The 57,671-nt window shown below is 48.9% G+C and carries 53 protein-coding genes (1 of these 53 running past the window's edge); 30 read left to right on the top strand and 23 right to left on the bottom strand.

Going from position 1 to position 57,671, the window contains the following annotated elements; translation table 11 throughout:
* A protein-coding gene (locus tag F566_RS0119290; RefSeq protein WP_020408668.1) for a hypothetical protein crosses the window boundary here: on the top strand, window positions 1–40 show its 3' portion. The gene continues 1,733 nt to the left of window position 1, outside the view; the window shows 40 of its 1,773 coding nt (coding positions 1,734–1,773); the start codon falls outside the window, past its left edge; it ends in the stop codon at window positions 38–40.
* A 40-nt stretch (window positions 41–80) separates the two neighbouring features.
* On the opposite strand, the gene F566_RS0119285 is transcribed toward F566_RS0119290, so the two are convergent.
* Window positions 81–494, bottom strand: a complete 414-nt coding sequence (locus F566_RS0119285; RefSeq protein ID WP_020408667.1) for a DUF3830 family protein — start codon at window positions 492–494, stop codon at window positions 81–83.
* 244 nt (window positions 495–738) lie between these two features.
* Between F566_RS0119285 and F566_RS0119280 the strand changes: the two genes are divergently transcribed.
* The gene (locus F566_RS0119280; RefSeq protein ID WP_020408666.1) at window positions 739–1,557 is read left to right on the top strand and encodes a hypothetical protein; all 819 of its coding nucleotides are present in this window, start codon (window positions 739–741) and stop codon (window positions 1,555–1,557) included.
* Window positions 1,558–1,712: 155 nt separating this feature from the next.
* Here the strand turns inward: F566_RS0119280 and F566_RS33470 are convergent, their stop codons facing one another.
* Together F566_RS33470 and crp are read right to left on the bottom strand one after the other, a co-directional pair.
* The gene (locus tag F566_RS33470) at window positions 1,713–2,492 is read right to left on the bottom strand and encodes a tetratricopeptide repeat protein (RefSeq protein ID WP_020408665.1); all 780 of its coding nucleotides are present in this window, start codon (window positions 2,490–2,492) and stop codon (window positions 1,713–1,715) included.
* 233 nt (window positions 2,493–2,725) lie between these two features.
* Window positions 2,726–3,373: a cAMP-activated global transcriptional regulator CRP gene (gene crp / locus F566_RS0119270; RefSeq protein ID WP_020408663.1), complete on the bottom strand. Its 648-nt coding sequence runs from the start codon at window positions 3,371–3,373 to the stop codon at window positions 2,726–2,728.
* Between the two features lie 365 nt (window positions 3,374–3,738).
* Between crp and F566_RS0119265 the strand changes: the two genes are divergently transcribed.
* Window positions 3,739–4,158 (top strand): OsmC family protein, encoded by a 420-nt coding sequence (locus F566_RS0119265; RefSeq protein ID WP_020408662.1) that lies wholly within the window; start codon window positions 3,739–3,741, stop codon window positions 4,156–4,158.
* A gap of 48 nt (window positions 4,159–4,206) precedes the next feature.
* Here the strand turns inward: F566_RS0119265 and F566_RS35655 are convergent, their stop codons facing one another.
* The 8 genes from F566_RS35655 to F566_RS36960 all read right to left on the bottom strand — a co-directional run bounded on the left by F566_RS35655 (window position 4,207) and on the right by F566_RS36960 (window position 18,303).
* A complete protein-coding gene (locus tag F566_RS35655; RefSeq protein WP_020408661.1) occupies window positions 4,207–12,915 on the bottom strand; it encodes a tandem-95 repeat protein in 8,709 nt (2,902 codons plus the stop codon).
* A 176-nt stretch (window positions 12,916–13,091) separates the two neighbouring features.
* Window positions 13,092–14,198, bottom strand: a complete 1,107-nt coding sequence (locus tag F566_RS33460) for a TIGR03032 family protein (protein ID WP_020408660.1) — start codon at window positions 14,196–14,198, stop codon at window positions 13,092–13,094.
* A gap of 68 nt (window positions 14,199–14,266) precedes the next feature.
* Window positions 14,267–15,505 carry a S8 family peptidase gene (locus tag F566_RS0119250; protein ID WP_157496913.1) on the bottom strand — a complete coding sequence of 413 codons (1,239 nt, stop codon included), beginning with the start codon at window positions 15,503–15,505 and terminating at the stop codon, window positions 14,267–14,269.
* A 148-nt stretch (window positions 15,506–15,653) separates the two neighbouring features.
* The gene (locus F566_RS0119245) at window positions 15,654–16,190 is read right to left on the bottom strand and encodes a phage tail protein (protein ID WP_020408658.1); all 537 of its coding nucleotides are present in this window, start codon (window positions 16,188–16,190) and stop codon (window positions 15,654–15,656) included.
* Window positions 16,191–16,200: 10 nt separating this feature from the next.
* Complete coding sequence (locus F566_RS0119240) at window positions 16,201–16,728, bottom strand: phage tail protein (RefSeq protein ID WP_020408657.1); 528 nt, start codon at window positions 16,726–16,728, stop codon at window positions 16,201–16,203.
* Between the two features lie 10 nt (window positions 16,729–16,738).
* Window positions 16,739–17,275, bottom strand: coding sequence for a phage tail protein (locus F566_RS0119235; protein WP_020408656.1), 537 nt, complete (start codon window positions 17,273–17,275; stop codon window positions 16,739–16,741).
* A 173-nt stretch (window positions 17,276–17,448) separates the two neighbouring features.
* On the bottom strand, window positions 17,449–17,733 hold the full coding sequence (locus F566_RS0119230; RefSeq protein WP_020408655.1) for a DUF6916 family protein: 285 nt from the start codon (window positions 17,731–17,733) through the stop codon (window positions 17,449–17,451).
* 198 nt (window positions 17,734–17,931) lie between these two features.
* Complete coding sequence (locus F566_RS36960; RefSeq protein ID WP_083921130.1) at window positions 17,932–18,303, bottom strand: hypothetical protein; 372 nt, start codon at window positions 18,301–18,303, stop codon at window positions 17,932–17,934.
* 441 nt (window positions 18,304–18,744) lie between these two features.
* Between F566_RS36960 and F566_RS0119215 the strand changes: the two genes are divergently transcribed.
* On the top strand, window positions 18,745–19,227 hold the full coding sequence (locus F566_RS0119215; RefSeq protein ID WP_020408652.1) for a hypothetical protein: 483 nt from the start codon (window positions 18,745–18,747) through the stop codon (window positions 19,225–19,227).
* Window positions 19,228–19,277: 50 nt separating this feature from the next.
* Here F566_RS0119215 and F566_RS0119210 read toward each other — a convergent pair whose 3' ends face one another.
* Genes F566_RS0119210 through F566_RS0119195 form a run of 4 tightly spaced genes read right to left on the bottom strand, consistent with a single transcriptional unit; the run spans window position 19,278 to window position 23,682 of the window.
* Window positions 19,278–19,790, bottom strand: a complete 513-nt coding sequence (locus tag F566_RS0119210; RefSeq protein WP_020408651.1) for a GNAT family N-acetyltransferase — start codon at window positions 19,788–19,790, stop codon at window positions 19,278–19,280.
* A gap of 25 nt (window positions 19,791–19,815) precedes the next feature.
* Entirely contained in the window at window positions 19,816–20,982 is a 1,167-nt protein-coding gene (locus tag F566_RS0119205) for a hypothetical protein (protein WP_020408650.1), read from the bottom strand.
* Window positions 20,982–23,096: a phytanoyl-CoA dioxygenase family protein gene (locus tag F566_RS35650; RefSeq protein WP_020408649.1), complete on the bottom strand. Its 2,115-nt coding sequence runs from the start codon at window positions 23,094–23,096 to the stop codon at window positions 20,982–20,984. The genes F566_RS0119205 and F566_RS35650 overlap by 1 nt, the downstream gene beginning before the upstream one ends.
* The gene (locus tag F566_RS0119195) at window positions 23,068–23,682 is read right to left on the bottom strand and encodes an aspartyl/asparaginyl beta-hydroxylase domain-containing protein (protein WP_020408648.1); all 615 of its coding nucleotides are present in this window, start codon (window positions 23,680–23,682) and stop codon (window positions 23,068–23,070) included. Before F566_RS0119195 ends, F566_RS35650 begins: the two co-directional genes overlap by 29 nt.
* A 209-nt stretch (window positions 23,683–23,891) precedes the next feature.
* Here F566_RS0119195 and F566_RS0119190 point away from each other — a divergent pair, with 209 nt between their 5' ends.
* Window positions 23,892–24,557, top strand: coding sequence for a hypothetical protein (locus F566_RS0119190; protein ID WP_157496911.1), 666 nt, complete (start codon window positions 23,892–23,894; stop codon window positions 24,555–24,557).
* A gap of 126 nt (window positions 24,558–24,683) precedes the next feature.
* Here the strand turns inward: F566_RS0119190 and F566_RS0119185 are convergent, their stop codons facing one another.
* Both F566_RS0119185 and F566_RS0119180 read right to left on the bottom strand, forming a co-directional pair.
* Window positions 24,684–25,091 carry a CesT family type III secretion system chaperone gene (locus tag F566_RS0119185; protein ID WP_020408646.1) on the bottom strand — a complete coding sequence of 136 codons (408 nt, stop codon included), beginning with the start codon at window positions 25,089–25,091 and terminating at the stop codon, window positions 24,684–24,686.
* 56 nt (window positions 25,092–25,147) lie between these two features.
* Entirely contained in the window at window positions 25,148–27,889 is a 2,742-nt protein-coding gene (locus tag F566_RS0119180) for a LuxR C-terminal-related transcriptional regulator (protein ID WP_020408645.1), read from the bottom strand.
* 395 nt (window positions 27,890–28,284) lie between these two features.
* On the opposite strand from F566_RS0119180, the gene F566_RS0119175 reads away from it, so the two are divergent.
* From F566_RS0119175 to sctV, 12 genes are all read left to right on the top strand, one after another.
* Complete coding sequence (locus F566_RS0119175) at window positions 28,285–28,845, top strand: hypothetical protein (RefSeq protein ID WP_020408644.1); 561 nt, start codon at window positions 28,285–28,287, stop codon at window positions 28,843–28,845.
* A 383-nt stretch (window positions 28,846–29,228) separates the two neighbouring features.
* Window positions 29,229–29,747: a hypothetical protein gene (locus F566_RS0119170; RefSeq protein ID WP_020408643.1), complete on the top strand. Its 519-nt coding sequence runs from the start codon at window positions 29,229–29,231 to the stop codon at window positions 29,745–29,747.
* A gap of 97 nt (window positions 29,748–29,844) precedes the next feature.
* Window positions 29,845–30,150 (top strand): hypothetical protein, encoded by a 306-nt coding sequence (locus F566_RS0119165; RefSeq protein WP_020408642.1) that lies wholly within the window; start codon window positions 29,845–29,847, stop codon window positions 30,148–30,150.
* A gap of 18 nt (window positions 30,151–30,168) precedes the next feature.
* Entirely contained in the window at window positions 30,169–30,684 is a 516-nt protein-coding gene (locus F566_RS0119160; protein WP_020408641.1) for a SycD/LcrH family type III secretion system chaperone, read from the top strand.
* Window positions 30,685–30,733: 49 nt separating this feature from the next.
* On the top strand, window positions 30,734–31,603 hold the full coding sequence (gene sctE / locus F566_RS35645; protein ID WP_020408640.1) for a type III secretion system translocon subunit SseC family protein: 870 nt from the start codon (window positions 30,734–30,736) through the stop codon (window positions 31,601–31,603).
* Window positions 31,603–31,761 carry a hypothetical protein gene (locus F566_RS38370; RefSeq protein WP_169334454.1) on the top strand — a complete coding sequence of 53 codons (159 nt, stop codon included), beginning with the start codon at window positions 31,603–31,605 and terminating at the stop codon, window positions 31,759–31,761. The genes sctE and F566_RS38370 overlap by 1 nt, the downstream gene beginning before the upstream one ends.
* A 58-nt stretch (window positions 31,762–31,819) precedes the next feature.
* Window positions 31,820–32,923, top strand: a complete 1,104-nt coding sequence (locus tag F566_RS0119150) for a hypothetical protein (protein WP_020408639.1) — start codon at window positions 31,820–31,822, stop codon at window positions 32,921–32,923.
* A gap of 174 nt (window positions 32,924–33,097) precedes the next feature.
* Window positions 33,098–34,234 carry a type III secretion system gatekeeper subunit SctW gene (gene sctW, locus F566_RS0119145; protein ID WP_020408638.1) on the top strand — a complete coding sequence of 379 codons (1,137 nt, stop codon included), beginning with the start codon at window positions 33,098–33,100 and terminating at the stop codon, window positions 34,232–34,234.
* A gap of 46 nt (window positions 34,235–34,280) precedes the next feature.
* Window positions 34,281–34,661, top strand: a complete 381-nt coding sequence (locus F566_RS0119140; RefSeq protein WP_020408637.1) for a type III secretion system chaperone family protein — start codon at window positions 34,281–34,283, stop codon at window positions 34,659–34,661.
* Between the two features lie 4 nt (window positions 34,662–34,665).
* On the top strand, window positions 34,666–35,055 hold the full coding sequence (gene sctX, locus F566_RS0119135) for a type III secretion apparatus assembly protein SctX (protein ID WP_020408636.1): 390 nt from the start codon (window positions 34,666–34,668) through the stop codon (window positions 35,053–35,055).
* Window positions 35,052–35,432: a tetratricopeptide repeat protein gene (locus F566_RS0119130; RefSeq protein WP_020408635.1), complete on the top strand. Its 381-nt coding sequence runs from the start codon at window positions 35,052–35,054 to the stop codon at window positions 35,430–35,432. The genes sctX and F566_RS0119130 overlap by 4 nt, the downstream gene beginning before the upstream one ends.
* Complete coding sequence (gene sctV, locus F566_RS0119125; RefSeq protein WP_020408634.1) at window positions 35,429–37,513, top strand: type III secretion system export apparatus subunit SctV; 2,085 nt, start codon at window positions 35,429–35,431, stop codon at window positions 37,511–37,513. Before F566_RS0119130 ends, sctV begins: the two co-directional genes overlap by 4 nt.
* A 20-nt stretch (window positions 37,514–37,533) precedes the next feature.
* Here the strand turns inward: sctV and F566_RS0119120 are convergent, their stop codons facing one another.
* Window positions 37,534–37,935 carry a hypothetical protein gene (locus F566_RS0119120; RefSeq protein WP_020408633.1) on the bottom strand — a complete coding sequence of 134 codons (402 nt, stop codon included), beginning with the start codon at window positions 37,933–37,935 and terminating at the stop codon, window positions 37,534–37,536.
* Window positions 37,936–38,308: 373 nt separating this feature from the next.
* Between F566_RS0119120 and F566_RS0119115 the strand changes: the two genes are divergently transcribed.
* The 3 genes from F566_RS0119115 to F566_RS0119105 all read left to right on the top strand — a co-directional run bounded on the left by F566_RS0119115 (window position 38,309) and on the right by F566_RS0119105 (window position 40,586).
* Window positions 38,309–38,785, top strand: coding sequence for a hypothetical protein (locus F566_RS0119115; RefSeq protein WP_026180140.1), 477 nt, complete (start codon window positions 38,309–38,311; stop codon window positions 38,783–38,785).
* 247 nt (window positions 38,786–39,032) lie between these two features.
* A complete protein-coding gene (locus F566_RS0119110) occupies window positions 39,033–40,082 on the top strand; it encodes a hypothetical protein (RefSeq protein WP_020408632.1) in 1,050 nt (349 codons plus the stop codon).
* Window positions 40,083–40,118: 36 nt separating this feature from the next.
* Window positions 40,119–40,586 carry a CesT family type III secretion system chaperone gene (locus F566_RS0119105; RefSeq protein WP_020408631.1) on the top strand — a complete coding sequence of 156 codons (468 nt, stop codon included), beginning with the start codon at window positions 40,119–40,121 and terminating at the stop codon, window positions 40,584–40,586.
* A 76-nt stretch (window positions 40,587–40,662) separates the two neighbouring features.
* Here F566_RS0119105 and F566_RS0119100 read toward each other — a convergent pair whose 3' ends face one another.
* Complete coding sequence (locus tag F566_RS0119100) at window positions 40,663–41,055, bottom strand: YybH family protein (RefSeq protein ID WP_020408630.1); 393 nt, start codon at window positions 41,053–41,055, stop codon at window positions 40,663–40,665.
* Window positions 41,056–41,433: 378 nt separating this feature from the next.
* On the opposite strand from F566_RS0119100, the gene F566_RS0119095 reads away from it, so the two are divergent.
* Entirely contained in the window at window positions 41,434–42,513 is a 1,080-nt protein-coding gene (locus F566_RS0119095) for a hypothetical protein (RefSeq protein ID WP_020408629.1), read from the top strand.
* 84 nt (window positions 42,514–42,597) lie between these two features.
* Here F566_RS0119095 and F566_RS0119090 read toward each other — a convergent pair whose 3' ends face one another.
* Both F566_RS0119090 and F566_RS0119085 read right to left on the bottom strand, forming a co-directional pair.
* Complete coding sequence (locus F566_RS0119090) at window positions 42,598–45,486, bottom strand: hypothetical protein (protein WP_020408628.1); 2,889 nt, start codon at window positions 45,484–45,486, stop codon at window positions 42,598–42,600.
* Between the two features lie 25 nt (window positions 45,487–45,511).
* The gene (locus F566_RS0119085; RefSeq protein ID WP_157496909.1) at window positions 45,512–46,039 is read right to left on the bottom strand and encodes a type III secretion system chaperone; all 528 of its coding nucleotides are present in this window, start codon (window positions 46,037–46,039) and stop codon (window positions 45,512–45,514) included.
* A 437-nt stretch (window positions 46,040–46,476) separates the two neighbouring features.
* On the opposite strand from F566_RS0119085, the gene F566_RS35640 reads away from it, so the two are divergent.
* The 9 genes from F566_RS35640 to sctU all read left to right on the top strand — a co-directional run bounded on the left by F566_RS35640 (window position 46,477) and on the right by sctU (window position 56,579).
* Window positions 46,477–49,086, top strand: coding sequence for a cytochrome D1 domain-containing protein (locus F566_RS35640; RefSeq protein ID WP_020408626.1), 2,610 nt, complete (start codon window positions 46,477–46,479; stop codon window positions 49,084–49,086).
* A gap of 863 nt (window positions 49,087–49,949) precedes the next feature.
* Window positions 49,950–51,296, top strand: coding sequence for a type III secretion system ATPase SctN (sctN, locus tag F566_RS0119075; RefSeq protein ID WP_020408625.1), 1,347 nt, complete (start codon window positions 49,950–49,952; stop codon window positions 51,294–51,296).
* 14 nt (window positions 51,297–51,310) lie between these two features.
* Complete coding sequence (sctO, locus tag F566_RS0119070; protein ID WP_020408624.1) at window positions 51,311–51,841, top strand: type III secretion system stalk subunit SctO; 531 nt, start codon at window positions 51,311–51,313, stop codon at window positions 51,839–51,841.
* Complete coding sequence (locus F566_RS0119065) at window positions 51,838–52,551, top strand: type III secretion HpaP family protein (RefSeq protein WP_020408623.1); 714 nt, start codon at window positions 51,838–51,840, stop codon at window positions 52,549–52,551. The genes sctO and F566_RS0119065 overlap by 4 nt, the downstream gene beginning before the upstream one ends.
* Window positions 52,548–53,693: a type III secretion system cytoplasmic ring protein SctQ gene (sctQ, locus tag F566_RS0119060; RefSeq protein ID WP_020408622.1), complete on the top strand. Its 1,146-nt coding sequence runs from the start codon at window positions 52,548–52,550 to the stop codon at window positions 53,691–53,693. The genes F566_RS0119065 and sctQ overlap by 4 nt, the downstream gene beginning before the upstream one ends.
* Entirely contained in the window at window positions 53,680–54,327 is a 648-nt protein-coding gene (gene sctR, locus F566_RS0119055; RefSeq protein ID WP_020408621.1) for a type III secretion system export apparatus subunit SctR, read from the top strand. Before sctQ ends, sctR begins: the two co-directional genes overlap by 14 nt.
* Window positions 54,328–54,381: 54 nt before the next feature.
* Entirely contained in the window at window positions 54,382–54,651 is a 270-nt protein-coding gene (sctS, locus tag F566_RS0119050; RefSeq protein ID WP_020408620.1) for a type III secretion system export apparatus subunit SctS, read from the top strand.
* Window positions 54,651–55,436 carry a type III secretion system export apparatus subunit SctT gene (sctT, locus tag F566_RS0119045; protein ID WP_020408619.1) on the top strand — a complete coding sequence of 262 codons (786 nt, stop codon included), beginning with the start codon at window positions 54,651–54,653 and terminating at the stop codon, window positions 55,434–55,436. The genes sctS and sctT overlap by 1 nt, the downstream gene beginning before the upstream one ends.
* A gap of 87 nt (window positions 55,437–55,523) precedes the next feature.
* Window positions 55,524–56,579, top strand: coding sequence for a type III secretion system export apparatus subunit SctU (gene sctU, locus F566_RS0119040; protein WP_020408618.1), 1,056 nt, complete (start codon window positions 55,524–55,526; stop codon window positions 56,577–56,579).
* A gap of 129 nt (window positions 56,580–56,708) precedes the next feature.
* On the opposite strand, the gene F566_RS0119035 is transcribed toward sctU, so the two are convergent.
* Entirely contained in the window at window positions 56,709–57,236 is a 528-nt protein-coding gene (locus tag F566_RS0119035; RefSeq protein ID WP_020408617.1) for a COG4315 family predicted lipoprotein, read from the bottom strand.
* A 171-nt stretch (window positions 57,237–57,407) separates the two neighbouring features.
* Window positions 57,408–57,671, bottom strand: a 264-nt coding sequence (locus tag F566_RS0119030) for a transposase domain-containing protein (protein WP_020408616.1), incomplete at its 5' end; no start/stop codon positions are given.

Here is a 57,671-nt window from a genome sequence, read left to right as displayed (position 1 = left end):
GCTCACCTTCAGTCTGCCCCGAATCGAGTTCACCCCCTGATACAGCTTTGTCATGGATATCAATCAATGACAACATTGGCTTAATCCAGTTCAAACAGGATAGGCTGAGCCCCTTCCCATAGGGTTTTGACTCCCAGGGCATGCAGGTTTTCCATTCCCTCGACAATGGTTAAGAAGTGATTGCCTGCCAACTGCCCCATCTTGCTGGCAAAGCAACAGCTGCCATAGGCCAGAATAATCTCCGTTTCACTGTAACCACCGGGATAAAACAGAATGTCTCCACGGGATGGATGACTGGTATGGTTTTCAAACCCCACCCCCAATTCATAATCCCCCAGCGGAATCCAGCATCCCTCCCCGCTCCAGCGGACATGAATAAGCTTCTGCTGATATGGTAGCAGTTTGAGGAATGCTGCAACCGTTTGAGGCGCATCCGGATGCGTTTCCGCAATAAAAGTATAACCACCGGAACTGATTTTTATTCTTTGCGACATACACTTTCTCCAATATTACCGGCCTCTAACCGATAACAGATTAACGATTTTATTAAGCACCCGGATGGCGACCGGCTCAATTTATATCCAACGCCCTCTTTTTTGCTTCTTCCTGTTTTAAATGAAAGGGTTAGGCAAAAAAACCTTCGACAATCATTCAGATCATTGTATGATCAAAAAAATAAGAACTTCAAAGAACAAGACAATAACAATAATAGAAAGCAATAAAGTATCCGGGATGCCCATGGAAACACCAGGAAACTACTCAAAGACCAAAGACCCTCTCAGAATCAGGGACCATATCTACCTCTCACTGACAGTGCCGGATGAGCACATTACCTGGCGTAAGCACCAGAACGTGCGATTCAGGTGCCATCAGGTCGGACGACAACCATCTGACGATATCGATGTATTCCTTGATGACGACTCTGAGCCAGTGGCGAGGATCAATCATAATTTGCTGGCACGCTACCTTCATACAGGAACCGAACTCATTGCCAGTACGATGAACAGATCCTACCGTCCTCTATTTCAGCGTAAATCTGACGATCCCCAGGTTCTCAGGATTTGTATAGAGCCGGGAGAGCTGAACTGGAGCAAAATCAATCCCATTATTCAGCGCAACAATGATATTGCCCTCAAAGTGGAAGAGGCGAGTTACATTGCGGAGAACGACCCCCAGCAAGCATTGGCAATGTACGAGGATGCTGTCAAGGATATCTACGACCTGCACTTCGAATCACCACTGGCAAGTTATTGGAGAAGAGTGCAGTTCCCCGTGAATGAACTGTCCTGGCTTCTGGAGAAAATGGGTGACTGGGAGGCTGCCTATGAAACCATTACGACCTATGAAGCCTTTGATGACCAGCTCGGTCTCCTGGCCATCGACCAGTTGGCTGTAGATGACAGAAAACGAAGGCTTGAGCGGCGGCTGAGAGATAAAAGCCTGAATTCAAGGCTTGATAACAAAGGCTCTATAGAGAATCACGCAGGCGATACTCCATGTGTGAAGAAGTCTGTCCCTCATCCCGGAATGACACTCATACAACGAGTGTCGGGTTAAAGGGCCAATCCCTGCACAATCCAGCATATTAAAAAAGGGGATATTGCCCCTTTTTCTGCTTTCCGCCATACAGGCTCTGGTACTTTTCTATGGACCCCGATACTTTTCTATGGAACCCGATATTTTCCTTTGAACTTCGTTACTTCCTCTGGGATTCACTGACTCGCTGCCGTCGTTTTAGCGGAAGCGTCATCCTCAGATTTCCTGGTGACCACTTCTGGTAAGTTAATCAATTCAGACAGGCCTTTGTCTTTTCTCCAGGTCTGGGCTTTGTCTTTAGCCTCATCCAGTTCAGCTTGTTCGATCTTACCGTTGAGGAAAGAGACAAACAGTTTGGCACGGTCAAAACCACTCGCAGCACTCAATATGGCCCACTTCATTGCCTCGACCATGTTGGTCTCAACACCCTCACCGGTCGCGTAGGCATATGCCAGGTTAAACTGGCCGTACATGTTGTTCTGCTCAGCCGCCTCATCATAGAGTTTCACAGCTTTATCGATATCTTTCTCGACACCTTCCCCTTTGGCATATCTGAGGCCAAGGTTATATTTGGCATTGGAGCTTCCTGAAGCCGCTGCTTTCTGCAGCCACTTCACACTCTCTTCCAAGTTCGCCTCGACACCACGGCCATCTTTCAGCATACCCGCCAAGGCGACCTGGGCATTGGGATGGCCCATCTCAGCGGCCTTCAGGAACAATTCATAGGCTTTCTTGGAATCAGGCTCCGTTGCGGTTCCACGCTCGTACATTAAACCCAGCAGGAAATTCGCATCCGGGTGCCCCTGATTGGAAAGCACCGTCAGTGATTCAAATGCTTTCTCAAAATCTTTGGCTTTAACCGCTTCCATGACATCCTTCATGGTCGCAGCATGCAATTGACAGCTGAGCGCCATGGCAAAAATCAGTGCACTGAGGGATTTAAGGGAGAATCTCATAATTATTATCTAATCCTGTCGAAACGAGCCTGCCCCAGGATCTGCAAATATCTGCAACTGATTGCGATCGAGAATATTGCAGCTTCCGGGTTTATTGATCATAGAAAACTAACAAAGTGAATGCCCCTTCTCAAGCGCATTTGGTCTTTCAGCACCAACCTGTGATCTGTACCACAATGAAATAAAAAACGGGATCAAATGATCCCGTTTTTTACATGCGTTGCCCGAAAATATCAGCGGGTACCGTATACCACCATGGTTTTCCCCTTCACCTGCACCAGCCCCTGATCCTCCAGCGCTTTCAATACGCGGCCGACCATTTCCCGGGAACAGCCGACAATACGGCCTATTTCCTGGCGGGTGATCTTAATCTGCATGCCATCAGGATGTGTCATCGCATCGGGCTCTTTGCATAAATCCAACAACGTGCGTGCGACACGCCCAGTCACATCCAGAAACGCCAAATCGCCAACTTTCCTTGTAGTTTGGCGCAGACGCGAGGCCATTTGCTCGCCTATGAAATATAAAACTCTGGGGTCCTCCTGGGCAATTTCACGGAACTTGGTATAGCTGATCTCAGCCACCTCACATTCTGTTTTAGCTTTGACCCACGCACTCCTTGATCCCATTTGGTCCGTATCAAACAGCCCCATTTCACCGAAAAAATCTCCGGCATTCAGGTAGGCCATAATCATTTCACGACCGTCATCATCTTCAATAATAACGGTGACGGAACCTTTAACTATATAAAAAAGAGAGTCGCTCTTATCGCCAGCATAGATGATCGTGCTTTTGCTGGGATAGCGACGACGGTGGCACTGAGAAAGGAAATAATCCAGGTGCTTTGTCTTGTGCTCGACCGGTTTCACTATCGTGACCATGTTTTTGTCCCATTCACTTACTATCGCTTTGAAATACTCCAAGGAGAAATGCACTCCCTTAATATCTCGCCGAAATCGGGAAGCCTATTGTTATATCCATCGATATGCCTTAATTAAACAGGAAAGGACTGTTTAAGCAAGTATGCAGAACCGACTAAGGCACCCGAAGTGAGGGGCGATATGGTTTTATGCCCCGCCGGGTGCCTCGGCTAAACACTTAAAGTATAGCCTATTATTGCTTTTCCACATTACACAGCGCCAGCGGCGCCTGAGGATCCTCTGGCACCATGTAAAGCGTTTCCCCGATCAGGCAGATGTGATAATCTGCCTTACCTTTCAATAATGGAATTTACGGATACACGCACATGCAGGCAAGTATTACCTGGGGCGGTAACGCCAAATTTGTCGGAAAAACAGGCTCCGGTCACGAAGTTGTGATGGATGGCCCACCCGATCACGGAGGTGATAACCAGGGTCCCCGCCCAATGGAGATGCTGCTGCTTGGGCTGGGCGGTTGCACGTCATTCGACGTAATGATGATCCTGAAAAAGACCAAAGCGGACGTGACTGATTGCGTGGCCGAAATCACGGCTGAACGTGCCGATTCAGTTCCCAGCGTTTTTACTAAAATTCACATTCATTTTGTGGTTACCGGCAACGATTTGAAAGAAGCTGCCGTGAAGAGAGCAGTCTCTCTGTCAGCGGAAAAATACTGTTCAGCATCAATCATGCTGGAAAAAGGTGGTGTGGAAATCACTCATGACTTTGAGGTTCGGGCGGTCTGATAAAGGAAGCCAGGGCAAGACTCACTTATCTTGCCCTGGGCCAGGGTGCTAGAACCAGAAGACGCCGCCAACCCCCAAAAGATCAACCTTTTGGTGGTCAAGGAAGAGTCGCTTAACTCTGACAACGACTTCAACTTCAGGCGTGACGTGATACCCCGCTCCCAGTCCAAGCAGAGGATCAGCCCCACCATCCAGATCAGGATTGATATCAACCCCGCCCAGTTGAATATCGCCACTCCAGAAAAAGAGCCCGACCTCTCCCGACAGCGTGACACCAGCCTCCGTAGCCCACATTATGCGGTTGGCCAACGTCAATCCACTGCCGGTCACCGGATAATGATTCTCCAGAGCCTGGGATAACTCTTCGTCGCTCGGGCTCACGACATCAAGATCAACATCAACATCCCTCAAGTCGAGATATCCAATCTCCACAGCCATGTTTTTGTAATATCGATATCCGACCACCCCCTGCACCGCAGTTCGCGAGACGTCATAGGTGTTGAGAGAAACGTCGATATCTGACGACTCCAGACCATTGGTAAAACTGCCGGAGTCCTGAGACCCTTTGGCGTAGTATGCGCCCAGCTCCAGATAATATTTCTTTTCTTCATCCAATTCGGCCAGACTCTGCGGCGCCGGTAATAATAGCGCCAGGGCCAATAAAGATAATGTCGCGCCATGACGCAGCTTGGTCCGGTTGAGAGCGCCCAATACCACGAACATCGCGAAGAGCATCAACCAGTGAATAGCTCCACCACCGCCACCTCGGGTATTGACGGTACTGTCAGTCCGTGAATCCACGCCGATCCCTCCGGGATCCTCCACACTGCCGTTCACCAGACCATCAGCATCATTGGGTCCACCATCCTCAATGGTCAGTTGCACACAATAGTATCCTTCAACCAATCCATCTTCCCAACTATCATCACCTGGCGGTGGGCAGTATCCGGGATTGCCGGGGGCAGAAGACAGGGTATTGTTTTCATCCGTCACAAAGTTCATCCATTCTCCATTCTGGAATTTCCTGTATATGCCACTGGCCGGGATCGCTGCCTGTTGCGGCAGTACGATACTGACACTTTGTCCCAGTGTAGGCAGGTCGTGAATTTCAAAGTCGAACAGTCCTCCGACATTTTCAAACAGCCGGTCTGAGATCAGATCCTCCTGCTCTTCAATATCGTCATCATCCAAACGAACTCCCCCACTGTTCCCAACCAGAGCGAACTGACCAAGACGGCAACGTACACCTGGATCACATTCAACGAGATAGGATGACGTTTCCGAGGCCACCTCAGGTATGACGTTAGTGGCCGTGATGTTGTCCAGATAATCTGGAATACCATCATCGTCGCCATCCGCCGTACCTTCATCAACATCATTAACACCATCGCCATCAGTATCATCACCAGCGTTCAATACTGGTAGCTGACTCACTACCCGGAAAAACAGGCGCGTAGTATCAGTGTCTCCAGCACTGTCAGTGACGGTTACCTGCCCCATGTAACGACCATCACTTAAACCACTGGGATCGAAAACGAGATCTCTGTTACTCAGATTACCGTCAGTATCCACCAACACACTGTCACTGGCTGACCAGTTATAGCGATGGCTGTCACCAGGATTTGGATCAACGACCGATGCTCTGATCCTCACTGAGCCACCGCCACGAGTCACCTGGATAGTCCCTGTCCCACTCTGCGTAAGTTGCAGTGTTGCTTCAGGAGCGACATTCCGTTCAACAATAGTGATCCTGTGGAACGTTTTCACGCCACTGTTCACATCATAAATGTTGGGGTTCGAAGCATCGTAACCATTGGCCAGATCCTGAGCATTGGTCGTACGGTCATCCAGTCGAACGATCAGCACCTCATCGGATTCAGCAACACCGTCATTAATCAGATTGATACTGATACTGGCCTCTGTCTGCCCGATTGTTCCCGGTTTGGTGAAGGTTACTGTACCGTTGACCAGATCATGGTCGTTGCTATCAGTCGTACTGCCACTGTCAATAATGTATGGCACTGTTAATGGGTAGAACGGAGACTGCCCATTCAGAATCACTTTGAACAGGACAGTAGCACCTTCCACACTGATCTCGTCTTTATTGACGGATACCAGCGGACGGATATTCACGATCTGCTGCGCAGTTCCCACATTGCCTTTCTGATCGACCGCCCGATAGGTCACCAGATTACGACCCGGCGGTAACAGCACGCTACCGTTGATCAATGCCGGTATAGCAGTATTACAGCAGTTATTGCCATCCACATTGTCACTGGCCAGGACTCTCATGACACTCTGTACCTGGGCAGTGGTTGCCGTTGTCGGCAGATCCAGAAGTTGACGCTGAGTTACCGGTGTAAACAAAGCAACCGCATCCAGAACCAATTCATCAGGGGCAACCACGACCGGTGCCGTTGTGTCTACATAGTCCTCTTCATCATTGGGATCTGTACCATCCAGGGATTCCTGGTAATTGCTGATGGTATCCCCATCCAGATCCGTGTCGGCATCGCTGGCATCCAGAGGATTCAGGCCGTTGGCATTTTCATAACTGTCACTCATACCGTCGTTGTCATCGTCGGTATCCACGACATCAGCATCGCCGTCGCCATCTGTATCCAGTTGAACATTAATTGTAAAGGCCGCTAATGACGAACTCGCACTTCCGTCAGTCGCCGTCAGCACAATGTTGCTATAAGTCCCGACCACCGTCGCGTTGCCGGTTAATGCCCCGGTACTGGAGTTCAGAGACAGCCAGCTTGGAAGATTAGAGGCACTGACGCTGATTGTGTCACCTTCCACATCATTCAGAGTAGGTGTAAAGCTATAGGCGTTCCCTTCAACAATAGTTGTCGCAGGAGTTCCGCTAATCGTTGGCGCATCATTGACAGCCTGCACCGTGATACTCACCGTGACAGTATTCGAATCGCTCCCTTCATCATCCGACACCATATAGGTAAAGCTATCTGCGCCATTGAAGTTAGCATCTGGTGTATAAGTCAGCGTACCGTCACCGTTGTCGACAAGGTTACCGTCACTGACATCTGTCACGATGCTGATACTGTTGACATCGAGAGTTCCATCCACATCACTGTCATTGGACAGGATGTCCAGAACCGTTGGGGTGTCCTCATTGAGAGTATAGGAGTCAGCATTCGCCAGAGGGTCGTCATTGACAGACTGCACAGTCAATGTGACGGTTGCCGAATCAGACCAGGCCCCCAGATTATCCTGGACTCGATAGGTTAGCGAGTCCGAGCCGTTGAAGTCGCCATCCGGTGTATACACAATCGCCCCTGTACCAGTGTTCACGGATGTACTGCCACTGGCGACATCTGTCACGACTTCAACACTGGAAGCATCCAAAGTGCCATCGACGTCACTGTCGTTACCCAGCACGTTGATCGTATGTGCAACATCTTCCAGTAAAGTGGCTGTATCATCAGCAGCTACCGGCGCGTCATTGATACTGTTCACCGTGACGGTCACCGTGGCGGCGTTGGAAGTTCCATCAGCGTCATCTTTCACCGTATAGGTAAAGGTGTCACTGCCATTGAAATCCGCATCCGGTGTATAGGTGATATCTCCCGTTGTGCTGTTAACACTGGTCGCACCGTTACTCGGATTGGTCTGTACTGTCACCGTGGTGGCATCAACTGTGCCGTCGACATCACTGTCATTTGTCAGCACATCGATCACGACAGAGTTATCCTCATCCACGGAGGAGGTATCATCCGAAGCCACCGGCAGGTCGTTTACGCTGGTCACATTGATGGTGACAGTGGCGGTATTGGACGTCGCACTGTTACCGTCCTCAATCGTGTAGGTGAAGGTATCAGTCCCATTGAAGTTAGCATCAGGCGTGTAATCTACCTGGCCACCATTGACCACGGCAGAACCATCACTGGCATTGGTGACAATCGTGATGGTCGATGTGTCGACCGCATCACCCGTGTCCACATCAGTATCATTTGCAGCCACATCGATGGAAACAGCATTGTCCTCTGCTGTTGTGGCCAGATCAGCCACCGCAACCGGTGCATCATTGACCGCATTGACTGTTATCGAGACGGTTGCCGCATTGGAAGCAAGGCTGTCATTGTCTTCTACGGTGTAGGTAAAGCTGTCGGAACCATTGAAGTCTGCATCCGGCGTATAGGTGATCACCCCAGTTCCGGTATTCACACTGGTACTGCCGTTGGAAGGTCCACTTGCGACCGTGACACTGGCAGCATTCAGTGTGCCGTCTTCATCAGAATCATTATCCAGAACACTAACGGCAATCGCGTTGTCTTCGTTTGTGGTATCGGAATCATTCGTCGCCGTTGCCTGCAGATTAGTGGTGGTAAAATTCAGAGTCGTAGTATCTGCAATACCACCGTAGCTATTGCCGGCAGTATCTTCAATGGCATCCGCGCCGACCTGCACATAATAGGCCGTAGACGAATCCAGATCAGAGACCAGTGCCACCGTCACCTGCGAGCCGACAATACTGACTTGCCCCGAATCGCTGTCATTACTTTCTACAAGACTGTCATCACTGGCCTTGTAGACAGCAATGGCGAGGTCACCAGCACTACCGGCACTGACAGATTCACTGAAATTCAGCACAATATTCGCATCGAAACGTACGGTGGTCGCCCCATCTGTCGGACTACTGCTGCTCAGGGTTGGGGCAGCGGTATCCAGAGAGGCGGTATCTGTAACCGCTGTCGCCGCGTTTCCAGCCGTATCTGTCACCACCACAGAAAGTGTCAAGGTACCGTCTCCCAGTCCGCTGAGATTCAGGCCGGTGATCTGGTCAGTTGCAGTACCAAGGGTTCCTGAGCCAGTCACGTTGGTACCACCACCAGACGAACTGATGGTGTAGCTGTAGTCCGCACCGACTTCTCCACCAGCAAAGGTAAAGCTCTGACTGGAGGCTTCTGCATCTCCAATGGCGCTGTCATCAAAGCTGACGCTGTGGCCACTTGGCGCTGTGGTATCTAATGTCGCCGTGTCAGTAGTAGCCACGGCTGCATTACCGGCAGTGTCTGTTAGCACGACAGACAACGTCAACGTACCATCACCCAGTCCGCTGACATCAATCCCTGTGATATTGTCACTGCCGGAACTGATGGTACCAGAGCCAGTGACATTGGTACCGCCACCAGAGGAACTGATGGTGTAACTGTATCCTGCGCCCACTTCTGCGCTGGCGAAGGTAAAGGCAATACTGCTTGCCTCAGCATTATTGATCGCACTGTCATCAAATGACACAGAGTGGCCGGAAGGTGCCGTCAGGTCGATCGTGAAAGATGTGGCCGTCACAACATTGCTCGCATTACCGGCCGAATCGGTGACTGTGATGGTACAGTCTGAGTAGGTACCCGCAGACAACGGCGCACTGTTGTCAGTCTGGGTAAGTGTGATGGTGTTATTGCCTGAAGACACCGCTCCTTCATCACCACTACCGCAACTACCACCAACGGCCAGCGTTCCAGCCTCGTCAGTGGAGAAGGTGATATCCGGCGTGGAGTCGTTACCAGGGGTCGTCACAGGCGTGACTTCTGCAACGGTTGGCGATATAGCATCTACCAGTACAGAAGCCAGGCTACCGATAGCCCCGAGATCTGTGCCTGCATCGTTCCCTGCCGCATCCTGCAAAGTACCGGAATTCGGTTCCAGCGTTGTACTCAGGCTAATACCATCGGAATCCTCATCACCGGAAACGACAGTATGCCGGAACACAAGGGCACTGGAGCCACTGCCGGACAAATAGGAGGCATAACGCGTAGTCGCACCAATAGTAAGGGCCAGTCGTGGCGTTCCTCCTCCCGTGTTCACCGTCACACTCTCATCGTAGTTGACAGTGAAATCCAGATTATTGCCAGCAACATAAGTGGCGTTGGACGGCAACGAAACAGAACTGACGGATGGCGGCAGATCATCATTGATCACCGTCCCAGAACCATTGGTAACCGCTGACGTTGCCCCCATCTGAGTACCAGAGCTGCCCAGCGTCAGATCAGTATCACCGTCTACACTCAGAATGACCGTATTACCATCGGTCATTCCACTGGTTGTGTTGTAATAGCCATTAACGGTATATGTCTCGCTGGCTCCATCAGCCACTGATATGCTCAGGCCGCTGAAGGTGATCGTGTCAGAACCAGCGTTATAAACACCAGTGACATTGGAAGCATCACTGCCATTCAGACGCCAGGTGATGTTGCCTCGTTCAGTATCACTGCTGGTTCCGGATACGTTCACGACAATTGACGAAACCGTCAATGCCGAACCATCGGCCGTGCCTCCATCACTGATCGTAAAGTCAAACAAGTCTACAGCTTCACCTACGGTGTCTGCGGTCAGATTCAGAGTCACAGGCTCAGACACCCCTCCAGCCGCTACCAGATCACCATCCGTATCGGGAACCAGACCGGTCAATTGGCTACTATTTACCGTCGACAATCCACCGGAGCTTGCCTGCAGATTGAAAGTTTCCGATGACCCACCAGAAGCGGTATAGGTAATGCTGAGTCCGGTAAAGGTTGATACACCCGATGAAGGTGTAATTGATACCGTCGCCCCATTGCCATCAGTATCGCCTGTTCCAGTCATGCTGGCCGAACCGGCACCATTCACTTCCGCCAGAGTAATATCCGTGGAATAACCGGTATCCACTACATTATTGGCATCCTGGGCCGATACCACGGGTACGGTAGAAAAGGCCGTTGCCTGACCACTGTTAACGGTTAACGGAGAGGGTTGAGTAGAGAAAACCAACTTGGTTGCAACAACATCTGACGTTACCGAGTTGGCATCGACTGTCGACAAATTGGAACCTGTGCCATCTTCATCGTTGGCTGTCAGTGTAAAGCTCTGTTGATCTGCAGTGGCGGTATACGTCACGTCGGTAAAGGTCGCCACACCACTGACTGCGAAGATATCCACATCGCCGCTCAGCGTTCCAGCACTGGATTCAGTTAGTGTAACGACTTCCGTAAAGTCCACATCGGTATTGCCAAAGGCATCTCGTGCTGCAACCACAGGTTGTGTGCTTAACGTAGAACCGGAAGTAGAGCCTGACGGCTGTGTGGTAAATACCAAGGTCGTGGTGACCACGTCCAGAGTGGTGCCGGTTCCGTTGGTCACAGCAGAGGTTGCCCCCATGCTCGTACCGGAACCCCCAACAGTCAGATCAGTATCACCGTCAACACTCAGTATCACCGTATGATCTTCTGTGACACCAGTGTTGTCATTGTAATAGGCATTCACGGTGTAGGTTTCACTGCCGCCATCAGCAACGGATATGCTTATGCCTGAAAACGTGATGGTATCAGATCCGGCGTTATAAACCCCTGCCACATTCGAAACGTCATTACCATTCAAGCGCCAGGTAATATTTCCCCTTTCGGTGTCGGTAGAGGTTCCCGATACATTGACAACGATCTGACTGACCGTCATCGCCAATCCGTCTGCAGTACCACCATCGCTTAAGGTAAAGTCAAACACATCAACTGCTTCGCCAACCGTATCGACGGTGGTGTCCAGACCTACAGGCTCGGTAACCGCCCCAGAAGCGGTCAAATCACCGTCGCTATCGGGTGAATTTGTCGTGAAGTTCACCAGGGTAGCTGACGCCTGAAGATTAGGGCTTCCTTCATCATCCTCTGCTACCGCATAAAGATCATAGGCGGTCCCTGACGACAGTCCGGAGAATGCCTCACTTCCTGTTGTAGCAGTTGTGGCAAAACTACCACTGGCGAGTGGCGCACCACCACCACTGTCCTGCCCGGCCTTCACCTGAGCGGAACTGGGAGCACCTGCACCATCCGCCACAACAACATAGTAAGCGGTGCCTTCTTCATCCAAGTCAACGGATACCGTCGCCCCCGTCAGGCTGATACTCCCTACAGAGGGAGTGGAATTCTGGAACACCGGCGCCGTCGCATCATTGACAGTGATAGTGAAGCTTTCCTGATAAGAATCCGTACCATCGTGCGTCTGAATACAGACACTGTAAGTTCCTGGCGACACACTGCCGCCAGTTTCAAGGTCATCATTGGCGTTATCCACCTGGAAACTGGCATTGTCGTCATCTCCTGCAGCGCCACAACTGCCACTGCCTGACGCCCCATTGGAAACCAACGCATAGGTATGAGTATCCCCGCCATCGGCGTCCGTTGTACTGAGGTTCCCGATAACGGCACCGGCACCGGTAGATGAATCATTGATGGACGTACTGTCCAGCCCAATATCGGTCGGAGGGTTGTTGCCGGCAAAGTTGCAATCGGCATCCGTCGTACAGACTTGGCTGGTTGCGCTGGTACAGTAGGAGGATAGGCCTGTGAAAGAGCAAGTACCACTTGCTTTGGTTTTGCCTATAAAGTTCGGATTGATATCTCTCTGAAAAGCATCCGTATCACCTGACAACAGACTGTTTCGAGTCTTTTTCTTTTTCTTCAACTGCTTCAGAAAGTTTTTTAAATCAGGATGATCATCTGACTTTGTCAAGCTGGTATCAATAACGTCAGAATTAACAGGTATAGAGGTTGGAGATGAAAGACTTGAGAAACCGTTAAAAACACTTTGACTACTTTCAGGGGATGCATGTGCCTGGGATGAGTTAATCCAGGCTTTTGCCTGCAATCGCGATCGCGAAGAACCTATCGAGGCGTTGCCTTGTACACCCACTGCCGCCAGAGCAATAGCAGGCAGGGATTTCCCTAACTCCTTTGCCCAGTTGACCTTCTTACTCCCTCTCTCCATTCCTCTGCTCCCGGTTCCCCATCTTAAGCAAAACAGTGCCAGTTCGGCTTCAATAGCAGAACTGTGACGTCCAATAGCGAGGCACAATCTAAGTGTAGATGTCTATTTTCTATACAGCCAACTGTGAATTTGTTATCTAATGTAGTTAAGACTCACTGACTCAAAGAGTCCTGTGATTATTCACCACCATTTTGTAAACAGTTATTGCCGGGAAAATGGAAAAAGTGCTCTATCTCACTGTCCTGCCATTCGAGAACCTGTGGAAACCGGGCCTCCGGCACAATCCCAACGTCGTATACCTGACCCACCGTCCCTTCAAAACATAAGTAAGTCACCACCTCCCCTGAATCAATATCGATCACCCAGACACCACTGAAGGTTTCATCAAACTCACTCGCTAATGGCGGACTGAGATTCGCTTCCGATGCTCTTACTCTGGATAATCCTACAAACATCAGGCTACCGTGAAATGATATACCTCGCGTAAACCCCTGTAGCTTGGCAAATAACGTTTTTTCCCGCGACTCCGGATCAATACACCAAATGGCCCCATAGCCAGACTCACATACATAGATCTTACCTCTGTAATAACGGGGCGAATGGGGCATCATTAATCCGTCCTGCAATATCTCATCGGTATCAATATCAATCAGGGTTCCAAGTCCTTCCCGGTTTTTTCGCCAGGCGGAGCGGACATCTTCCTGGTTGAAGGTCGTCACATATCTGGGCTTACCATCCCTCATCGCCATACCATTCAAATGGCACCGATCCTCGGGTACCAGTTCACTGATCCATGCAGGCTGCCAACGGGGCACAAAGCTATAGTTGGAATCAATCGTACAAAGACAGGAGAAGGTGGAATTGACGGCCCATAGCCCCTCATCCCCCCAGGCAATATCATGGATATTGATCATTCCAGTCACATGGGAAGCACGAGGCAGATAGCAGGCATCAACGCTTCCACTTGCATCCACTTTTTCGCAAACGGAATCGTCGCGCCGGAAGTCCAGAATCTGAGCCCAGATCCCCAGTGTCAGGCGATGCTTGTCGACGGTCAGTCCCATCGGACGAGGACATCTCATGAAGTGAGTATCCAGTTCCTGATTTTGGCTTCTTACTGTGATCAGTCTATCTGCCTGATAAGACGTTAATATCAAACTAACGTTGAGGTATTCCAGCAGCTCAGGCAACGCAGCATCATAGCTGACAGAGAAATCAAATCCCTCATCAGTCTCTGACTCTTTGCCAGAGTTTTCAGTCGTGTCTTTATCCACTTCAGACATGCTCTCGAACATCCTCCTTAATAACGGTATCTGGCCGCGACAGATTCCGAGGCCTCTTTCGCTTTGTGCTATTTATGTTTCTGACGGTTCCAGGATTCGGCTAAACTCACGGCTCTCCCTGCATTAACGACTCCAAATTCATGCATTCGCCCCGAAAAAGCTGGTAATTCCTGACTGGATTCCCTTAATAAACTGCGTAACTGTTCCACTGTTAACTGCGGCGCAACAGCGTACATCATTGCAATAACGGCAGTGACAACCGGCGCTGCAGAAGATGACCCGCCAATATAACTCACCTTGTCATAGTTTCTTGGATCGATGGTCGGCAGCAGGCTTGGCGCGGCAATATCCACAGTACGACCGAAGTTGGTGATGACCCGGTAATCTGAATCGACTCCTGCAACCGATATCACCTCGTCCATCGATTGCAATGTCATCGGATGATCCACCTGTTCTTGACTGTTTCCGGCGGCAAATACAATGGCTGTTCCTTTACCCGCCCGCCCGAGGCGGCTGATCGCTTGAACCGTCTCGGCAATAGGCTGCAATAACATTGGCATTCCCCAGCTGCAGTTGATTACGTCCGCTTTAGCCAGGTAGGACAAATACATTGCCAGAACAATATTGGAGGTCCAATTATAGAGATTGCGCACGGCAATAAAGTCTGCGCCGGGGACCAATCCACTCAGTTCTTTTTCCTGCCACTGTGCCAGTAATAACCCGGCCACCATCGTCCCATGTTTTTCATGTGCTTCCTGGGGAGCGACATCCTCCAAACGGGTACCTGTATCAATACTAAACTGAAGATGAGCATGCCGAAGAGCCGGATGATTCATATCAAAGGCATCATCAATGACCGCAACCCTGATCCCCTCTCCCTTGATTTTAATATTCTCCAGTTCGATGGACTGTTTCCAGTGCGGCCAGACAGGCTGCGATTCCCTTTTCCCCAAAAAACCAAATCTACTTCGTGAGACCTGCAAAAAGTCCGGTTGCGCGTATAACACCTCTTTATGCTTGAGCAACTCTCTGGAATAAGATAAAGCATTATTCTGGCGCAAATGCAGCAATATGAGGGTGAATTCAGGGAAGCTCGCAAGCACCTCACCGCGTGCCACATTCTCAAGAATATACAGAGAGTTCTGGCTGTCGGGATTGAGTGTCTTGACCAGGACACGATTGGTTACAGCAAGAGTGACACCAGATTCAGTTTTATAATAGGTATAGCCAGAGTTATTGGCACTGGCTTCCATGACAGCTGGTTGCAATTGAACCGCCTGCCCAAAGTTGGTAAATGTCTCACCCATCACCTCACCGGCCCATAAAACCAGGAGACTAATAACGATAGCCGCCACTCTCATGGATATTCGGGACAACGAAGGCCTTTGAATTCACCCATAATGCCAACACACCAGAGCCTGCACACGCGAGCTCTGGTGTGACGAGTCTCCATGTTCAATTACGGCTCGGATATATACCAGTTAAAGCGATACAAAAACTCACGACAGTGTAAGGCTGCTGATTTTGATGCTCATAACTCTGTCCGGCAACGGTTAACATCGATGGACTCATGCTGGTCATCTGGGTTGGATTAGCATTAACAAAACGCAGCCGGTAGCCGGCATTTACATCAACCGCGAGATAGGCGTTATTTTGGGCTACTTCAATATCCCCTTTTGCCGTCAGGCCAGTGACCGTATGGGTATGGGCCGGAATTTCTGACTCCACCAAGGTAACATCCGGGCTCCCTGCCCGCTGCCCTATTGGCCGAGGGGTCAATCCGGGGGCAGTTCCCCAATGCATCGGGGCACGTCCCTGAAGATTGGGCACGCCAAATGAGGTCCTCCCGTCTCCACCATATATAGTGCCAACTAACGAGAACAGCGCGGTGTTTTGAGATATTGCCATTAACTGGCCGCTACAGTAACTCCATTCTGCCGGTGGGAAATTGTTACCGAACATTCGAATTTCAGCAATGAATGGTTCAGACATATCTGACTCCTTAGTTCCTTGAAGGGTATGACCCGGCCAATGAAATAATAAAGCTCACGCATTGATACCCCATCATATTCGAGTGGGACTGCGTACCACCTGCATTCAGCACACTATTTTCATTCATGACCCCGGTAGAAGTACTTGAGGTCATGGTGTATATCGCATCAGGAGATACCAGACTTCCCAGAACCATCCCGGTAGGAGAATCGGAAGAAGCACTGTCTTTACTGGCCTGAAGTGGATGAGAATGCGAAGGTATCTGACTGGTTGTCAGCGTCACCTCTTCCACGCCATATTTATTCCCGACATTCAGCGGCGTAAGTCCAGGACCTGTACCATGATGTACGGGTATTCTTCCCCGCATATCAGGTATGCCAAAGCTGGACCGGCCATCACCGCCGTAGGCTGCCCCAATCAATGAAAAGAGGGCTGAGTTTTGGGTAACGGCAATTAATTGTCCATTACAGAATCCCCAGTGTAATGGAGCAAAGTTACCTCCAAACATTCTGATTTCGCCGATAAAAGATTCCGCCATGATGATCTCCTTAATTCCTGCTGGGGTACACACCTTCAAGTGCGATACAGAATGACATTACCAAAGACGGCTGCCTGTTCTCATGAGCCTGACCTCCCCCGATACTGGACACAATGCTAGGGTTGAGCTGCGCCAGATTGGTGGCACTTCTGTATACCGAAGCCGGCTGATCAGTTTTACCGTCAATACAAGTGGCAAAGTACGCACCTTCATAGCCCGGGTTAAACTCACCATTGTCCAGTGCCGCTGAGACTGTGTGGGTATGGGCGGCCAATTGATTCAGTCTCAGTGTCACTGTTTCAGCCCCTCCCATGTTTCCCCTGGCATACTGATAATTTCCCAGGCTTCCTTGATGTACGGGGGTTCGCCCCCTGAGCTCCGGTATACCGAAGTTCGCACGCCCATCTCCGCCATAGGCTGTACCCACCAATGAATACAGGGCCGTGTTCTGACTAATCGGCAATAACTGACCATCGCACAAAGCCCACTTCAGCGGAGGCCATCCAAAACCAAAGATTTTTATTTCACTTATATACGGTTCAGCCATAGTCCTCTCCTTACTTTTCTCTTGGGGGTTGGTCTGCCCAAATGTATTCAAGTTTCGGAACAGTTGTACCGGGATACAATGAAGGCAGGGACTTCCATCTCAACTCCTAAAAAAACCTGGTCCGTCACAGACTCCCCTTGCCACGGGAGTCACTGTGGCAAACAGAACAGATCTCAGCGCTTGCGGTTCACAATAATTTCGTATTCAGTCGGGCTTTTTGGAGAAAGAAAGAGGTCCTGGGTACCAAAAGCCTCATGAGTGATCGGGTAAGTGCCTTGTGGCAGGTGAAATGACTCATCTCCTTTGAGATAAACATAGAAAGATTCCCATTCATCACCATCAAGGGCACAAGCGCCCACTTTGGAGACGGTAAGTTCGACGTCAGAACCTTCGGGGATTTGCAGTTTGACTTTTTGATCCACGATTTCCGAAAGGAGGCTTTTATTAAAGTTTTCCATAACCCTTCCCTTAATAATCGGCTGTATTCAAGCATTGGGGTATACCAGGAAGATACTTAACAACCAAACTCCACTACCTGGAGTTCCAACACCACCCTTCCTACATCTGGTAACTTTAAAGCTAGTACAGTTTTTATACAGAGCAAATATTTTTGGGCATATTCAACAAATCATTGCCAGGTGATAGACCTTTGAGCATCAAGGCGCGATTTCAGTGGAAAACTGGTAGCCAAAATACTCAATATCCCGTTCAGCAAGTACTCCAATTTTTTCAACCAGCTCAGGGGTATACACCTGCTCGAAGTCATTTGCCGGAACCTGATTTAAAACCGGAAAATCATCCGTTCTGAGGTTAAGCTCTGAAAACAGTTCTGAGATGTCATCCGCATAATGTTCAAACCTTAAAACCCTGGTGGCAACCATCAAACCCGACGGGTAAGTAATGTAGTCCAACTGATTAAAGCGGAAACGATCAGCGGGATGGCAACCGCCGAAATACTCCTCAAAAGAGAAAACAAAATCGTGAAAAGAGTAGAACTCATCCGGCTTTCGAGAATAATGCCGGAGCAATTTGTACCAAGAGTAAATTCTCTCCCAGGGATTACGAACAATGGTCAGGATCTGGAATCCTGCATAGGCATCGAAGAATTCACTACCCTCCGTGTGGACTCCGCTGTGTTGGAAACAGCGTTCCTGGACATCGGGAATACCGGAAATAAATGCTTGCCTCAGGCTGGTCCCCCCCTGTTCTGGGAATATGAATAAACAATATTTTCCTTAATTCACTAATCAGCATTCCCCCTCCCGTGGTTTATTTAGAAAGGTTGCTTAAATCTGATTTTTTACACCACTTACCCGAATGTCAGAACAAACAGCCATTTAAGGTTACGCATACCGCAACCATCACATTAGAAATCCCGGCTGCAGACGCTTAATACCAGGATCTGAGCTATGGTTAATATATTCATATGAATACGGTTGAATTTATTCACGATGACAGGGATGCTTCATATGTCCATATCAGATACCGCCAGCCAGATTACGGGTTTTCTCAACTCCGTCGGCATCAATACCCGATTCTCTCAATTGGAAATCCCAACCTTCCTCCCCGGCCTTTATATTGAACAAGGCAAATTGGTGATTGACGTAGACAGACTCACCTACCCGGGCGACATGCTCCATGAGGCCGGTCATATTGCTGTCACGCCACCAGACAAAAGGCCCTTGCTGACAGGTGATGTACATCGATGCGGACATGGTCCCGCCGAGGAAATGGCGGCGATTGCCTGGTCCTGGGCCGCACTGAAAAACATGGCGCTACCGGCTGACATTCTTTTTCACCCGGAAGGTTACAAAGGAGGCTCACAAAACTACATCGAGGCCTTTGAGAGCCATAACTACTTTGGTTACCCAATGTTGGTTTACTGGGGACTGACCAACAATCCGGATGAGTCTGACGGTTTTCCCAAAATGCTGCAGTGGGTGCGGACCTGACCCTGCATCAATAACACCAGCATCAACAAAACCTGTACCTGTACTAACAGCTAAATAATGATTTTTTGGGAGGGCGGATACCAAACCATAGACTCATAGGGAGGCATTGCGCTCTCAACAACAAATCCCAGGCGAACATAAAGACTCTTCGCTCCGATATTGGATGCCTGTACGGTTAAAGTAAGTGGCGTTCCCACATCCGAGGCGGCCTTTTGTAGTGAGCGGAGCACTTCCTCCCCGTAACCTTTTCCCCTGGCTTCAGGAATAAAGGCGATATCAATCAATCTCACTTCATTCGGCCCGAAATCAATGGTGATCTTGCCAATCCGCTCCTGCTGCTTTTCGATCACAAAATACATCGCATTGGGAAACTGGCTTCCATATCCCTCAGTTTGTGCCCGAAACTGCATCTGAATAATGGAGTCAACAAAGTCCTTTTCTCCATCAATCAGTTTCAGATCTGCTCGGGTAGTATCATGAAGCTGTTCTAAAAAAGGTTGGTCTGTCGGGTTTGAGGGACGAATATTGAGTCCCTGCCCAAGGTCCAATCCGTTCATTGCCATGATTCTCATCACTCCTTTTTTGTTCTCAATGTGAAGCTGCCTCGGGTACCTCTGAGACATTTGATAAACATCTGCGATACAGGGCATTGAGCTGCTCTCGCACAGATTTTTCAACGCCATCTGAAGCGCAATCTGCAGCAGACGCATGATGCTTAGTCACTGCAGAGTAGTTCTTTGAAAGGTCTTTGGCGTCACGTTTCATCATCGCAATGACTGACATCTTTTGTTGTCGGCTGACCCGGCAACCAAAAAACGCCGCAATTTCCAATATGGCATCAAGGTTAAGCTGACGATAGTCCAGCATTAACAAATCTCCCGGTATCACGGCAGAACGATATGACAACATCATTTTCATCAGGGAGATCAAAACCCTTGCCTGATAGTCCGGCAGCGATGACCGAAACTCAACCCCGATCTGCTCTGCCACCCGATACCCCGGCACCATATGAATACCAGCCTGACGGTGGTGGGAAGCGAGGATACATTCGGGAGCCCTTATCTGAAATACCATCCTCGAAGATGGGAAAGCCTGCTTTATCAACGGAAAAAAACAGATATCCCAGGCGTTGAGTTTGACGATGGCATCTGGACCATGACAGGACAACAGAGTCCTGAGCCCTTGGACCTTATCGTCTTCAGAGAGATGTGGATCAAGTAGCAGATCTCGCAAATAGGATGCCTCAGATACGACAGTAAAGTTCCCGGTCGCAGCCATTGCGTTCGCCAACAGGGTTGAACCACAGCGAGACAAATGAAAGATAAATCCTTTTGGTGGTCTCACATCCACTGAGGCGCTTTGTCTCAACAAATAGTCGAGTCTGGTACAGGGCTTCAGCAACGTGGCCAGCAGAGATTGACAGGTCGAATGAAGAATCTGGTCATCATAGAAGGGTGCAAAAGGCAGATCCTCGCCGACAAGTCGCCACTGAACTTTACCGTGCGGAATGGAATAGGCTGCAGGACGCCAGAATTTCAGCAGTGTCGGCAACGGTGGCTCTATTGCCACCCCTTTTTCCTGCTGAATCAACTGCAACAGGGAACTGGAAGAGACACCATCCAGGCCAAACCTATCACTTAGCAGCTCCATCAGCTCATAAGGATTTCTGACCAACCTATAGGTCAGTAAACATTCCGGGGCTGCTACCAGCTTTTCAAGAATATTTCGCACACTGTGGGCGTCATGACAATCCACTACGATACCCCTCGGTCATCCAGCGGCAACATATTAAAGTACTGCACAATTCGAGGAGAATCGGCCGTGTTTGGACTGCCCCCATGAGGGAGAAACCAATGCCAGACAATCAATGACCCTGCCGGCGCAGCGACATGCTTTACCGGCAGGAAAGAAAGATCCTGTTGATTGGGGTCTGTTCCTGGGGGAAGTTCCTGCAACCACTCCGCCAGCCGATGGTGAAATCCCGGAACACATTTGAATGCGCCTTGGTTTTCGGTGACATCGGCAAGATAGAACAGCCCCTGAGTTTGAAACCTTAATGGCTGAGAAAAATTCAAATCCCAGTGCAGCCGCGTTCCGGAAAACCTGTAAGCATCTGATTCCGGCGGATTAAAACCGACGCGATCTGCTGAGTATCTTAGCCTGTCCGTTTGCCATAAATCGAAGAAGACCTGCTGAGCCTTGCGCGATTGTCGGTTGGCTTCCAGAACAGGATTCTGAAACAACTGCACCATCACATTCTGTTGTGAAGGGTGTGCCTGATACCAGGATTTCGGATCATCCGGGCTTTTTTCCAGGTAATCGTAAATCACTTCGACTGATTTCCGGCAATGTTCCTGCTCCAAAACATCCTCGATTACCAGGTAACCGTTATCCTGCCAGAACTTGTATTGCCCCTCACTTAGACAACGCCTCTTCCAGCGCGCAGAGGAACTGCGTGCCCTATTACCTGGCCCATTACCGGAAATCGCTGCATTAATTTCTTTCACTCTACCAGGACTGATTTCACCACCGTTTTTTTCCAGAACCCACTGTTCGAACTGGCTGAATGTGCGCGCCTCCTGAAATATATACTGGATCGATTGTTCAAGCCCCAGATGCAGTAAATCGAGCAACATCAGATCTTTATTCCAGTCATGATCGTTATTACCTGGTTTGAGTCGCCCATCCCGTTGTAACCGCAACCTATGCCACATGCGCTTCAGTTGGCGAATCCCCAGCTGGCCGACCTCAAGATCCGATACAGGTTCCTCCACTCGTTTTTTTCTGACCGGAAATCTGATGTCGTAGCCCGGTGTCACTCCAATGCATTCCCCAAAAACATAGGTCAGAGCAATCCGGTCTCCCGCAAGAAACTTTGTCTCGTCAAAACACATAGGGGTATTCAGGCTACATTGACCATCTCTAAGCCACAGATCCTGATAGATCTGGATTTCAGTACGAAACTTCAGAGAGGTTTGGCCGGTGGGCAAGGTTTCCGGGATGACAATCCGGGCATTCAACAGAGTGCGATTTCCATTAGCGATGGCAATCGCCGCGTCACGATCCAGACTACCTATCAATGCCAGCTTTGTCTCCTCTGGGGGGACCGCCCTCTTGCCCGTTTTGAACTGATTTGATTCAACTGGATTGTACAAGCAGGCATCCATGACCACTCGCTGGGGAATCAAGGTGCTGTGTTCATCCCGAAGATACTGCACAAGATGGCTGAATATCATCACCTGCGGCTCGTTATTCAGCATCCAGTTCATCGTTTCCGACAGAATGATATCGAACTTGCGACCTGATGGTGGAATCCAACAGGTCGCATCCTCCAGTTCTATTGAACGGATATTCGGGCCAATGCCCAAGGTACTCACGACGGCTCTGACCGCCTGGACATTTTCCTCATGTATATCAATCAGTGTTGCCCGGATACGCGAATCTTTGAGGCACGCGAGAAGAGGTAGCAGCAACAGACCGTAGGGACCGGTTCCCGCATAAACGATTTCGACTTGGCCTTTTCGCTCAAGCAGATCCTTTACAGCTCTGGCCACGGCATGAATAAACGAGTGTGTGCGCATCAGTTCGGTCAGGCACTTGGCCGCCTGCACCGGCGACAGAGCCACCCCTGATTTCAAGTTCATTCCTAGAGAGTTTCCCAAATCGTCATGGGCAGATATGCCAGTGATGTCTCCCAGTATGCTGGCCAATGCATCCACATGGGGTTTGGCAAACCCAGCATCAGGAGGGTTCTCTATGAGTGGCTGGGTATGCCGGACAATGGCAGGTTCAGGGAGTTCTGATAATGATGTTGCTTCAATGGCGGACGCAATCGGATTGTCAGATGGCTGATAGGTATTGGTTGTCATGATGATCCCTTCCGCAAAGCGATGACTCCTGAATTTTTTGCTTCAACCAATCATTAGCCACACAATCAATGACCAGATTGATCCGTTCACGACTCCCCTTGTTGAGGACCTGATGAGTCTGATCCACGTTCAGATACCAAAGTTCGCCCTCCTGCATCGGAACAAGTTCATCATTGATCCTAAACTCCAGTAATTCGTTGCTTTCAATAGGGATATGAAGACGAGCTTCGCCGTACTTGGCAGAAAGCCCAAGATCGCGATGCGGTTTGATTTCGGCAGCGGCATGCAAACGCATCAGGCGCATTGATTTAACAGGGCACTGAAGGTAATTCAGTACCCGATGAATTGAAGGGAGTTTCTTCAACAGAGGCAGGTTCACCCACTCATCGCCGGTTTGTATGGCAAATCCCTGCATGATTGGGTGGGAGTTTTCATGCTCAGCCAGACATCGCAGAGGCAGGACATCCCAGCTCCCCTGATAATCTTTCTGATTGACGTGAGGTATCCACTCAGCGTCCTGTAAACTATCAACGTCCTTTTTCAGGTCTTCCAATGGCACCTGAAAGTCCAATCGGGCGAACAACATCCTGTCCCCTCAGAAGCGGTTAACGATGACTGCTTTATATTATTTGTAGTACATTCTGGTCGATTTGCTTCACATTTCGACGACTGAAATCTAATCTTTATTAGAGCCCCTCAAAAAAATTGACTAGGACACTGGCGCCAGTGCGTCAACATACGGGTAAGGAAGTGTGACTTTTACGGCCGTATTCCAAGATGACCTGCATAAAATTTATGAGTTGTCAGTTTCTCCTTGTCATGCTGCTGAATGCGACCATGGCGCTGGGCGCCCCTTCGGACGAGCCTTCACTAATTCCATTTCAAGTGTTCAGCTCTTTTGATACCGATACAGCCCGAGAAGCATTTGTCCGTCTGGAAAAGGCGCTAAGACCACTGGGACTTATGCCAGTATTGAATGTCGCGCCCTATCGCCGAAGTCTGGCCATGGCCAACTCCGAGGGGGATGCTGAACTAATGCGAGTGGCCGAACTGCATTATCTCGCACCAGATCTGACAGATCATTTGATTAGAGTTGGCACGCCCATTGTCCAGGCTCACTTCTATGCCGTTTTTGCGCAGGAGCATCTGATCACCGACGATATCAAATCTCTTCGGGACTATCGTGTCGGTCTACATAAAAGTGTTCTGATATTGGAAAGCCTGTTCCCTGAAGCCAGCATTCATGCCGAACTACCAAGCCTTTATCAACTGCTCAGACACAAATCTCTGGATGTCGCCATCGTCACGGGCTCACCGGAAACCCCAGTCACCAATTACGAGAACTTTGACGAATCGTTCCGGGTCACCGAAATATTCAAGATGCCCCTTTATCTATATATCAATGACCGTCACGAACACCTGCTCAACAAGATTTCCGAAAACTTGTCTAACCTTGAATAAAATCATTCCATTTCTGAAACAATTGCGTGAATCAAAAAGGGGCTCTCCCAACACTGCCTGAGAGTAACGCCCCTATTGCGGTAACAGTTCAGTATGCCGTCACTGATTCACCAGAATTCAAACCTCTTATTGGCTTGTATGATTTTCAAGAATATCCGAATAAATCTCCACCTGATTGGCCAATAAGGCCATAGCAGCCTCAAAATCATGAAGTTGACAGTCTTCCATCACCAGCCGCTGGAAAAGTGTTGCCCGCCCTCGCTCGTTCAGCGATAGAACACTAGTTGCATGGATGGTATCCAGCAATGATTGCTGCATGAGATGCTGATAAACCTGTGTCAGTGCTACTGGAGACAATGGTGCTTCCATCAATTCAACCTGCAGGTAAATATTGCCGGCATTCGAAAAACAGTGCACTTCAATATTGTCGACATAAAGCACATAACAGAGATTGGCATCAGGCTGTATCATCGCCACCTGGTGCTGTTGGCAGAAGCGAAACAACAGGCTTTCAAAAATATTATAGTGTTGCATGATTTTTCCCTTAATCCGTTAATTATCCATCACCGGTTTCTTCATAACATCGTTAGTCAGACTGTAGCACCGATATATTTGTTTATGGCAGCAACCCGGTTGGCAGCACCAAGCTTACGGTAGATGTTATGGACGTGTATTTTTACCGTCCCAAGTGAGCGGCACAACGTGTTTGCAATTTCCGGGTTGGACATACCTGTTACCAGAAGATCGAGCACCTGCTTTTCACGTTTGCTTAAGGTAGACAGGTTAACGCTTTCATCACTGTCCAAGACAATTTCACCACCACAATGATCTGTCAGCCTGTTGATGTATGCAGGATAGCGCCCCTTGTTCTTGGCAGCCTTCAATAGTTGCTTCATTTCAGGAACATCTCTCTTGGTCAGAGAATGAACACTTCCATTCAGGCGACCAACATAGAGCGCATCATGAAATACATGCAGTGCTTTGTCTTCCCGGTTCATTTTTTGGAACGCCAGCGACTGCGAGACCAGGGAGCGAACGAGCAATAAAGTGACACGGTTGTTTTCAGACCATTCCTTAACTTTTGTCGCACACTCCAAGCCTTCCTGGGGACGATCAAGGGCCAGTAGAATGTCACTCCTGACTAATGCTTCATGTTGACTGGCAAAACAGTCTTCATCGTATTTTCCTCCCCATGTCTGAAGCAGGTGCAAGGCCTCCTCTCTACGGCTCTTTGCCAACAACAATGCAGCTTTTAATGCCGGCAGGGAATACAACACCTTTTGGGTAGCCAGCGGTACTTTTTGCATTAAAACTTCTGCCTCTGTCACAACCTCACCGGCGACGTCCCATTCTTCATTCCGAATAGCTAGCTTAATTTGAGCCACCAGCAGATTGAAACGCATATCCACGGGAATACATTCCCCCTGAAGTACAAGAGCATCCTTCAGGCATTGGGATGCTTGGGTGGTTGAACCATTTTCGAGATGGCCAAAGACCGCAGTATAGTTAAGCCATGCAGACAACAGATTAACTTTTCCTGTTGCCAGGATTCGGTCGTGTAAAGAAATGAGTCGGGTATTCCAGGCTTCAACTTCTCCAGTCAAATAGTGAGTCCATCCCAATGACACGATCGCCTGGAGCAGAATACCGGGGTAATCTGGCAGCGCCTCTTCCACAACTTGATTGAAATAGAGCTTTGCCTCATTGAACTGGTTGCCATACAGCATTTTCAATCCAACCTGATAGGCCACCAGTATGGAACCATGATGAGAGGAAAGATGCTTGCCAGAAGTGAGCTCTGAGCCACATTCAGCATCTAAAAGGGGCGCCAAACGTGGCGAATATGACAGGCCAAGAGAGTACAGCGCTTTAGTAGAATCAATCAGAGCAGATATTTCCTGCAATAGTCCGGCTTTTTTAATGTCATCATAGATGTTATCTGGATGATCGACTCTGGCTCCAGAAGACAACAGATCATGAGCCTGATTCAAGTAGCTGATGGCCGTCCCGGGTATATTTTCATACAGTGCTTTTAGTCCCAGCAACATCAATAGAAGAGGCCGCTGCGCCACTATATGACCGGGAATTTTCTCAAACCATTGCCCGATTTCATCCCAATAACCTGTTTCTGCAATGGTGTCATAGAGCTTCTCTATCAGGTGAACCGCTGATAGCCAGTAACTGTTTTCAACACAAAGGGTAACAGCTTCATAGCCACAATTGTGGGATAGAAACCACCTAAATGCCTTCTCAAACGATGTCTGTCCCACATCCGTTTTCTGCCAGTCATCCCGGATTTTAAGGTAATCCCTCAACGGCTGACGTATCCGGTACTCACAGAGCGATCCTGATTCCCGGATGATCAATCCTGTCTGATGAGCCAGTTTATAAAGGCTTGAAGACGATTGACCTGGAAACAGACACAGGGAGACCAGTTCCGGGGAAAATCGACTCACTGTTGCCAGCGGCCGGAGTATATCCAGTACGCAGGGCGATAGAGACTGTAATATCTGACCCTCAATATAATCGGTATACTCAGTGATCGAGAATGCCGCTTCCATCTGAAAGCAATTAAAGCGTTGATGCAGACTTCGATGTACCATGGCACAAAAGAATATCGGCCAGCCTTCCACCTGCTGCCAAATTCCAGTGATATGAGAATTAACGCCTAATACGCCCGGCGATGAGTATTTTATTAAAGAGCCATTGGACTGCATTAACTTCACATAGTCTCTGGCTTCTTCCAGGGAAAAAGCCAGTTCATCGGCTTCCAGGTGCAAGCATCCATCCAGAGGCATGGATGCGAGCAACTGATTCGGCAATCGTTCTCTCGAAATCAGATAAAGATGAATATTGGCCAGCAGAAAACGAAACACACGAGCCAAAGAAGTCAGCACTTCTGCATCCTCCAGAAAATGCAGATCATCCAGTATCAAATTCAACGATTCACTTCGTGAGTCGAACTCCTCCACCACATTAACGAATTGACTAAGCCAGGGCTCACTTCCACTATCCTCAATGTGATATGCCCCCGGCTCCTTATTGGAAGGATCATGGTATCCGGCATTTGCGAAAGCCATCAGCAATCCGTTCCAAAAACGGAATGGTCGGTTATCACTTTGCTCAACGGTAAACCAAACCGAACTCATCTGCTCCTTGCCGGTCCAATCTAACATTAGTGTCGTTTTACCAAATCCAGCCGGTGCAGTAAGACAGTGAAACTGAAAATCACGGGATTTATCCAGCAAGTGGTTCAGCCGGTTTCGCGATACAACTACAGGAGATGATAGGGGAACGGAAAGCTTTCCTTTAAAAAACAGTTCTTTATCCATTTTATAGCCTGCTAATGTCACTCTGATTGTTATCGGTATGATGGTTCTATTATTAATATTGTCGAAGGCAACCTAACCTAATTGGATTAGGGTTTTTGGGATATTTGTCAGCCTTCTTCCCATTTACGACACCTAAACAGGAAAAGTTACAGTCAAGCTCAAATTAATCCGGCAAAAAGAGATGACCCACATATTTAGCGCTCAACAAGGCTGAAGTCCCGCATTATTCACAATCGCATCGCCAGAATCGGCCGATGGATTTATTTTCTTATCCTCCTCCTTAAAAAATACTGATAACGCCCGCTGTCAGTCACACTTGGCAGCGGGCACACCTAAATCAACGTTTGCCTGACACAGTCATGGCTGACGATCATCAGAACTGAAAGAGGATAAACATGGAAAACTTAGGCGGAATTACCTCCCTGGGAGGAGACAAGTTTCAAATAAACAATCAGGTTATGAGCCTGGCTGAACTCATCATGCTGTTAGAGATCGAGCGGGCCAACAACCTCGAAGAGCAACTGGCAAGTGAACTGCAAAGCATGGCGGCGTTGAACAGTCTCTTGAAGGAGGCTAATGCCATGCTATCCATTGCAAGAACCGAAAAAGGGAAACTGGAAGGCAGTGGAAACAGCGACATGCCTCCTGAAATGATTGATTTCATGGAGAAACATGACGTACAGCAAGGCCTTAGCAAATGGGACAAAGACCACAAAGGCGAAAACCACGGACTTCGGCTTGATAATGAGGGTTATGACTTCCGGCACAATACCGAAGAGTGGGAAACGACGATCGAAAACCTGAAAGCCTTTATTGACGGGCTGAACAGTCGTAGTCAGTTGGAGATGATCCGAATCAGCTCACTGATGAAAAAACGAGACGAGTCCCTGACCCTGCCCTCCAGTACCAACAGCAATATTCATCAGACCAATCAGGGTATCATCGGCAAAGTCTAAAGCACCTCATTACAATTTAATTATGCCGGTCAAATATAAAATTATTAATCGGCAACATAAACCGGACACTCCCAGCGCGGAACTACTGGCAGTGTCTGGTATTTCAGAAGTCTCTAAGAGAAACATCAGTGCGACTGCGCCCGGCCTGGTCTCTGGCTAGACCACGTCTTTTCACTTTTCTATTTCTCCACAAACTCCTTCCCAATAAAACCAAGTGCGGCTGATGTCATTCCAGAAAAATCAGCCGGTCGATATATGTCCTCCCCTACGGCTTTCAAAAATACTGCTCATGTCAGCTATCAGGCCTTTCCGATAGCAAACAGTTAACCCGGTATATGCCTGGTCAAGACAGGCTGTGATTCAAAAATCGAATGAGGATAGACATGGAAAATATTGGCGGTATTACCTCCCTGGGCGGAGACAAGTTTCAAATCAACAATCAGGTCATGAGCCTGGCTGAACTGATTATGCTGCTCGAGATCGAACGGGCCAATAACCTTGAACAACAACTGGCAGCTGAACTGCAAAGTATGGCGGCCTTGAACAGTCTTCTGAAAGAAGCCAATGCCTTGCTGTCTATTGCCAGAGTTGAAAAAGGGAAACTGGAAGGCGATGGCGAAAGTCAAATGCCTTCCGAGCTTAAGGAGTTCATGAAAGATCATGATATCCAACAGGGCAAGGGCAAAGGCGATAGCAATAGCGACTTCAAGCAGAGCACCGAAGAGTGGGAAACTACCATCGAGAATCTGAAAGCCTTCATTGACGGCCTGAACAGCCGTAGCCAGTTGGAAATGATCCGTATCAGCTCGCTGATGAAGAAGCGGGATGAATCACTCACCCTGCCTTCCAACACCAACAGCAATATTCACCAGACCAACCAGGGCATTATCGGCAAGTTCTAGGGAATCCACCCTGGCAAGCCTGATCACCGATCGGGCTTCTGTCGATAACCGGTTTTAACGGTCAAGAAAAGAGCATGGTGACATTCAGGAGGACAACATGAATACCTCACCCGAATCATTATCTCTCCAGTTGATTGAGGAAATGGAAAGACTGGAAGCCGCCGTAACGGCTTCCTTTTCAGAAACCGATGCGTTGCTGGCCAGACTGGGCTTATCCAGAGAAACATTGAGCCCTATGCTCAGCGAGAACAGGAAGAGCCTGTCTGAATCAGATCAGATCAAACTCGAGAAACTGGAAAGAGATTGGCGACACAGGCTGGAAATGGAGCTTAACCACAGCGGCTCTCTGCCGGCGAAAAGAAAAAGAACGGGCATCCGTATAGGGCTGTTCAACCGCATTTAATCCTAGGAGGACTCAACCGTGACTCACCAACCAGCGCCAGGCCCACAATCAAATCCCCATTCCATTGGCAATCTGCTCCAACAGGTTCTGGAAAATGGCAGTAGTCTGGCTTCCATCAAAGGGCTAACTCAGCAAGAAATCGAAGCGATCTATACCGTCAGCTACAACCTTTATCAGCAACGCAAGTTCGAGCAGGCCGAAAAGATCTTCGCTTTTCTGTGTCTTTACAGCCATCTCGATGTCCGTTTCTGGATTGGCATCGGCGCCTGCCGTGAAGCCCTCGGAAAATATGCGGAAGCTATTGAGGCTTACTCCTATACAGCCTTGCTTCAGCATGACAATCCCATCCCCCCTTTGCAGGCAGCTATATGCTACCTGGCCCTGAACGATCCAAGACAAGCGGAGAACGGACTGACGGCGGCGATTCACTGGTCACAGGGAAAACCTCAACATCAGGCCACCTTCAACAAAGCACAGGAATTACTCAAGACCATTCAGCATAAGAGCACCAACCCAAGTAGCAGTAATCAATAGATGTAGCAGTACAAACGTAACAGCCCAAAAAATGAAAGGGAGATAACCCATGAATACCATTGGAACCTACCAGCCAGACAGCCTGGCTGGTGAACTATCTATTTTTAACTTACTTCAGGCAGAATTCCAGGGGACAAAATCCTCTTCCCGTTCTGACAATTCCGTAACCCCATTACCTTCAACCGGAAATACCAATACTGGCAGCCACAATGCTCTGGTGACATTGGAGGCACCGGATTCCAGCGTTGACCTGATGCTGATGCTGCAAAGCCTGCAAGTGAAAATGGATGAAGAAGGCATTAAGAAAGGGAAAGAGGATGCCATGATTCTCGCCCAGGACAACAAGGAGCGCCACAAGGAAGTACAAGAAGCAATCCAGAAGTCCGTTGAGGAAATGGAGAAAGCAAAAAAATCCGGCCTGTTCGGGAAAATCTTCGGCTGGATCGCAGCAGCGGCAACCCTTATTGCGGGTGCAGCGATGATTGCAACAGGCGCAGGCGCCATTGCCGGAGGTATCATGATGGCACTTGCCGTCGATCAAATGGTCGGTATGGCTACCGGAAAAAGTGCCGTATCTGAACTGACCAACGCCATCGCCAAAGGGCTGTCGAAAGTCATGGATGAACCGGCAAACACTATTGTTGCGTCAGTCATTGTCACCGCCATCATTATTGTCGGTACGGCCGGCGCCGGTTATATGGCAACAGTTTCGTCTTCCGCAGGCAAGGCTGCTTCCACCGCGACAACAACTTTCGGAAAGATGGCCAACGCCATCAAAGAGTCTCCCACACTTCACCAGGCAAGAAATGCAGCTCTATTCGTCTCAAGTGGATCTCAAGTGGGCGGTGCCACAGCCGGCATGGACGCCGCTGCGCATAAAAAAAAGATGCAGAGGACGCCCGCGCAGAAGAAGCGTTAATACGCAAGGAAATTGTTCAAAACCGGGCCCGTATCGAAGAAGCCATAGAGCATATCAAAACATTGACGCAGAACAGCGAAAGTACGCTAAGTCAAATGGTCAATTACATCAATCAGGAACAGCAGACCAATCAACAGCTAATCAGAGATATGGCCTGATCTGCTCCGAAAGGAATGACTTCAATCACTAAAATTCCAATCACGAAGGAAACCAAATATGAATCCCGTTAACCTCAATGTTGACCCGAATATGATTCGGTCGAATCAAATCCAGTCAGGTTCAGACTCTATTACTCCCACACAGCGACAAACAGACGCCTTCCCTGCATTAACTTCCTCCAGGCAGTCAGGTCCTGACGCTGCATCAGGGAGCAATGTACGGGTTCTGACTCCCCCCTCAGACAATGCAGGCTTCAATGCTCCTGAACTCAGCACTAAGCTGACCGGCACCAACCACGGGGCAGATGTGTTCAAAATCATGGAGGCCATTCACAAGCTGTTCCTTGAAATGCGCCGACAGGCTGCTGAGTCAAAACAGGATGCCTATCTTTCTCAATGGACAGCATTGGAAGCAAAGGCAGAGGAAATCAAAAGCGCCGCGAGGAAAGACCTGGCAGCTTCCATGGTCAACGGTGCAATGGGGGTTGTCGGTGGAGTTATCGGCATGAAAGCCGGGTATAGCGCCATGAAGCAAACCCACAAGGCCATGAATCTTGATGTGACAACGCCCAAACTCGGCCAGACTAAACCGGATACCCTGTTATCTCAAAAGTCGCTTGATCTGGATGCACCTGCTTCGATGAAAAAAACCGGCCAAACCGCAAACGGGTCAACACCGCCAGCCGCTTCGACCTCTGGAAAACCTGTTCCGGAGAAATCCAACACGAACACAGATACCGATGCACCGGACACACAGACGAAACCGGCCTCTGGTACTTCTGCAGAAAACCCACAGACAGCAAACGGCAGCAAGTCGAAAGATCAGGCAGATGCACCAACCAATGGAAACCAGAATATGTCTGCCCAGGAACAACGACAGATGCTTCTGGGTCAGAGCCAGAATTACAGCAATATGGGAATGGTGGTCAGTCAGTTCTTTACCGGAATGGGCACTCTGGTATCCGCGCCGGTTACCTTCACCGCTGAACTTGACCGGGCACAGAGTCAGGAACAGGAAGCTGAGGCAACAAAAGCTCAGGCTGACGTGAAAAGTGAAACAGAGTTTGTTCGTTCGGCCAGCGAGGGAGCCAAAGCCATTCAGGACTTTCTGGATCAATTCATCAACTCCCAAGCCCAGGTGAACAGCAAAATCATGGCCTGACTCTCCGTCAATGCGAGGCCACCAAGCCGGAAAATATTCCGGCTTTTTTCCTCTGCGATGTGTTTCTTCCTCTGTTTATATCCACCGATCTATATCGCTGTACTCTCCGAAGAATAACACTGACAGCAACTTGAACAATCCAAGCGTTAAGGTTGCTTTTCAGATAGGTTTCCCATGTCTAACGTCCCAGGTGGCATTACATTTCAATCGGACCGAAGTCACTATACACAGGTCACACATTCTCAGGCAGCCAACGGTCAGTGGCGTGGCGAGGGAATCAGTCTATCCGGAAACGACAAGTCTCTATTTGCCTCCGCAGCTGAAGAGATGTCTTTCCTGCGTTCAGAAAAAAAAGAGACCGATCTCAACAAGCGCAAAATCAGTGACCGCTCACTCTACAGAACTCAGGCTCTGGAGAAGGCAATAGCCTACCTGGAAAAAACGAAAGACCTGGATAAGGAGAAACAGTTAAAACCGTTCTTTGACCTGTTGCTGAATCAACCGAAAAGCACCCGGAGTCAAATTCGTCAGCTAGTGAGTCACCAGTTCAGTGATATCTCCCAGCAATTCATGGCGCTGGCTTTCGTTCGTGATCAACTTCGCCGCAAACAAAAAGCCGGTGCTTCCAAGGGCATCGACAGTCTCCTGTCAGAGGTGGAGATTGCCCTGGATGAACTCATGGCGGAAAACGGCTCCGCAATTCAGGCCGGTCTGAATGTCGCCGAGGTTGCATCCCTTTATTCCGAGAGCCAGATTGGAACCGTTAATCGCCTGAGAGAACTCTATAGAGATGCTGTATTGGACTATGGGAGCCTCACAGGCACTTTTCAGAAAATCCTGGCCCAGTATGGCCCGGAACGGTTTTCCGATTCGCTTTCATACCTGATATCCGCCCTGGGTGCAGACCTGGCTGCAGAAGGCCCCTCTCTCCCCAAAGAACGCTTAAAGATGATCATAGAAGACCTGTATAAATTACAGGCATTGGAAAGCCTCGATGACGAATGCACAGAATTCCTGCTTCAGTTAGAGAGAATCTACCACTCTCACACAGCTCCCAACAAATATGAGTTGATGGAGCAACTGCTCGTCTTGCTCGAAAAAAAGTGGCTCAGCGTGGACCAACTGAGATCCATCACCAAAGCACTCAAGGTGCCTCTCGATATGGATATCTACTTTTGGCGGGGGTTTAAGGAACTGGCTCGCTTGATTCCGCTCAAGGCGTATAACGATCCTTTTGAGCGGGAAAGACTGATCACCGCCATTCAGGATTGCCTGGATAATGCTATCGAGAAAGAGGAAGAACTCGATTGAATGCTGACCAACAAGCCGACCATCGACATAAAAGGATAATCTGATCATGATGCAAGATTCTGCCATTACCGACACCATGACTGAATTTCTGAGTCAACTGGGATTCGAAAACTTCTCCTGGCAAGGAACGCCTCTGAATTTATCTTTCGAACACTCAGGATCACTCCAGATTGAGCCGACAAACAACGGTCTCTTGCTTGCCCGACTCCATCAGATAAACGAATTCGACATTCCCGATCTGGTTCCGAAGGCATTGCGATTAGTACACTCAGACCAACAGCTACCTTTCACCGTTCAAACCGGACTGAAAGGAAGCAGCCATTTGGCCTTTGTAACCACGCTCTCTCCCAAACAGCTCACGATTTCCGGTCTGACGGCGGCACTGGATCTGCTGGGTTTTCTTCATGATCAGTTAGCGGACAGGTAACTTCATGGATCTGATAACCTTCACCGAAGGCGTACAAAGCATACGCATTCAGGAAAATGACAGAACAGCGAAAGAGACCTCTTCCAGGGCTTTTGTCCCCAGAGGCGAATCAGTCATTCAACATACTGAGAAGCTTTTTATAAGGGAATCTTCCAACCAGGAGCTATTGAGAACTCTCATTATCCCGAACAAGGTTACCGGTACCGATCCGATACTGTTCGATACGATGGCTGTTTCAACCCAAGCCACCCTGAAGCATCTGACGCAGCTTGCGGAAGCCGATACTGATCCCGCCTATCTTCAAGCGCTCAATCGGGCCCAGACTGTGCTGGATGCGTTGAACGAGGACCGCCGATTGTTACAGAGCAATCTGGCAGCGTTGGAAAAAATATGAATACTCAACCGGCCGATTTACAGGCTCTCCCCTCCGACATAAAGGAGCTGCATCCCCAACAGGCCGCCTGGCTGAATGATGTGGCAACGGTTTACCTGCAATGTGGACAGTTCGATAAAGCCCACCCCTTGCTTCGGCTGCTGATCAAACTATGCCCCCAGGACTCCAGATCCTTGAAACAACTGGCCTACCTTTACTACCAACAGGAAAAATATGAGCTAGCCCTGCAGTGTTGTCGTCATTTAAAGAAACACTTTCAAGGACTGACAGACTACCGACTTTATCTGCTCCAATCTTTTTGTCATTTGAAGCTGGGACAAAAAGATCAAGCCGACGAATACTACAAACGATTTACTGCATCAAGGACTACACCATGACCCTTGCCCACATGAACACGGCCTTGAATACGATTGCCAGACGTAAAGATATCATGTTTGCCCTGATGCTGGTGGCCATCATTTTTATGATGATTCTGCCCTTACCAACAGCGTTGGTTGATGTTTTGATTGGCATTAATATGGGTCTGGCTGTCGTTTTATTGATGGTCGCCGTATACCTGGGCTCCCCTCTGGAGTTTGTAGCCTTTCCTTCCGTATTGCTGGTCACCACGCTGTTCCGTCTTTCCCTTTCCATCACCACTACCCGGTTAATTCTTCTGCAGGCGGATGCGGGTTCAATTATTGAAGCTTTTGGTGGTTTTGTCGTTGGTGGCAACCTGGTGGTGGGTCTGGTCATCTTCCTGATTATTACTGTGGTCCAGTTTCTGGTAATTACCAAAGGATCGGAAAGGGTTGCGGAAGTCAGTGCCAGATTTTCTCTGGACGCAATGCCCGGCAAACAAATGAGTATCGACGGCGATATGCGTGCTGGTGTGATCGATGTGGATGAAGCCCGACAACGACGTTCGCAGGTGCAGAAAGAAAGCCAGTTATATGGTTCTATGGACGGTGCCATGAAGTTCGTCAAAGGCGATGCCATTGCCGGTCTGATCATCATTGCCGTGAATATTCTCGGCGGTATTGCCATAGGAACTCTGCAGAACGGCATGACATCAGGTGAAGCACTGGAACTCTATGCCATTCTGACCATTGGAGACGGACTGGTCGCACAAATCCCGGCCCTGTTTATCGCCATCACCGCTGGAATTATCGTCACCCGGGTGACAACTGACGAATCGGAAAACCTGGGTGCGGATATCGCGAATCAGATTGCCGGAAAGCCTCACGCCATTCTGATCGGCGGGGGATTACTGTTTACATTTGCTCTGATTCCCGGCTTTCCGACACTGACCTTTATTGTTCTGGCCATAATCGTCACAGGTACAGGATTTTTTATTATCAGAAAATCCAAAGTCGCCGAATCTGACCATCATCGCCCACTTACCGCCATGGCCGCTGCGGGACAGCCTCCCTCAAGAGCCCAGCTCAATGAAGCTGAAGAGTTTACCCTGACAGTTCCGTTAATGATCGATCTGGCAGCCGATGCGGAGACCTCATTGGATCCGGGGGAACTGAATGAAGAAATACTCAAAATCCGGCGCGCGCTTTATCTGGATCTGGGGGTTCCCTTTCCCGGCATCCACTTGCGTATCAACCAAGAACTGACCGATGGAATTTATAAAATCCATTTGCAGGAAACACCGATTGCAGAGGGCTTTATCAAGCCCAGGCAGCTATTGGTCAGAGACCAGAAAGAACAGTTGGAATTGCTTTCCATAGAACATCAAAGTGAAGTGGAATTGCTTCCGGATGTCCCCGCATACTGGGTAGAGCAGGATCACCAGCCATCGCTGGATAAAATGGACGTCGCCTACCTGACCCCACCGAGAGTTCTCAGTTACCACCTCTCAATGATACTCAAGAAGTACGCCCAGGATTTTATCGGTATTCAGGAGACCCGCTTTCTCCTGGAAAAAATGGAAGACCGGTATGGAGAACTGGTCAAAGAAGTACAGCGCCTGCTTCCCATACAGAAAATCACTGAGATTTTCCAACGCCTGGTGTCAGAAGACATCTCCATCCGCAATCTCAGAAATATTCTGGAAGCTCTGGTCGAATGGGGTCAGAAAGAAAAAGAAACTGTCCTGCTGACCGAATATGTCCGTAATAACCTGCGGCGCTATATCAGCTATAAGTACAGCAATGGTCAGAATATCATGCCCGCCTATTTGCTGGATCAGTCACTGGAGGACACCATTCGAACCGGTATTCGCCAGACCTCTTCCGGCGCCTATCTGGCACTCGATCCAGACACCACCCGGCAGATTGTGGAAGTTACCAGGCAAACCGTGGGCGACCTGAATCAATCTGCCCAGAAAGTTGTGGTCATTACCTCTATGGATATCCGCCGGTATCTTAGAAAGTTATTGGAAAGAGAGCTGCACCAGCTACCGGTGCTGTCTTATCAGGACCTGACTCCTGAGATCACGATACAGCCATTGGGGAGGATCAATCTCTAAAAGAACCGGATTGCACTGTTTCAGTTGCTGATTGTGTCTCTATCGATTTTGAATCCGTCAAATTGATCAAGGAAGTCAGCATTCACAAACACAGCTCTCTGACTCTCTTTGGAGACAACGATCCAGCGATAATCATTCACTGTATCATCAGAAATCAGAATCTCGGTATTAAGGGCTTTCGCAAGAAAGCCTGCTATTTCGATATCAGAACACTCTGGAAATCCGTAAAGATCAACCCACTGAGGGAAGTCGCCTTTCAAGGATGTTTCGACAAGATACATCCCCGAGCCTGAACTAACATCACAGAACGCCTCGAAACTCCCGTAGTAATCTATTTTGTCAGCGCTGACACCATAGAACATCGCAAAAGCGCGCTGCAGGTCAGCCGGTCCTTGTGGTTCAGATAAACAAACACCATTCATATTCAACTGGACTCCTGTTGGATGAAGCAGGCTAATTTAGATGATGGAGTCTGGTAACACCATTGCTTTTCTCTACGCTAAAATCCCATTTACATAAGGCAAAAATCCTTCACACCCCATAGACCCACTAATATGGTATGGCCTCAAATTGGGTAGAGCGACCGACAATCGTCTCGCCATGACTTTCTTTTTTATGAACAAGCTTTATTCTATGAGCTCAACCAGTATAGAGATATCACCGTTTCAAGCGAGGATGGTATTTTGAGGAAAGTTTATGTGACAGCAGTGATCTGTCATCTTTTTAGTTTGTGCAAACTGTATATATATAATTTATTAATAGTCACTTCAATTTTCAAAAACGTAAAGAAAATACATGATAAATAAACAACTATATTTTTTGGCAGAAAGTTATAACTTTCGCACGCTTCTTTCGCTGATTTTCTGCATGACCACTTGGTTTTGTATATTCTATGCAGATTCATATTCTATGTATTCATGGAATGAGCATTCTTTAGATTCTGTTACGCAACCAACTGCGAGAAAGTTTATTATAACTGATTATATGAATAGTTTAGGTAATAGCCCTATTGAAATCATGTACTTCATTCCTTTCTTTGTTGTTTCTGTAAGTAGGCAGCATCCCTTTATAGGTGTATTTTGGCTATTATTTTCTCTTTTTACAGCTGTATTTAGTGTGGCGGTTATAGGTGAAGGTGGGGATAGGACAGGTTGTAAAGTATGTGCGATCCCATACATATTACTTTTTATCCTGTCACCTGTTGTTTCCATTCACTTTTTATATATCTTTTTTAAACACACATCGAAGAAAAAACAACCTATTCGTTCTTGATTTTAGCATATAAATATGAGTTATCGCTTTCGTAACATCTTAATTATAAGACAGTCCGCAAAAGCCCAGGATATCACCGTTTCAAAAGAAGATAGCTTTTGAAGACTTTTCGGACCACCAGTGATACTAGATATATTATTTATTCTATCCGTCCTAACGCGGCGTAAAAATTAGACCGACAGATATATTCCGCCGCCAAAAGTGATCCTTAAACTGGTTTTACCAACCACACCAAGAGGATCCTCTCATGCTTTCATCTATTACGCCTGTCGCGGATATGATCAACGCCGTCCGTGAGTTACCCACGAGAACCGCCAATGCCCTGAACCAGCTTTTTAACGGAACTCGAACCCCGGCACCGCAAATTCCACCCCACAATCCCGCATACCCCAAAAGAGCTTTTGTCCAGGGCCTGCAACAACAGTATGCGGCACCAGCCCAAAACCCGGTCGCACATCAGCAGTTGGATAACACCAACACCACAGAAGCCTGGCAAAGAGATCGGGCCTGGGTGGAACAGCAACTCGGACAGAACCCCGAAGCCCGGAACGACCTTGAGGTATTGGCTGGACTGCTGGCATCACGTGTGGAAGCAATGTCTTGTGCCAACCGCAACTTAACCAACAACTACAGCTCCACCTTTTCCTATGGCCTTCCTGACGTACTGCATCACTTAAGCCCAGCTGGAGCCGTGGAAGCCTTCCAGACAGAATTCAGGAATAACGGAATGAGCGACAAGGCTATTCACATTCTCGGAGGACTTCTGGTCATCGTCAGTGAGGCTGATAAACATGAGACCAGAGCCGCAGCAACCCAAATACAGAATCGACAAACCCACGACATCATGCAGCCGGGAGTTCATGAAAGTTCACGTCACCCCTTCCACTTCTGGAACAATCTAACGCACGGAAATTTTCGAGGTGCTTTCGATGCGATCCGTCAGGGGATCGCCCAGAGAAATAATGCCGCCCACGGAGCAACGCCTGCTGGCAACCAACTGCCTACCACCATGTTCGGCTCTTCAACCACGATCATGAAAACGATGCGTCAGTGTGAAGTCATGGGCCTGACGCCACAAGAATCCCGGACCGCTGCGCTGGCAGTAGCTCAACACTGGCTGGATAAGCGTCTGGATTATTCGAACGATGGGCACTCCTTACTGGAGCTACAAAACGGTGTCGAAGCTTACTTCAATAACAATCCCGCACTTGCCAACCAGAATGCAGAACAGCATCTGGCCGGATTGGGCAGTGTGTCAGATAACCCACAAACAGGTTACCAGCCAGTTCAGTACTAACTCGACCTTCCCTCACTAGATAAAAAGGTGAACAACATGTCTATTGCTCAAAATATAAACGAATGGCTAAAACAGTTAGGTAACGACACTGGCGCCACGTTCAAACTGGATGGAAATCACCAGTGTATCCTCGCCTCAACCAACGAATACCAGACAGGGATCTTTGTCCCCGATGATAGTGGCAAGGTGTATTTCACCTCTGAAATCATGGAGTTGCCACAGGAAAACCGAGAGGCTTATTTGTTGAACAGCCTGGGAATCAATCTGTTTCAGCAAGTCACCCAAGGTGCGGCGGTAAGCTATGATCCGACTTCGAACTATCTCATTCTGAGCCACACTCAGGAGATGCTCGCGAAGGATTACGATGAGTTTGAATCTGCCCTAAACAACATCATCGGTGTTGCCAAAGACATCCGTGAGAACCTTCAGGAATTAGCGCATAAAACGCCTGTCTCCGGCACTCAATCGGAAGAAGGAAGTTCAGCCGGTTTGATCCGTGCCTGATGACAGAACGCATCATATCTCGGGTCTGGCTCAGTAAGACGGGCAAGCGAGTCAGACCCTTTATTGATCGATTTTGCTATTCCGACGCAGGAAGGCTGCTGTTAAAGATATCCCTGTGCAGTTTCCATTGCCCGGCTTCCTGTTTCCAGACCACCACATATTTGCCCTGGTCTACAGCCTGACCACCCTCGGCCTCCAATGTATATTTGCCGACTTCATAGGCTATATCACCGTCGCCTTCCACTTCCAATGTGTCCAGATTCATGGCTTTTACCCCCATATCCATAAAGGACTGAAAGGCGGCCTGAATGGCTGGCTTTCCAGTCAGGACGTCACTGTTTGGCGGCATTAGTTGTCCGCTTTCACTATAAAATTCGCTGATGCCGGCCGCATTTCCCTGGCTGAACGTGGCCATGAATTCTTTCTCAGTGGCCAATATTGCGTCATAGACCCCACTTGAACTCGACATAATCACCTCCAACACGCGTAGATAGATATTTACCTCAGTTTTCCATGAGCCGAACCTGGCGCCACTGAGTGCTTTACTTTCATGGAGGTCACTTTTAAATCACACCTATCTTCACATTTATGGTCCATAACTCACCAGATTACAAGTTTGGCCAGCCTCCGATGCTTGGATAGCCCCCCTATTCGCCCCAAAAGACGACAAACACTATGGTTTACCCTAGGTGTTTTATCTCGCACATATTTGATAGATTCCAAGCGCTTTAATCTGCACTTCACACTCGATAAGGTCACACCGCTACCGGCGGTCCATGGTGTATTCGTTACTCACCTCCTCTGATTCTCAGTTCGAGTTCAAACACAAAAAAGAAGGAAGTATAAAATGAGCCTCCTAAGGGCATTTTCACTGACGGCAGTCTCTTTCACACTTGTGGCTTGCGCGGGCAAACCTGTTGACAACTCCCCCTCCCATCCCACATCTGTGCTCAAGGCAAACTATACGCTGAACGGCCTGTACGTACCGGACTTCACAGGCAAACAAACCGTCTATACCCGTGAAGACAGACGACGTATCGACAACGACACTGACTTTGACAGCTTTCTGATGCGCTGGGCCAACACTGATTTGAGCGATATTGCCCGAGTGGATAAGAAATTGATCTGGCGACTCGACAACGACAAGGAAAACTATCGCGAGTGCCCGATGAGCGGATGTAAGGAAGTCAGCCTGCTCGATCAGCTCAGCGATCGTAATGCCACTCAGGAAGATGACAGCGAGGATTACGAAAGCTACGAAGAGATGGGCTGTCAGGTCACCCTGGCCAACAATACCTTTGATGTCACTCCTACCGGCAACGAGAGAGTTATCAGCGGCCTGAACGCCAATGAATACACTGTGGAATGGAAAACCGAGTTTGCAGATCAGGCCGGCAAGAAAGACACCAATCTGGTCAAGTTTGTGTTCTGGACCACCACACCGACGGCAGACATGAATACCGCCTGGAAAACGAACCGGGCATTCCAGGAGTCTTATCTTGAGGAAACCAAAAATGATCCGCTGAGAAATCTGTTGGGCAAAGAGGGATATATGGCCCTGGCGGCATTCTCGGGAGATGTCGAAAAGACAGACAAGAAGCAATATAAAGGCTTCCTCAAAGCCCTGAATAAAATCGAAGGTTATCCCTTATCTATCAAGCTGGAGTGGTTCCGTCAGGCCAACGCGTGCCAGACTCAGCGTGCACCCAAGCAGAAGGAAGGCGTCGATTTTTCCAATGGGCTGGAAGGCGCCGCGATGAGTATGGTTGGGAACTTCCTGGAAGGCCAGAAAGATAAGATCATTGCTGAATGGCAGAAAGATGCGCTGGTTCGCTACATCTATGAAGTCACTTATGTCAGCGAAGATCTGGTCAAAGACAGTGTCTTCAATGTGCCTCAAGGCTACGTGCTGGCTGACCGTCAGTAATAGAGCGATTCAATCACATTCGAGGGGCTGGCTCTGAGTAACGAACCACCGAGCCAGCCCCCTCTTTAACTCCCACTTCATTTATTACGCTATCAGCTGGCCCATGATCGACGTGTCCCCGTGATGATGCTTAATCTCTGCCTTTACTGATTCATTTAGTCCACTTGAAAAGGCTTCCACCAGCGTCTCAAGCTTTGCATTTCCCTCAGGTAAAGCCTGAATATTTTCGATCGTTGCTGCATCCAGATGGTAGAGCATATTGGCTTTCACAGAATTGCGACAGTGGCTGGCAACCTCAATCATGAGCTCCACCGCTTCTGACTTTTGCTCTAAAGTGGCTTTATCTATGGTTAATACACTGAGTAATCCGGACATGACTTGGCTGGCCATCTTATTTTTATTGAAGTCCGTTATTTGGCTGGCACTCTGGTGATTCAGCAGATCAACACCTTGCCGAAAGGTGTTCAACATGCCTTTGATCCTCACACCCGAATAGATAGGGTTTGAATTAGATTTGAACTCTACATACTCATTCATTTTTCCCAATAACAGGGAAGCTTCCATATTGGCAGCATGATCGTGAATAAATTCAAGCCAATCGCCCTCCGCAATTTTCCTTGGGTGATCGTCTTGACCCAGTTCTCCTGGGCGCATATTTAGTAACTTCTCCCTTAGATCACCACTCAAACCATTTCGATAGGCATTCATCGTCTTTAAGTGCGTGTCGGCTTTTCCCCTGGCCCCGGAATAGTAATAGTTTTCAATAAGCTGCGCCTGACTTTCAATCCCCGTATTCACCCGATGACAGAAGTTCCCTTTATAATCGGCTATTCCTAATATACTGGTGCCAAGACCGGCAAAGCTGTTCATATAACCCTTGGTCACCGCCTGCATCGCGGCAGAGTCTTTTGAGGGAATATTAAGAAAGGGAAGCCCCTCTGAGTGTTCAAGTATTTCATTACCTAAAACACGATCCCGCAAAAAACGAGCATTTTCAGCGGCCCTTTGTATAAAAGCCAGTTCGGCGTTGCGTCCGGCTTTGGTGAAGTGCGCCGTCAGTTGCCCATGACGGTTGGCGATCATATTGCATTGCTCCTGGTGCGCCTCCAATCGGTTTTTTGTTTGACTGAATTTTTGATCACCATTGTTGATCAGCGTAATTCCGCCGGCCAGCAACTTCCCACTACCCAGGCTGGGATATTTTTGATAGCTCTTACACAAGAGTATTTGCAGGTCACCTGACTTCACATGTTCATGTAGTTGATTGAGCATGTCATTGACTTCATGCTCAGTCGTCTCCAGAGAGATATCCAGTACCAGACTGACGGGCGTGCCATTGTCTTTCAATTCACCAATTCTTTTTTCGACAAGTGATTTGATGTCGGACTGTTGAATGGTATTTCCTGGCGTACTGCTGTTGAGACAGGCATTGATGACTGGGGATGTATCAGACTTACCTCCATGGTTGGTGAGTTCCCTGGCCTCAAAATAAATATTTCGATGCCCTAACAGGGTTTTCTCAACCGGGTCTTTGTAGGCTTCAGCACTGGCAGCTGCCTCCAAGGCGGTTTCAATACTGTCCATCCCGCTGCTGACCAGGTAGGCGTCCTGCACAAAGTTTTCGTCTACGTGGTGATCAATATAACCTTGCCGATTGCTGATAAAAGCCTCGGTAAAATCCTTCGTCTCATACGGTTGGGTCAGCGCCAAATAATTCTCTATTTCCATGAACAGATGATTAATCAACGTATTGGCTTTGGAATCATCTGTCGCCTTCTCCAGCTTGTCGACCAGGCGATCAATCCGTTCCAGGGTCTTGTCTATAAACTTTAGCGCATTCTCTGGATCGATCCCCATATCGCTGCATGACGTCTTTAAATGAGCTTCATCGACATTGGGTAATGCCGTCAATAAATCCCGGATCATTTGCTTTTGAATATACTGATTCTCTGCACTCCCTGCTCCGGTATAAGGAGGACGGGTCTGATGCATCGAATGTATAGCACCAGATAAACTAAAATTAGTCCTCTCTACTTCCTTTGAAAGGTCCTTGGAGGTCGAAAGTGCCCTTCCTGTCGTAACACCAGAGTCCGTCGACTCGAATGTAACCCTCTCTAAGCGATCTACATCAATGGGAAGCCCAGCCATAGACACCAAGTGCCTCAAAGCATCCGGCATTTTCAGGTTAAAAACCTGGGTTCCCGCTTCCTGCCATTTGTTATTCCCAACCTCCTTGTCTCCCTCACTAAATATCGCAATTGAATGAACTTCCTTTCCATTGACATGATGGGTAATGACTTGATGCGACAAATTATGTTCAGCAAGAAAATCGCCCATAATGAGCTGAATCTTTTCGTTAGAAGGTTTGCTGTTCAGTGCACAGGCATAATAAAGTTTGCCATGTTGTTCATGTACGGACCCCACTTCTCCATCACCAAAGGCCCACCCTCCAGTAATGTTCGTCTTAACTCCATCGATTCCAAGACTTTCCCTGCGTTCAGCCAGTTCTTTATTAGGAGCATCCCGGTAGTATGAGGAACTCCCCTTACTGATCGGTGAAACGCCCCACTCCTGCATGGCATTTCGAGCATAGGTGCTATTGGTCCGTCCAATACCCAGGATAAAGGGGTGGTTCTCATCTACACCCAATGTTTCGGCAGCCCGTTTCTTGACCCCCTCCAGATAACTGCCCAACTCCCTTTCGTTATATCCCATTACCTGATCTGTACCATTCAGATCTGTAGAGAAATGCCTATCAAACTTCTCCGTTTCACTCAATGCGCTGTCGACTGATATGAGGCTCAGCCTGCGCGGCATCTGATTGTGTTCACCTTCAGCTCCACCATTCAGTGCCGCGCGCGGTCGGCCTGTGTCGCCTTGTGTAACCACTGCCATGCCTTGGCCATGATTCACAGTGCCAGTATTCATCTGTCCCTCAACGGGCTTTGTCATTGCATCCTGGATACCACCCATGGTGCCACTCCTGTCTCTGATTTAGTTAAACGCGAAGGAAGTTTCGTTCTGTATCGCTGATGGAAATGTCATTGAACGCCCCCAACTCATCCACCTGTATTGGGCTATCTGAATACACTTGAGAATCACTGTTTCCTCCCCCCTCAAAGAACAGGCCTTCCATCCATAGTTGTTGCTCAATAACACGATGAACAAACGTCTCCACCAAGGTGATAAAACTGACTTTATCCATCACGGTGTGGCGAAAGAGTTGATGTAAGAGCACTTCATTATTCAGCACATCGCAATGCAGACAGGATTCGCCAGTTTCTTTTCCAAAGAGATTTTTCTCGAAAATGGCTTCGTAAAATACCTCCTTTCGATGATTGGGAATGCCTCCCAATACCGCATACAGATGCGTACTTTGTTTCAATGCATCAGGTTCAATAAATATTTCGCAACCTTCGTTAAACACCAACTGACAAACGTCGTTTTTATCCAACGAGAGTTCAGGTACACCATAGTGGTGTCCCAAAGCATTCAGTAATTCTTCTATTTCCATTTTTGCAGCCATCTCTGAATTGACCATTCTCACCGGCACAAATTAGAGCGCCAGTTAAAGATCAGCTATACATCCACCGATCTATTCAGTCTCTCTGACAACATATCGCCAGGTTCCTGACGACAACGGTCTCTTTACGCCTCCATGAACTTTCAAACGATCAATGACCACGATCGTTTCCATGTTCGCTCACGCTTACGGGCTTTTTTCAAAGTTCTTTAGAAATAACAACTCAAACAGCATCGGAAAAAAGTTTTTCTTCCTCTGCATCTGAACAGGTGTCGGGTGACGTCTTATGGAATGACAGGGTTTTCATCCAAGTTCGCGAGAGAGGGCCAGTCAACACAAATGGCCGGGTAATAGCAGGGCGATGGCCGATAAGAATCAACATTAGAAAAATAAGAAACACACTACATTCAACAAGATAATGTGAATACAAGGAGACGAAAATGAAGTCGAGAAAATATACCAACCATATTGGTATGGGGATTGTCTTTAGCGCCCTGCTTGCCGGTTGCGGCGGTGGTGACGAAGGCGGTGGAGGTAATGATAACGAAGAGGCCGGAGTGACTCTGCAGACCCCAAGCCGATCCACCAGTATTGCGCTCACCTCAGATGATACAAAACTGGTCGTGGTTAACCGCCAGAACAACAGTGTTTCGGTGATTCAGGTCAGAAATGAGTTCGGTCATGACACCGAAGAACTTCTGGCAGAAGTCCCGGTAGGTGAGGAGCCACGCTTTGTGGCCATCAGCCCGGATAATAACCGGGCATTTATCACCAATGCTGTGGATGGCACGGTGTCTGTCATTGACCTGACCTCCCCTACACCAGAACTGCTGACCAAAACCATCAAGGTAGGCACAGAACCCAGAGGGATTGCCTTTACACCCAACGGTCGCTATGCCTATGTTGCCAACCACACAGAAGGCACCGTGTCGGTCATCCGGTCAGCGAGCCTTGAAGTCGTCAATACCGTCACTGTCGGCGGTAATCCCATGGCTATCGCTATCAGTAATGATGGTGACACTGATGATAATGATGAAAGTGTCTACGTGACACGTTTCTACTCTGAAGTGATTGATCCGATTAACCGTCCCGACGGCTTTAATGATGCCAAAGAAGGCAAAGTGGATTACTTCACCGTGGCAGAATCCCTGACTCAACATCCGACTGCGCAGGTGTATAAGATTGCCCCTATCGCGGATTCCGGCTTTACAGCGGATCGACGTCATTTTTGCCAGAATACCCGAGACGCCCTTGAAGCGGCCGATGAAGTCGTCTTCTTTAACAGTGGTGTCGACGGCACTGGCGGCGGGGCAGCCAAGCTAGCGAAAGAGACATTTTGCCCTGATCCAACCAGTACCGACATCACCGCCGACGGACCCATCGCCAAAGATCTGCAGGGCGCGTATCCCAACTACCTTTACGGTGCGTTGATCAGAGACGACGTTCTGTTTATCCCCAATGTCGGAGCCTCACCTGAACCTCCAGTTAAATTTAGCGTTAATGTTCAGGCATTGATCAGCAGCATTGAACTGAATTCAGGAACTGATTCAACCATTAATCTGAATAACCAGATCAAAACCGAGACCAATCCAGACTCACCAACGGAATCACTCGACCGCCTCTTTGGGAATGATATTGTGGCGATTGATGCCAATACGGCTGGAGATGAATTTCTTGTCCTGAGCCGAGGCGGTAACTATGTTATCCGTGCGTCATTGGACGATGAAGGACAATTGGATATTGGTGCGCCAAATAACGTCGTGCGCTTCCAGACTGGCAATATCCCCAGTGGCGTCGTGATCAGCCAAAATGGTAAACGGGCCTACACCAACAACGAAGTCAGCACCTCCGTTACAGTGATTGATCTGGACAACAATCAGGTAATTGAACGCGATCTGTCCTCCAGTGAACCACCTGCGCCGGGAACTCAGAAGCATCGCAATGTCGTTGGCAAACTGGCCTTTTTCACTGCTCTGGGGGTGCCTGACGACCTGGATACGAATGGAGATGACGAGTTTGACATCGCCATCCGGGACATTGAACCTCTGACATTCCGCGGCAAAGCCTCAGACAACGCCTGGAGTGGTTGCTCGTCCTGCCACGAGGATGGCCATTCTGACAATGTCACCTGGATATTCCCCACCGGCCCAAGGCAAACGTTGCCATTAGAAGGCACCTTTGCCAATAGTGATCCCAACGACCAACGGGTTCTAAACTGGAATGCAGTGCGTGGCAGCGTTACCGATTTCAACAACAACTCTCGCGGTGTTCAGGGTGGAACAGGTTTCGCCACCAATGTCGACGGTATCAACCGGACTGCAGAAGTCTTTAACCACGGCCCGACCAAAGGTATCAGTGACGCGCTTGATGCCATGACGGAGTGGGTCGCAAACGCCGTCCGCGCCCCGATTATGCCGGACAACGAAGACACCTTTGCCATCACCAGTGGTCGAGATCTGTTTACCGATAATTGCGCCAGCTGTCACGGCGGAGAGAAATGGACCAAGAGCTCAATTGCCCTGTATGAAAACAACCCGACATTTGAGCTGAACCCACTCGGCGCCAATTTCTTTGCCAACGGAAGAGTTCCTGCCATTGATCCTGATCTGGATGTTGCCGGCCCGCAAATTGTGGCAGTGAATAACGGCGGAGAAGAAACGAGAATCCTGGATAATGTGGGCACACTGACTCTTGGGAATGCACTGGAGATCCGGGGCGCTGGCGCCATCGGTGGCGGTGAGATCACCATTGCAGGAGATCCTAACGAAGGGCTTGAGGTCACGCCTCAATCCACACAAGGCTTTGCACCACTGGGCGAAGCAGGATTCAATACTCCCTCACTCCTGGGTGTGGCGTACCACTCGCCGTATTTCCACGACGGCAGCGCGGTCACATTGGACGAAGTATTTGAAAGGCACACATTACCTGCCGCACCGGACGCAACGGGCCCAACTATCGACGAAGTCATCGTCAGTGAAGCAGAACGAGAACATCTGAAGGCCTTCCTTCTGAGTATTGATGACGATACCCCTGTCATCCCCCTTCCTTAACTCAACATCGGGGTCTGACTCTGCGAGTCTGGCCCCGTTTTCCAATCCAAATGGCATAGGTACTCAGAGAGTGTCAGACTCGCAGAGTCAGACACCCGAAGATTGAGAATAACTTGAGCACTCAGCCTCAATGCGCCAGTCCCGAGTCCTTTAGCCTCGACCTAAGAAGAAAGAAAGCTTCCTGCCTGTTTTGATAGTATTGGGTCTGACTCTGCGAGTCTGACCCGTTTTCCCCAACTGTATTTCGGCTTGTCAGCTAAACTTATTAGCTAAAGTAATTATAGATTTTCGCAATAAAGATTATCGGCACGGCGCTAGTAAATAGTGATAAAGCTAAGAACCAAACCGTAATAAAAATACACGCTGGATAGCTCATAAACCTATTCCAAGCATAAACTGCAGGACTCATGTTTTCCCTATCTGGTAATCGCCGAAACATGAAATGCATTACCAATAAACCACCACACCATATTGTTCCTAGATGTGGAACCGCAACGATAAAAAACTTGCAGACTCTGCTGGCGTACCTTTCAGCAAGAGAGCGAAGATCCACGCGAATATATCCATAACCAAGAAAACGCAAAGTGCGATAGCAAGCTTCTTTCTGTATGGCCTTAATTTTAAGCTGTATTTATAAGCTAAAGATGGAGTCATCTATGCATAAGTTCCATTAAATCTGTTTGCTTTAGTATTACTTATTCAAAAATCAACCTGCAAACCATTTAAACCAGGCCTAACAATGCTGTAGAGGGCTGAAACTCCAAAAACTAGATCTCCCGGCCGATTATTTTCCTTCTTGCCCTCCTTTACCCTGCCTCTCAACGACTGACATAAATTTCCAGTAAACCCAGGACGATCTTCACATGGAACAGGCGGTAGAACCTCTTACTTCCCTAAACTCTTCCAGGACTCAATTGCTGAGATCTCTGGTTGAGCAGGCAGATTTTACCCGGGTACGTGGCCGGGTAACTCAGGCGGTAGGAACGATCATTAAAGCGTCTGTCAATGGCGTCCGTATCGGTGAGATTTGTGAGCTGGTTGATCCTGAGACACAAAAATCCATCGACGCTGAGGTGATCGGTTTTTCCAGGCAGGAGGCATTGCTGACTCCCCTTAGAGAAATGGAAGGCTTATCCGCCAATACTGAAGTCGTGCCTACAGGGCGTTGCCACGAAATCAAAATCAGTGAGCAGATTCTTGGCCGGGTATTGGACGGCTTGGGGGTACCAATAGACGGTGGCGAACCTCTGGATAAGGTAGACCGCTACCCGATTTCAGGCACTCCACCCAACCCTCTGACCAGAAGACTGGTTGAGAAACCGATGACGACAGGAGTCAGGGCGATTGATGGCATGTTGACCTGCGGAGAAGGTCAACGAATGGGTGTATTTGCAGCCGCAGGCGTAGGTAAGAGTACCCTGCTCTCAATGATTACCCGTTCAACAGATGCAGAGATCATCGTCATCGGTTTGATCGGAGAACGTGGCCGGGAAGTCAGATCCTTTATTGAACGGGATCTCGGCGAAGAAGGCATGAAACGCGCGGTTGTCGTGGTAGCCACCTCTGACCGCCCTGCCATGGAGCGGGTAAAAGCGGGATATGCGGCAACCGCTATCGCCGAATATTTTCGGGATAAAGGGAAACGGGTTCTTCTGTTGATGGATTCTGTGACCCGTTTTGCCCGAGCCCTGCGGGAGATCGGCCTGGCAGCGGGGGAACCACCGGCCCGACGCGGTTTTCCGCCAACGGTCTTTGCCACACTGCCCAAACTTCTGGAGCGGGCCGGACCTGGCGCACAGGGTGCTATCAGTGCCCTCTATACGGTTCTGGTGGAGGGAGACGATATGGCCGAACCGGTGGCGGATGAAGTCCGCTCCATTCTGGACGGACATATTATTTTATCCCGCACACTCGCAGAATCCAGCCATTTTCCGGCGGTTGATATTCTCGCCAGCAGCAGTCGTCTGATGAACGAAATTGCCTCCACGGAACAACTGGAGCACACACGAAGAATCAGACAACTGTTGGCCAAATACAAGGAAATAGAGCTCCTGGTCAGGATCGGCGAATACCAACAGGGCAGTGACCAGCTGGCCGATGACGCACTCAATGCGATCGATTCCATTCTTCAATTTCTGAGACAGCATGACGGCGAACCCAGTTCATTGGAAGACACGCTGACTCAACTGAAGCTTCTCGCACAACGATAGTCTGTGGTGACACCATGATTGCAGACATTACCAGAATCAAACAGCACCGAACGGATCGCCAGGCCAGGCAGGTGAAAACACTCGAGAACGAGCTCAATCATATTCGAGAACGAAAACGTCAGTCTGCCGAAACCCTGAATGCGTTCATCCAATGGCAACGGGACGAGCATGACCGGTTGTTTCACAAATTGTCGGAAGCGCCCGCCAGTCTCCTTCAGGTGGATAGCTATAACCGTGAGGTGTCCAGACTGGCAGTCAGACGAAATGAGTTGGTTTTTGAATTCAAGCAGATTGAGGAAGAAGAGTTTGAAGCACGGAAGCGCTTACAAGATGCCTACGATCAATGGCAGATCGCAGAAAAAAATCAGAAGAGATTTGAATCAGTGGCAAAAGAAGTTCACCAGAAACTGGCGCGGGATCTGATACGACTTGAAGACCTACAAGCTGAAGAATTATCCGCAGAAAGTTTCCAGAATCATCACAGACACAATGACTCGCCTTTAAGCGCCATCAGATTTAATACCTTAATCGGAGAACACCAATGAACTCCAGATCTCTGCCTCAAACGTCCTCCTATTCCCACTCCCTAACAGAGGATTCAAGAACAAGTCGCGCCAGCCGCCAGACCCACGAGAGCATCAAAAAAGAGCCAGAGAATCAACGATCAAAAGCATCTCCTAACGAGTCAGAGCTACAACGCTTTCAGCAACTCCTTGGACAAACAGGCCAAAAAGAAAACACAACCCAGGAACCTGCCGTACTTCAACACGCTCACGGATACCTGCCATCTCTCGAGCATCGTGTGGGACATAATCCTGTCACAGCGTCCCGCGCATCGACCGAGGAGTTGGCGGAACTGGTTTCCAGGCTCGTTGACAAAATGTGGGTAAAGAGTTCAGAAGGCCAACAGATGCAGGAAATCAGGATGGACCTGAAGAACTTTCAGTTGCCTGAAACTGAACTGAGAATCACCAGGGCCGATGGCATTCTCAACATACAGTTTGCGACAGCAGCGGCCGCCAGTTATCAGCAGTTGGCCAGCAACAGATCCCACCTCCTTCAATTACTGCAACGACGTTATGCCGCAAATGGGGTCAACATCAAGGTTAGCGTACAAGGCCTAAATCCTGATGGCGACATTGATGGGAATACAGACTTAACGACTTTTGATGTTAATGCAGAGGAACCCGAATCGATACGTAAGGAGATAGACCTGCGGGAAAGATTACCCAATGTTTCCTCGGAGGTGTCATGATGGATATGCCTTTCATACTGTCACCCGCGATTCCTCAGCCCTTAACGCTCCCCGAGGTGTCAAACACGGAACGACAGCTACAGCAGTGGTTCCCACCTGATGCCGAGCTTACTTTGACTCTTAAGGCAGGGGCTTTCCTGGTCAGGTTCCTTCCAGAAAAAACTAGTCGTCGACTGACGTATCAACTACAGATTTCCGTCAATCAGTGCCTTTTGATCGTGACGATTGATCAATCGTTATTGGAGTTGTTGCTAGCACGGATAACACCAGATACAGCACTGGAATCCCTGCCCTTCGAGCAACTTCCGTCACAGCTTCAACTGGCTTTGCTGCAATCCGCACTGGCACCACTGATTGATCAAATTGCCACGCACAGTGATCTGCAGATTCATGTGGAAAGCATGACCTGCTTCCATCAAAACGAGCTGCCTGAGGCCAGGCTCATTTGCCAATGCAACGACGGTAACCGGACTGGCAGGGCAACTCTTTTTTTCACTGAAGACACTATAAACACGCTCAGTGACCAGCTATCCCTTTTGTCATTGTCTGCTGCCAAGCCTCCTCGACTCTCACAGGAAGCAGTAGAACAGCTACCGTTGAATATCAGCATTACTCTTAAAGGCCCCAGTCTCTCCCAAGCGCAAATCAATCAGTTGGAGCCGCAAGATATTCTGTTATTGAAACAGACGTCAGCTACCCCACGGCCTGAGGCCGATCAAGATATATCCAGGCAGGCACTCTACTTACCCGTAGAAGCCAAAATTCAGAACAGACATCTGTTTTACGGGGTCATACACAACACCGGAATAGACATAACACACATCAACATGGACCAACCAATGGAACACTCGACAGAACACCACGACAATGCGGAACTGACACAATTAAATGACCTTCCTCTGGATGTCACATTCGAGATCGCACGCCAAACCACCACATTGGAACACATCAAGTCTCTGACTGCTGGGCAGACCTTTTTGCTCCACAAGCCTTTGCCGTCGACTGTAACGCTAATCGTAAACGGCAAGGCTATTGCGGAAGCGGAACTGGTCAATGTTGGCGAAGAACTCGGTGCGAGAATCAGTCGCTTGCTGATCCCAGCAACCTCTTCAGGTGGAGAAAAAGACGATGAGCCTGCCTGATCCTTTTTACCTTATTCTCGGCTTGGCGGGTATTGCACTGGTGCCCTTCTTTGCCGTCATGGCCACATCGTTCGTAAAAATCGCCGTTGTGATCGGGTTACTGCGTAATGCCCTGGGTATTCAGCAGATTCCGCCGAATATGGCCATCTATGGATTATCCATCATTCTGACGGCCTACATCATGGCACCGGTGGGCATCGCCACCTATGAGGAGTTCAGCAAAAAGCCCATATCGCTGGAAAACACCGAAGCGCTGAAAAGTCTGTTGGATACAGCCTCAACTCCCTACAAAGACTTCTTACTCCGCCACGGCAACGAAGAGGAACAGGCATTCTTCCTGGAAACAGCCTCTGAAATCTGGCCGGAAGAGGTCGCCAAAAGCCTGGAGGAAGACAGTTTCTTCGTCCTGATCCCCGCTTTCACCGCCAGCGAACTGACCAACGCGTTTGAAATTGGATTCCTGATCTATCTGCCGTTCCTCGCAATCGATCTGATTATTTCCAACATCCTGCTGGCAATGGGCATGATGATGGTATCGCCGATGACGATTTCTCTGCCGTTCAAATTACTGTTGTTCGTGCTGATGGATGGCTGGACACGCCTGATTCACGGACTCGTTCTGGCTTATCAGTGAGGCTTTCATCCAAAGCTCCTGATATGAACATCAAAAAATAGCGAAGAGATTCCCATGACCGAAGCAGATGTCATTGAATACACCACGCAAGCCCTGCTACTCGTGCTATTGCTTTCCATGCCACCGATACTGGTCGCCACAATCACCGGCGTGATTGTCAGTTTGTTACAGGCTGTCACCCAGATTCAGGAACAGACGCTTGGCTTCGCCGTGAAACTGGTGGCCATTGTCGTCACGCTCTATCTCACTGCCCGCTGGCTCGGCATTGAGATGTACCACTTTTCCGTGTTGGTATTTGATGTTATTCCGGATGTGGCCGGATAATGGACATTGATCAGATCACCCAGACGTTTTTTGTCTTCTTCCTGTCCTCTGCGCGAACCCTGGCAATGTTTATGATGCTGCCTTTTTTGTCCAAGCAGTCCATGGGGAGCGGCATGATTCGAAATGGCGTGGTCGCCAGTTTCTCCCTGATCACTTTTCCTTTGGTCGAATACAACCTTTCCCTGCAGACATTTGATCATTTGCAAACACTGCTTATCCTCTTGAAGGAACTTGCGCTTGGGCTGGCACTAGGCTTTGTGATGGTCATGCCGTTCTGGGCCATTGAGTCAGTTGGGTTCTTTATCGATAACCAGCGGGGGGCCACCATGGCCAGCGCATTGAATCCGTTATCGGGTTCACAGACCTCTCCTCTTGGAATCCTGCTGAATCAAGCGGTCGTGACCGTATTTTTCGTCAGCGGTAGCTTCCTTCTGATGCTTTATGCCTTGTATAAAAGTTACACGCTCTGGCCGGTGTTTGAGTTTTTCCCTTCATTTTCAGTTGCAGGCCCGGAGTTTTTCCTGTCTCAACTGGACACCCTGATGCGCCTGACCGTCTTACTCGGGGGCCCCGTGGTGATCGTCATGTTCCTGACTGAATTCGGCCTGGCACTTATCAGCCGGTTCGCCCCTCAACTGAACGTTTTCATTCTGGCAATGCCGCTCAAAAGTGCCGTTGGGATTGCACTACTGGGTGTATATGCCAGCTTTATTATTCGCTATTTCAGCGAGCTTCTGGCAGACGTGAATTCATTATTAGGTCCCGTGTTCAACGTGCTTTCCTGACAACCTTGAGGACAACACGGGGAATACCAAACCAAGTACAGAAAGTAGAGAGCAGAGAGCACGAATCAAGAAAGTGAAGAACAGGATATGAGTGAAAAAACTGAAAAGCCTACCCCCAAAAAGATTCGGGATGCCCGAAAAAAAGGCCAGGTGGCACACAGCAAGGAGTTGGTTTCCACCGCCATGCTGGTAACCATCTATGGATTAATGTTCGCTTTGGGTTATCAACTGGTCCAGGATATACAGAGCCTGATTGCGCTCCCCTCCCTGTTCTATGAATTGCCCTTTGAGGAAGCATTAAAAGAAACCCTCAACGGCATCGCAGAAAAAGGGGTGGCGATATTGATGCCTTTTATCCTGATCGCCATCGTGACAGCCATCTTCGCCAATGTCGCACACGTCGGTCCCCTGTTCGCACTGGAGTCAGTCAAATTCGATCTTAAAAAAATCAGTCCGGTGGAAGGGATCAAAAAGATATTCTCTATGAAGAGCCTGGTGGAACTACTCAAGTCCATTTTTAAGATTCTGTTCCTTTCCATTCTGATCTATTGGGTCATCCAGTCAAACCTGGACGATATCATTCAGTTGCCACATTGTGGTTCAGCCTGTGTCCTGCCATTTATCGGTCATCTGATGTTTCAGTTGGCGACCGTTTCGGTCATAGCCTTTGTGATTGTGGCATTGCTCGATTTTCTTTATCAGAAACATGATCACGAGAAAAAACTGCGAATGACCAAAGATGAAGTCAAACGAGAATATAAAGACACCGAAGGCAATCCCGAAATCATGGGGCAGCGAAAACAGATTCACCGGGAAATGCTGGAAGGGGGAATGATTGATCAGATTAAAAAGTCATCGGTCGTCATCACCAACCCCACCCATTTTGCGATCGCAATACAATACGATGGTGACAAACGGAGTCTTCCAGTTGTCACCGTCAAAGCGAAAAATCACAGAGCACAACGGGTGAAAAAAATTGCAGCCAAAGAAGGCATCCCGATGATGGAAAATGTCCCTTTGGCCAGAGCGCTCTATGCCCAGGCTGAGCTTGAAAACTACATCCCTTCAGACCTGATCGAGCCAGTAGCCGAAGTCTTGAAATGGGTGTCCAACTTAAATCGGGCATCCAGCTTAAATCGCTGACACAAAAAAAGGCTATCCGAATCGGATAGCCTCTCGGTATAAGAGGGTGAATCACGCGAGTAGTCAGGTACCGAGATTAACGACGAGATAGGGAGTGTGTTCGAGCCTGCTGACAGGTTCCGCTAAAAATCAGGGTTTGGCGGCGTACCAAACGCTTCCCACACCATCACCGCTGGTATCACCTTGCTGACGATCTCCCACCCAGGTGTAAAGCGGTTGGTTCTTGTAAGCCCATTGATAAGTGCCATCTTTACGCTGAATCACCGAAAACTCTCCCCAAACCTTCGCATCGGCTTTCGCAAAGAATGGAGGCCAGCTACCAGTACAGCCGTCATAACAGTTGGAGGCATCCGCGGTATCTTTGGTGAAGGTGTACAGCGTCATGCCCTGGGCATTCGCAAAGACCGTACCGATCGACGTGTTAACCTTTGTCACAACCCGGCCGGTGGTAGCGTTATTTTCATTGCTACCGGATTGGTAGTCTCCGCTGGATTGGTAGTCTCCGTTAGATTGATAGCCTGAACTGTAGGTGCTCTTCTGATGCTTGTCTTTCGCGAAATAATCAACGGTATCAGCTTTACCTTCGGCGAAAGCATTAGTCGCACCAAGTGTCGCGATCGTCAGGGTTGCAATGGTAGTCAAAGTCGTCAGTTTCATGTTCGTCTCCTTTTAGATATCAGGGATTGTGTATCGCTATTGTTCTTTATGACGACATGAAAGGGCTGTTTGGATGCAGCAAGATAAGATTTTTTTAAAAAAAACTTTCAGAGGCCCTATTAGGCGGCCTGATTCAGAGTCTTGCGTCGATTCAATGTAAGCGTCCGGCTATCACAGGTTGACCGGACCGCTCCAGTTGTGAGGCAGTAATTCAGCAATGGCACTGTTCTTCTGCGTCGGCAGACGCGCCAGTACATCTTTCAGATAAGCATAGGGATCATGTCCGTTCAGTTTGGCCGATTGGATCAGACTCATTACTGCCGCTGCCCGCTGACCACTGCGCAGCGATCCGGCAAACAACCAGTTGGAACGACCCAGCGCCCAAGGCCGGATCTGGTTTTCCACCCAATCATTGTCGATGGGCACGGCGCCATC

This window comes from Hahella ganghwensis DSM 17046, from assembly GCF_000376785.1.
GTDB classification, from domain to species: domain Bacteria; phylum Pseudomonadota; class Gammaproteobacteria; order Pseudomonadales; family Oleiphilaceae; genus Hahella; species Hahella ganghwensis.
The sequence above is the reverse complement of the archived record's forward strand: the minus strand, read 5'-3'. Positions and strand labels throughout refer to the sequence as shown.

Bases quoted from the DNA above. Each gene is read 5' to 3' on its own strand.
- F566_RS0119285 (WP_020408667.1), bottom strand. From the start codon at position 494: ATGTCGCAAAGAATAAAAATCAGTTCCGGTGGTTATACTTTTATTGCG.
- F566_RS0119280 (WP_020408666.1), top strand. From the start codon at position 739: ATGGAAACACCAGGAAACTACTCAAAGACCAAAGACCCTCTCAGAATC.
- F566_RS33470 (WP_020408665.1), bottom strand. From the start codon at position 2,492: ATGAGATTCTCCCTTAAATCCCTCAGTGCACTGATTTTTGCCATGGCG.
- crp (WP_020408663.1), bottom strand. From the start codon at position 3,373: ATGGTCACGATAGTGAAACCGGTCGAGCACAAGACAAAGCACCTGGAT.
- F566_RS0119265 (WP_020408662.1), top strand. From the start codon at position 3,739: ATGCAGGCAAGTATTACCTGGGGCGGTAACGCCAAATTTGTCGGAAAA.
- F566_RS35655 (WP_020408661.1), bottom strand. From the start codon at position 12,915: ATGGAGAGAGGGAGTAAGAAGGTCAACTGGGCAAAGGAGTTAGGGAAA.
- F566_RS33460 (WP_020408660.1), bottom strand. From the start codon at position 14,198: ATGTCTGAAGTGGATAAAGACACGACTGAAAACTCTGGCAAAGAGTCA.
- F566_RS0119250 (WP_157496913.1), bottom strand. From the start codon at position 15,505: ATGGGTGAGACATTTACCAACTTTGGGCAGGCGGTTCAATTGCAACCA.
- F566_RS0119245 (WP_020408658.1), bottom strand. From the start codon at position 16,190: ATGTCTGAACCATTCATTGCTGAAATTCGAATGTTCGGTAACAATTTC.
- F566_RS0119240 (WP_020408657.1), bottom strand. From the start codon at position 16,728: ATGGCGGAATCTTTTATCGGCGAAATCAGAATGTTTGGAGGTAACTTT.
- F566_RS0119235 (WP_020408656.1), bottom strand. From the start codon at position 17,275: ATGGCTGAACCGTATATAAGTGAAATAAAAATCTTTGGTTTTGGATGG.
- F566_RS0119230 (WP_020408655.1), bottom strand. From the start codon at position 17,733: ATGGAAAACTTTAATAAAAGCCTCCTTTCGGAAATCGTGGATCAAAAA.
- F566_RS0119215 (WP_020408652.1), top strand. From the start codon at position 18,745: ATGTCCATATCAGATACCGCCAGCCAGATTACGGGTTTTCTCAACTCC.
- F566_RS0119210 (WP_020408651.1), bottom strand. From the start codon at position 19,790: ATGGCAATGAACGGATTGGACCTTGGGCAGGGACTCAATATTCGTCCC.
- F566_RS35650 (WP_020408649.1), bottom strand. From the start codon at position 23,096: ATGACAACCAATACCTATCAGCCATCTGACAATCCGATTGCGTCCGCC.
- F566_RS0119195 (WP_020408648.1), bottom strand. From the start codon at position 23,682: ATGTTGTTCGCCCGATTGGACTTTCAGGTGCCATTGGAAGACCTGAAA.
- F566_RS0119190 (WP_157496911.1), top strand. From the start codon at position 23,892: ATGAGTTGTCAGTTTCTCCTTGTCATGCTGCTGAATGCGACCATGGCG.
- F566_RS0119185 (WP_020408646.1), bottom strand. From the start codon at position 25,091: ATGCAACACTATAATATTTTTGAAAGCCTGTTGTTTCGCTTCTGCCAA.
- F566_RS0119180 (WP_020408645.1), bottom strand. From the start codon at position 27,889: ATGGATAAAGAACTGTTTTTTAAAGGAAAGCTTTCCGTTCCCCTATCA.
- F566_RS0119175 (WP_020408644.1), top strand. From the start codon at position 28,285: ATGGAAAACTTAGGCGGAATTACCTCCCTGGGAGGAGACAAGTTTCAA.
- F566_RS0119170 (WP_020408643.1), top strand. From the start codon at position 29,229: ATGGAAAATATTGGCGGTATTACCTCCCTGGGCGGAGACAAGTTTCAA.
- F566_RS0119165 (WP_020408642.1), top strand. From the start codon at position 29,845: ATGAATACCTCACCCGAATCATTATCTCTCCAGTTGATTGAGGAAATG.
- sctE (WP_020408640.1), top strand. From the start codon at position 30,734: ATGAATACCATTGGAACCTACCAGCCAGACAGCCTGGCTGGTGAACTA.
- F566_RS0119150 (WP_020408639.1), top strand. From the start codon at position 31,820: ATGAATCCCGTTAACCTCAATGTTGACCCGAATATGATTCGGTCGAAT.
- sctW (WP_020408638.1), top strand. From the start codon at position 33,098: ATGTCTAACGTCCCAGGTGGCATTACATTTCAATCGGACCGAAGTCAC.
- F566_RS0119140 (WP_020408637.1), top strand. From the start codon at position 34,281: ATGATGCAAGATTCTGCCATTACCGACACCATGACTGAATTTCTGAGT.
- sctX (WP_020408636.1), top strand. From the start codon at position 34,666: ATGGATCTGATAACCTTCACCGAAGGCGTACAAAGCATACGCATTCAG.
- F566_RS0119130 (WP_020408635.1), top strand. From the start codon at position 35,052: ATGAATACTCAACCGGCCGATTTACAGGCTCTCCCCTCCGACATAAAG.
- sctV (WP_020408634.1), top strand. From the start codon at position 35,429: ATGACCCTTGCCCACATGAACACGGCCTTGAATACGATTGCCAGACGT.
- F566_RS0119120 (WP_020408633.1), bottom strand. From the start codon at position 37,935: ATGAATGGTGTTTGTTTATCTGAACCACAAGGACCGGCTGACCTGCAG.
- F566_RS0119115 (WP_026180140.1), top strand. From the start codon at position 38,309: ATGATAAATAAACAACTATATTTTTTGGCAGAAAGTTATAACTTTCGC.
- F566_RS0119110 (WP_020408632.1), top strand. From the start codon at position 39,033: ATGCTTTCATCTATTACGCCTGTCGCGGATATGATCAACGCCGTCCGT.
- F566_RS0119105 (WP_020408631.1), top strand. From the start codon at position 40,119: ATGTCTATTGCTCAAAATATAAACGAATGGCTAAAACAGTTAGGTAAC.
- F566_RS0119100 (WP_020408630.1), bottom strand. From the start codon at position 41,055: ATGTCGAGTTCAAGTGGGGTCTATGACGCAATATTGGCCACTGAGAAA.
- F566_RS0119095 (WP_020408629.1), top strand. From the start codon at position 41,434: ATGAGCCTCCTAAGGGCATTTTCACTGACGGCAGTCTCTTTCACACTT.
- F566_RS0119090 (WP_020408628.1), bottom strand. From the start codon at position 45,486: ATGGGTGGTATCCAGGATGCAATGACAAAGCCCGTTGAGGGACAGATG.
- F566_RS0119085 (WP_157496909.1), bottom strand. From the start codon at position 46,039: ATGGCTGCAAAAATGGAAATAGAAGAATTACTGAATGCTTTGGGACAC.
- F566_RS35640 (WP_020408626.1), top strand. From the start codon at position 46,477: ATGAAGTCGAGAAAATATACCAACCATATTGGTATGGGGATTGTCTTT.
- sctN (WP_020408625.1), top strand. From the start codon at position 49,950: ATGGAACAGGCGGTAGAACCTCTTACTTCCCTAAACTCTTCCAGGACT.
- sctO (WP_020408624.1), top strand. From the start codon at position 51,311: ATGATTGCAGACATTACCAGAATCAAACAGCACCGAACGGATCGCCAG.
- F566_RS0119065 (WP_020408623.1), top strand. From the start codon at position 51,838: ATGAACTCCAGATCTCTGCCTCAAACGTCCTCCTATTCCCACTCCCTA.
- sctQ (WP_020408622.1), top strand. From the start codon at position 52,548: ATGATGGATATGCCTTTCATACTGTCACCCGCGATTCCTCAGCCCTTA.
- sctR (WP_020408621.1), top strand. From the start codon at position 53,680: ATGAGCCTGCCTGATCCTTTTTACCTTATTCTCGGCTTGGCGGGTATT.
- sctS (WP_020408620.1), top strand. From the start codon at position 54,382: ATGACCGAAGCAGATGTCATTGAATACACCACGCAAGCCCTGCTACTC.
- sctT (WP_020408619.1), top strand. From the start codon at position 54,651: ATGGACATTGATCAGATCACCCAGACGTTTTTTGTCTTCTTCCTGTCC.
- sctU (WP_020408618.1), top strand. From the start codon at position 55,524: ATGAGTGAAAAAACTGAAAAGCCTACCCCCAAAAAGATTCGGGATGCC.
- F566_RS0119035 (WP_020408617.1), bottom strand. From the start codon at position 57,236: ATGAAACTGACGACTTTGACTACCATTGCAACCCTGACGATCGCGACA.